This is a genomic window from Rhodoplanes sp. SY1, from assembly GCF_046000175.1.
Taxonomy (GTDB): domain Bacteria; phylum Pseudomonadota; class Alphaproteobacteria; order Rhizobiales; family Xanthobacteraceae; genus Rhodoplanes.
In genome coordinates this window covers 1-45860 of record NZ_JBEOMB010000039.1, presented here as the reverse complement: position 1 = coordinate 45860, position 45860 = coordinate 1, and the positions used below count along the sequence as shown (strand labels likewise).

Annotated in this window: 45 protein-coding genes, 1 tRNA gene, 1 other RNA gene and 2 pseudogenes; 24 read left to right on the top strand and 25 right to left on the bottom strand. The window is 69.8% G+C overall.

The window, feature by feature from the left end; genetic code table 11:
• Positions 1-1294: DNA polymerase III subunit gamma/tau (locus ABTU92_RS11635; RefSeq protein WP_408090719.1), on the bottom strand; the 1294-nt coding region annotated here is incomplete at its 3' end.
• 43 nt (positions 1295-1337) lie between these two features.
• An RNA gene (gene ffs, locus ABTU92_RS11630) (signal recognition particle sRNA small type) lies at positions 1338-1436 on the bottom strand.
• Between the two features lie 124 nt (positions 1437-1560).
• Here ffs and ABTU92_RS11625 point away from each other — a divergent pair.
• The 3 genes from ABTU92_RS11625 to ABTU92_RS11615 are packed head-to-tail and all read left to right on the top strand — an operon-like array spanning position 1561 to position 3505.
• A complete protein-coding gene (locus tag ABTU92_RS11625; RefSeq protein WP_408090717.1) occupies positions 1561-2004 on the top strand; it encodes an HIT family protein in 444 nt (147 codons plus the stop codon).
• A 7-nt stretch (positions 2005-2011) separates the two neighbouring features.
• Entirely contained in the window at positions 2012-2980 is a 969-nt protein-coding gene (gene nudC / locus ABTU92_RS11620) for an NAD(+) diphosphatase (RefSeq protein ID WP_408090715.1), read from the top strand.
• A gap of 54 nt (positions 2981-3034) precedes the next feature.
• The gene (locus tag ABTU92_RS11615; RefSeq protein WP_408090713.1) at positions 3035-3505 is read left to right on the top strand and encodes an Lrp/AsnC family transcriptional regulator; all 471 of its coding nucleotides are present in this window, start codon (positions 3035-3037) and stop codon (positions 3503-3505) included.
• Between the two features lie 200 nt (positions 3506-3705).
• On the opposite strand, the gene ABTU92_RS11610 is transcribed toward ABTU92_RS11615, so the two are convergent.
• The 3 genes from ABTU92_RS11610 to ABTU92_RS11600 all read right to left on the bottom strand — a co-directional run bounded on the left by ABTU92_RS11610 (position 3706) and on the right by ABTU92_RS11600 (position 5540).
• A complete protein-coding gene (locus ABTU92_RS11610; RefSeq protein WP_408090711.1) occupies positions 3706-4305 on the bottom strand; it encodes a TadE/TadG family type IV pilus assembly protein in 600 nt (199 codons plus the stop codon).
• Positions 4306-4312: 7 nt separating this feature from the next.
• A complete protein-coding gene (locus ABTU92_RS11605) occupies positions 4313-4861 on the bottom strand; it encodes a TadE/TadG family type IV pilus assembly protein (protein WP_408090709.1) in 549 nt (182 codons plus the stop codon).
• A gap of 187 nt (positions 4862-5048) precedes the next feature.
• Positions 5049-5540, bottom strand: coding sequence for a pilus assembly protein N-terminal domain-containing protein (locus ABTU92_RS11600; protein ID WP_408090707.1), 492 nt, complete (start codon positions 5538-5540; stop codon positions 5049-5051).
• A gap of 333 nt (positions 5541-5873) precedes the next feature.
• Here ABTU92_RS11600 and ABTU92_RS11595 point away from each other — a divergent pair, with 333 nt between their 5' ends.
• The 11 genes from ABTU92_RS11595 (at position 5874) to ABTU92_RS11545 (ending at position 15878) form a co-directional block, all read left to right on the top strand.
• Positions 5874-6038 (top strand): Flp family type IVb pilin, encoded by a 165-nt coding sequence (locus tag ABTU92_RS11595; RefSeq protein ID WP_408090705.1) that lies wholly within the window; start codon positions 5874-5876, stop codon positions 6036-6038.
• 575 nt (positions 6039-6613) lie between these two features.
• A complete protein-coding gene (locus ABTU92_RS11590; protein ID WP_408090703.1) occupies positions 6614-6778 on the top strand; it encodes a Flp family type IVb pilin in 165 nt (54 codons plus the stop codon).
• Positions 6779-6952: 174 nt separating this feature from the next.
• Positions 6953-7129: a Flp family type IVb pilin gene (locus ABTU92_RS11585; RefSeq protein WP_408090701.1), complete on the top strand. Its 177-nt coding sequence runs from the start codon at positions 6953-6955 to the stop codon at positions 7127-7129.
• 4 nt (positions 7130-7133) lie between these two features.
• Positions 7134-7637: a prepilin peptidase gene (locus tag ABTU92_RS11580; RefSeq protein ID WP_408090699.1), complete on the top strand. Its 504-nt coding sequence runs from the start codon at positions 7134-7136 to the stop codon at positions 7635-7637.
• 266 nt (positions 7638-7903) lie between these two features.
• Complete coding sequence (cpaB, locus tag ABTU92_RS11575) at positions 7904-8704, top strand: Flp pilus assembly protein CpaB (protein WP_408090697.1); 801 nt, start codon at positions 7904-7906, stop codon at positions 8702-8704.
• 44 nt (positions 8705-8748) lie between these two features.
• Positions 8749-10203, top strand: coding sequence for a type II and III secretion system protein family protein (locus tag ABTU92_RS11570; protein WP_408090723.1), 1455 nt, complete (start codon positions 8749-8751; stop codon positions 10201-10203).
• Between the two features lie 19 nt (positions 10204-10222).
• Positions 10223-11008, top strand: a complete 786-nt coding sequence (locus ABTU92_RS11565) for a CpaD family pilus assembly protein (RefSeq protein WP_408090695.1) — start codon at positions 10223-10225, stop codon at positions 11006-11008.
• Positions 11005-12276 carry a CpaE family protein gene (locus tag ABTU92_RS11560; protein ID WP_408090693.1) on the top strand — a complete coding sequence of 424 codons (1272 nt, stop codon included), beginning with the start codon at positions 11005-11007 and terminating at the stop codon, positions 12274-12276. Before ABTU92_RS11565 ends, ABTU92_RS11560 begins: the two co-directional genes overlap by 4 nt.
• A gap of 22 nt (positions 12277-12298) precedes the next feature.
• A complete protein-coding gene (locus ABTU92_RS11555) occupies positions 12299-13825 on the top strand; it encodes an ATPase, T2SS/T4P/T4SS family (protein WP_408090691.1) in 1527 nt (508 codons plus the stop codon).
• A gap of 102 nt (positions 13826-13927) precedes the next feature.
• Positions 13928-14905, top strand: coding sequence for a type II secretion system F family protein (locus tag ABTU92_RS11550; RefSeq protein ID WP_408090689.1), 978 nt, complete (start codon positions 13928-13930; stop codon positions 14903-14905).
• Between the two features lie 7 nt (positions 14906-14912).
• Positions 14913-15878, top strand: a complete 966-nt coding sequence (locus ABTU92_RS11545; protein ID WP_408090687.1) for a type II secretion system F family protein — start codon at positions 14913-14915, stop codon at positions 15876-15878.
• Between the two features lie 399 nt (positions 15879-16277).
• Here the strand turns inward: ABTU92_RS11545 and ABTU92_RS11540 are convergent, their stop codons facing one another.
• Together ABTU92_RS11540 and ABTU92_RS11535 are read right to left on the bottom strand one after the other, a co-directional pair.
• A complete protein-coding gene (locus ABTU92_RS11540; RefSeq protein WP_408090685.1) occupies positions 16278-17138 on the bottom strand; it encodes a tetratricopeptide repeat protein in 861 nt (286 codons plus the stop codon).
• Between the two features lie 221 nt (positions 17139-17359).
• The gene (locus tag ABTU92_RS11535) at positions 17360-17986 is read right to left on the bottom strand and encodes a glutathione S-transferase family protein (RefSeq protein ID WP_408090683.1); all 627 of its coding nucleotides are present in this window, start codon (positions 17984-17986) and stop codon (positions 17360-17362) included.
• 187 nt (positions 17987-18173) lie between these two features.
• On the opposite strand from ABTU92_RS11535, the gene ABTU92_RS11530 reads away from it, so the two are divergent.
• The 3 genes from ABTU92_RS11530 (at position 18174) to ABTU92_RS11520 (ending at position 21166) form a co-directional block, all read left to right on the top strand.
• Entirely contained in the window at positions 18174-19550 is a 1377-nt protein-coding gene (locus tag ABTU92_RS11530; RefSeq protein ID WP_408090681.1) for a leucyl aminopeptidase family protein, read from the top strand.
• Positions 19551-19780: 230 nt separating this feature from the next.
• Positions 19781-20647: a C40 family peptidase gene (locus ABTU92_RS11525; RefSeq protein ID WP_408090679.1), complete on the top strand. Its 867-nt coding sequence runs from the start codon at positions 19781-19783 to the stop codon at positions 20645-20647.
• A 45-nt stretch (positions 20648-20692) separates the two neighbouring features.
• Positions 20693-21166 (top strand): HXXEE domain-containing protein, encoded by a 474-nt coding sequence (locus ABTU92_RS11520; protein WP_408090677.1) that lies wholly within the window; start codon positions 20693-20695, stop codon positions 21164-21166.
• A 21-nt stretch (positions 21167-21187) separates the two neighbouring features.
• On the opposite strand, the gene ABTU92_RS11515 is transcribed toward ABTU92_RS11520, so the two are convergent.
• From ABTU92_RS11515 to ABTU92_RS11470, 10 genes and pseudogenes are all read right to left on the bottom strand, one after another.
• Positions 21188-21877, bottom strand: a complete 690-nt coding sequence (locus tag ABTU92_RS11515; RefSeq protein WP_408090675.1) for a DsbA family protein — start codon at positions 21875-21877, stop codon at positions 21188-21190.
• A gap of 4 nt (positions 21878-21881) precedes the next feature.
• On the bottom strand, positions 21882-22514 hold the full coding sequence (locus tag ABTU92_RS11510; protein ID WP_408090673.1) for an NUDIX domain-containing protein: 633 nt from the start codon (positions 22512-22514) through the stop codon (positions 21882-21884).
• Positions 22515-22684: 170 nt separating this feature from the next.
• On the bottom strand, positions 22685-24313 hold the full coding sequence (locus ABTU92_RS11505; protein ID WP_408090671.1) for an ABC transporter ATP-binding protein: 1629 nt from the start codon (positions 24311-24313) through the stop codon (positions 22685-22687).
• Positions 24310-24762 (bottom strand): type II toxin-antitoxin system VapC family toxin, encoded by a 453-nt coding sequence (locus tag ABTU92_RS11500; protein ID WP_408090669.1) that lies wholly within the window; start codon positions 24760-24762, stop codon positions 24310-24312. The genes ABTU92_RS11505 and ABTU92_RS11500 overlap by 4 nt, the downstream gene beginning before the upstream one ends.
• Positions 24759-25172: a hypothetical protein gene (locus ABTU92_RS11495; protein WP_408090667.1), complete on the bottom strand. Its 414-nt coding sequence runs from the start codon at positions 25170-25172 to the stop codon at positions 24759-24761. The genes ABTU92_RS11500 and ABTU92_RS11495 overlap by 4 nt, the downstream gene beginning before the upstream one ends.
• Before the next feature lie 51 nt (positions 25173-25223).
• Positions 25224-26450: an ABC transporter permease gene (locus ABTU92_RS11490; protein ID WP_408090665.1), complete on the bottom strand. Its 1227-nt coding sequence runs from the start codon at positions 26448-26450 to the stop codon at positions 25224-25226.
• A 1-nt stretch (position 26451) separates the two neighbouring features.
• A complete protein-coding gene (locus tag ABTU92_RS11485; protein WP_408090663.1) occupies positions 26452-27567 on the bottom strand; it encodes a microcin C ABC transporter permease YejB in 1116 nt (371 codons plus the stop codon).
• 153 nt (positions 27568-27720) lie between these two features.
• Entirely contained in the window at positions 27721-29565 is a 1845-nt protein-coding gene (locus ABTU92_RS11480) for an extracellular solute-binding protein (RefSeq protein ID WP_408090721.1), read from the bottom strand.
• Between the two features lie 77 nt (positions 29566-29642).
• Positions 29643-31562: an extracellular solute-binding protein gene (locus tag ABTU92_RS11475; RefSeq protein WP_408090661.1), complete on the bottom strand. Its 1920-nt coding sequence runs from the start codon at positions 31560-31562 to the stop codon at positions 29643-29645.
• A gap of 438 nt (positions 31563-32000) precedes the next feature.
• Positions 32001-32537, bottom strand: a pseudogene (locus ABTU92_RS11470) (c-type cytochrome); the annotation flags it as partial.
• Between the two features lie 167 nt (positions 32538-32704).
• Between ABTU92_RS11470 and ABTU92_RS11465 the strand changes: the two are divergent.
• From ABTU92_RS11465 to ABTU92_RS11455, 3 genes are read left to right on the top strand one after another with little or no spacing between them, the layout of a single operon-like run.
• Positions 32705-33460 (top strand): 3-deoxy-manno-octulosonate cytidylyltransferase, encoded by a 756-nt coding sequence (locus ABTU92_RS11465; RefSeq protein WP_408090659.1) that lies wholly within the window; start codon positions 32705-32707, stop codon positions 33458-33460.
• Between the two features lie 59 nt (positions 33461-33519).
• Positions 33520-34401 (top strand): prephenate dehydratase, encoded by an 882-nt coding sequence (locus ABTU92_RS11460; RefSeq protein ID WP_408090657.1) that lies wholly within the window; start codon positions 33520-33522, stop codon positions 34399-34401.
• A 34-nt stretch (positions 34402-34435) separates the two neighbouring features.
• Entirely contained in the window at positions 34436-34744 is a 309-nt protein-coding gene (locus tag ABTU92_RS11455; RefSeq protein WP_408090655.1) for a hypothetical protein, read from the top strand.
• A gap of 233 nt (positions 34745-34977) precedes the next feature.
• Here the strand turns inward: ABTU92_RS11455 and ABTU92_RS11450 are convergent, their stop codons facing one another.
• Positions 34978-35625 carry a DsbA family protein gene (locus ABTU92_RS11450; protein WP_408090653.1) on the bottom strand — a complete coding sequence of 216 codons (648 nt, stop codon included), beginning with the start codon at positions 35623-35625 and terminating at the stop codon, positions 34978-34980.
• Between the two features lie 233 nt (positions 35626-35858).
• Entirely contained in the window at positions 35859-36893 is a 1035-nt protein-coding gene (locus ABTU92_RS11445; protein WP_408090651.1) for an aspartate-semialdehyde dehydrogenase, read from the bottom strand.
• 307 nt (positions 36894-37200) lie between these two features.
• Here ABTU92_RS11445 and ABTU92_RS11440 point away from each other — a divergent pair, with 307 nt between their 5' ends.
• Entirely contained in the window at positions 37201-37542 is a 342-nt protein-coding gene (locus tag ABTU92_RS11440) for a hypothetical protein (protein ID WP_408090649.1), read from the top strand.
• 212 nt (positions 37543-37754) lie between these two features.
• On the opposite strand, the gene leuB is transcribed toward ABTU92_RS11440, so the two are convergent.
• The 4 genes from leuB to ABTU92_RS11420 form a co-directional block, all read right to left on the bottom strand.
• On the bottom strand, positions 37755-38870 hold the full coding sequence (gene leuB, locus ABTU92_RS11435; RefSeq protein ID WP_408090647.1) for a 3-isopropylmalate dehydrogenase: 1116 nt from the start codon (positions 38868-38870) through the stop codon (positions 37755-37757).
• 269 nt (positions 38871-39139) lie between these two features.
• Positions 39140-40024, bottom strand: a complete 885-nt coding sequence (gene folD / locus ABTU92_RS11430; protein ID WP_408090645.1) for a bifunctional methylenetetrahydrofolate dehydrogenase/methenyltetrahydrofolate cyclohydrolase FolD — start codon at positions 40022-40024, stop codon at positions 39140-39142.
• A complete protein-coding gene (locus ABTU92_RS11425) occupies positions 40021-40362 on the bottom strand; it encodes a DUF167 family protein (protein WP_408090643.1) in 342 nt (113 codons plus the stop codon). The genes folD and ABTU92_RS11425 overlap by 4 nt, the downstream gene beginning before the upstream one ends.
• Entirely contained in the window at positions 40359-40649 is a 291-nt protein-coding gene (locus ABTU92_RS11420) for a YggT family protein (protein ID WP_408090641.1), read from the bottom strand. Before ABTU92_RS11420 ends, ABTU92_RS11425 begins: the two co-directional genes overlap by 4 nt.
• 344 nt (positions 40650-40993) lie before the next feature.
• Here ABTU92_RS11420 and ABTU92_RS11415 point away from each other — a divergent pair.
• The 3 genes and pseudogenes from ABTU92_RS11415 to ABTU92_RS11405 all read left to right on the top strand — a co-directional run.
• A tRNA-Ala gene (locus tag ABTU92_RS11415) sits at positions 40994-41069 on the top strand.
• 206 nt (positions 41070-41275) lie between these two features.
• The gene (locus tag ABTU92_RS11410) at positions 41276-41539 is read left to right on the top strand and encodes a hypothetical protein (RefSeq protein ID WP_111360227.1); all 264 of its coding nucleotides are present in this window, start codon (positions 41276-41278) and stop codon (positions 41537-41539) included.
• Positions 41540-42055: 516 nt separating this feature from the next.
• Positions 42056-43837 (top strand): annotated as a pseudogene (locus tag ABTU92_RS11405) (methyl-accepting chemotaxis protein); the annotation flags it as partial.
• Between the two features lie 21 nt (positions 43838-43858).
• Here the strand turns inward: ABTU92_RS11405 and ABTU92_RS11400 are convergent.
• Positions 43859-45232 (bottom strand): SLC13 family permease, encoded by a 1374-nt coding sequence (locus ABTU92_RS11400; RefSeq protein WP_408090639.1) that lies wholly within the window; start codon positions 45230-45232, stop codon positions 43859-43861.
• A 211-nt stretch (positions 45233-45443) separates the two neighbouring features.
• Positions 45444-45860: methyl-accepting chemotaxis protein (locus tag ABTU92_RS11395; RefSeq protein WP_408090637.1), on the bottom strand; the 417-nt coding region annotated here is incomplete at its 5' end.

The window sequence follows — 45860 nt, the reverse complement described above, 5'->3', positions numbered from 1 at the left end:
AGCGGATCACCTCGTCCGGCGTCGGCAGATCGGCCGCGTAGGCGATCCGCACCAAGACCATCTCGGCGGCGGCGATCGGCTTCGGCGCCGCCTCGACCTCGGCGAGTCCCTTCAGCAGCATCTGCCAGGTGCGCGACAGCACCCGCATGGACAGCGCGGTGGCGAGCGCCCGGCCACGGGTGCGCTCCGCCTCCGACAGCGCCCGGTCGTCGGCGACCGACGGCACCACCTTCACGCGGGTGACGAAATGGGTGAGCTCGGCCAGGTCCTCCAGCACCGTCACCGGGTCGGCGCCGCTGTCGTACTGGTCGCGCAGCTCGCCGAGCGCGGCGGCGATGTCGCCCTTCATCAGCGTCTCGAACAGGTCGATGACGCGGCTGCGGTCGGCGAGCCCGAGCATCGCCCGCACGCCAGCCGCCTCGACGATGCCGCCGGCGCCGCCGTTCGCGTGGGCGATCGCCTGGTCGAGCAGCGAGAGCGAATCGCGCACCGAGCCTTCGGCCGCCCGGGCGATCAGGGCGAGCGCCTCCGGCGCGACCGTGACGCCCTCCTTGGCGGCGATGTTGCCGAGATGGGTGCCGAGAAGCTCGGCGTCGAGCCGGCGCAGGTCGAAGCGCTGGCAGCGCGACAGCACCGTGATCGGGACTTTTCGGATCTCGGTCGTCGCGAACACGAATTTCGCGTGCGGGGGGGGCTCCTCGAGCGTCTTCAGCACGGCGTTGAACGCCGGCGTCGACAGCATGTGGACCTCGTCGAGGATGTAGACCTTGTAGCGGGCCGACACCGGCGCGTAGCGGATCGCGTCGTTGATCTGGCGGATGTCGTCGACGCCGTTGTGCGAGGCCGCGTCCATCTCGATCACGTCGAAATGCCGGCTCTCCATGATGGCGGCGCAATGCACGCCGAGCACCGGCATGTGGATGGTCGGCCCGGTGATCGAGCCGTCCGGCAGCGCGTAGTTCAGGGCGCGGGCGAGGATGCGGGCCGTGGTCGTCTTGCCGACCCCGCGCACCCCGGTGAGGATCCAGGCCTGGGGGATGCGGCCGGTCTCGAACGCGTTCGAGATGGTGCGCACCATCGCGTCCTGGCCGATCAGGTCCTCGAACGTGGAGGGGCGGTATTTTCGCGCCAGCACCCGGTAGGCGCCGGCCGGCTCGGCCGCGGCGGGCGCGCTCGCGACGGGCTGGCTCGCAGCGGCGGTCTGGGTGTCGGACGGGGCGGGGAACAGGGCGGGCGTCGCCGGATCGGCCGGCCCGGCGGTCGGCGCAAGCCCGGGTGTCTCGGCGTCGTCCATCGCTCGGCCGGGCCTCGCAGAACCGCAATCTCGAAGGAAATTCAGTGGGAGGCTGACACGCGACCCGAACCGGGGCTCGTTAGGGCTGCTTCCTTCCGGACCTGACCCGGTTGGCGAGTGGCTCGTCCACCGCCAACCTCCCGCCCCCTATATCGCGGGGACCGCGGCCGATTGCAAGCCTCCGATTGAAGGCGATTCGACGCCCCGCGTGGTAGGGTTCCGAGCGACCGATTCCCGCCGTGCGAGCCCTGCCGAGTCCCGTCACCATGCCCGAAAGCACCGCCTGGACGCTGCACCCGCAGCTCGCCAAGGACACGATCAATATCGGCGACTTGCCGCTGAGCCGGGTGCTGGTCATCCAGGACGCCAACTACCCCTGGCTCCTGCTGGTGCCGCGCCGCGCCGGGGTCGCCGAGATCATCGATCTCGACGAGGTCGAGCAGGCCCAGCTGATGACCGAGATCGCCCGCGTCGGCCGCGCCCTCAAGGCGGTCACGGAATGCGACAAGCTCAACATCGCGGCGCTCGGCAACGTGGTGCCGCAGCTCCATGTCCATGTCATCGCCCGCCGGACCAGCGACGCCGCCTGGCCTCGGCCGGTGTGGGGGGCGGTCGCCCCGGTGGCGCACGACCCGCGCGAGGTCGAGGCGTTCATCCGCGCCTTGCGGAAGCGGATTTGGCTTGCGTCCGACGAGGCCCCCCGCTTTTAGTGCCGCCATGCTGACCCCCCCAGATCCCGACGACCGGCCCCGACTCGGCTACACCGGCAGCCTTCTCGACCGCGATCCCGCCGTCCGCCATCACCCGGAGCGCCTCGCCGCCTACACGGCCGATCCGGCCGCCCGCACCTATGTGACGGCCGGCGAGATGGTGGTGATGCGGCGCGGCGACCCGCTCGCCGACCCGCTGTTCACGCTCGCCGAGGCGGCGACGCTCGGCAGCGTGCGCGAGACCGTGTGGCTCGGCCACGATCGCGGCGTCGGCCGCTTCGGCGTCGGGCTCGACCCCGCCCTCGGCCCGGTGCTGGCGGAGCGTCCCGACCTCCTGGTGACCGACCTGCGCTCGATCGCCGTGCAGGGGCTGGTGGCGGCCGAGCACCTGCCGCCGCTCGCCGAGGCCAAGGCGCTGCTGCTGTGGCACGCCCGGCACCGCTTCTGCTCGGCCTGCGGCCACGCCTCGGCACCCGACCAGGCCGGCTGGCGGCGCAACTGCCCGTCCTGCGGGGCCGAGCACTTCCCCCGCACCGACCCGGTGGTGATCATGTTGGCCGTGGACGGCGAGCGTTGCCTGCTCGGCCGCCAGGCGCGCTTCGCGCCCGGCATGTGGTCGTGCCTCGCCGGCTTCGTCGAGCCGGGCGAGAACATCGAGGAGGCGGTGCGGCGCGAGACCCTGGAGGAGGCCGGCATCCGCTGCGGGCGGGTGCACTACGTCGCCTCGCAGCCGTGGCCGTTCCCGATGTCGCTGATGATCGGCTGCTACGCCGAGGCGCTCGACACCGATCTCGTGATCGACCGCACCGAGCTCGAGGATCTGCGCTGGTTCGCGCGCGACGAGGTCGTCGCGATGCTGGAGCGGCGCCATCCCGACGGGCTGACCGCGCCGCCGCCGATCGCCATCGCCCATTTCATCATGCGGAGCTGGGTCGAGGACGCCACGGGCGGCCTCGGCCGGCCCGCGTCCGCCTGAGCCGCGCCTCGCCGAGCCGCGGCAGCTGCCCGGCGCCGCAGGGACACCGCCCGCATGGACGCCATCGACCGAAAGATCCTCGCGCTGCTGCAAGAGGACGCCTCGCTCTCCGTGCAGGAGGTCGGCAACCGGGTCGGCCTCTCCTCGACGCCGTGCTGGAAGCGCATCCAGAAGCTGGAGGCGGCCGGCGTCATCGCCCGGCGCGTCGCCATCGTCGACCCCGACAAGGTCGGGCTCGGCGTCACGGTGTTCGTCTCGGTCGAGACGGCCGACCACTCGCAGGAGTGGCTCGACCGCTTCGCCCAGACGGTCGGCGCGATGCCGCAGGTGATGGAGTTCTACCGGATGGCCGGCGACGTCGACTACATGCTCCGCGTCGTCGTCGCCGACATGCACGCCTACGACCGCTTCTACAAGCAGCTCATCGCCACGGTGCCGCTCAAGAACGTCACGTCGCGCTTCGCCATGGAGCGGATCAAGTCGACCACGGTGCTGCCGATCGGCGAGGTCGCGCCGCGACGGTGAGGGTGGACGGCCTCCTTCGTTCACCTCTCGCCGGCCGAGGGCTTGCATGCTCGGTCTCGGTCATTCCGGGGCGGCGCGCAGCGTCGAACCCGGAATCCAGCCGAGAATGTCGAGTTCGCCGCTGGATTCCGGGTTCGCGCCTTCGGCGCGCCCCGGAATGACGAATACCGCAGAGTCCTCCCTTGGTGGAAGGGTTCCGCTCAGCTCTTCGTCACCTCGTTGCCGAGCCGCGGCTTCATGAAGATCCGGTCCGAGAGCGTCAGTTCGCCCGTGATGACGTGGCCGACCATCGGGGTGTAGGTGTAGGTGGCCTCGCCCCAGACCACCGTGCAGGGCGACGCCGCGGTGGCGCAGGGATCGCGCAGCGCCTGGGGGATCTGCGACGTGACGTCCTCGCCGGGGGCGCGCGCCTCCCAGTTCAGATGCGAGCTCCAGGTGACCTTGGCCTTCTTGGCGGTGTCGATCGTCACGCTCGACACCCGCACCTTCAGGGGCGCGCTGGGGTAGGGTGCGGCGACCGCCTTGGACGCGTTGAGCACGTCGGTGAGGTCGGCGTTGGTCACCGTCTTGGTCCGGGCGACCAGATCGGCGACGGTGCGGGACACCAGCGTCACCTTGCGATCGATGCTGACCGCCGACGTCACCTCGACGCTGCCCAGATAGAGGGTCAGCATCACGGGCAGCAGCAGCGCGAACTCCACGGCAGAGACGCCGTTCTGGTCTTCGGCGAAGGACCGGCACCGGCGGGCGATGGTCGCCCGGAGGCGGGCCACGGAACGGAGCGAGACGGCGTGCGACATGGCGGCCTCAGAACGGCTCGTTGCGGAAGGCGGACGTCGCCACCAGGAGGCGGCTCGTCCCGGACTTCGCGTCGGCGAGGTAGGGCTGGGTGAGCGGCGACAAGATCGGCCACTTGTAGATCAGGCGAACGACCGAGATCTTCCCCGTGGCGCCCGGATTGAAGGTGGTCTGCGGGTTGCCGCTGGAATCGGTCTGGACCGCGGTGCTGATCGCCGAGAAGGTCTCGGCCGTCTGCACGTCGACGAACATCTTGGTCGTGTCGGCGCAGTCGAACAGCGCCACGACGCGGTCGCACACGGCCTTCTTGAAGTCCGCTTCGCTGAAATTCTTCGCTTGCCCGGTCATGATCAGGCGGGACGAATCCGCCGCGACCGTCTCCAGGTTCTGCTGGGCGAAGAAGACCAGCGCCGTCTCCATCGTCATCAGCAGGATCGCGACGAAGGGAAACAGCACGATGCCGAACTCGACGGCGGCGGCGCCGTCCTCGCGGCGGCCGAAGACGCGCAGCCGCGCCGGCACGAGCCGCATCGCGGTCGCGACCGTCCATCGGGCCATGGCCGAACCGAAAACCACCCCGCGTCGTCCGAGCATGGGCGCACCTCTCGCGAACGAGCTATTTTAGGCAAAAGCCTCTTGTGAAACCCTTGCAGCGGACGTCGACGCGCCCGCCCCCGGTGTTAGGAGTTCGTTCACCACGAGGCGGGGTTCGGACCTCGATCGGGCCCGTCCCGTCGCCGAAGGATCAGCGGGGCGTACCGCCCGGCGCGGTTCCGGACTGGGCGCGCTGGTTGCGCACGCCGGTCTGCGTGATCGTCTCGTTGAAGAACTCCGGCGTATCGCCGAGCGTGATGCGGCGGTCGCATTCCGGCGTGCAGCTGTAGGATTCGCGTTGGATGCCGCGATAGACGACCACGGCGTCGGGCGGTCCCTGCACCTGCACGGCTTCGCTCATCAACACCTTCCCGGCGCGGTCGAGCGCGATCAGGTTGGTGATCCCGTAGCCCTTGCCGGTGATCACCAGGATTCCGCCGGACTGCACGGAGACATCGGCGATCAGCGGGTTTCCGACCACGACCGTGGCGACGTTATCAGGAATCCGGACGAGCCTCGCGCGATCGAGCACGACCACCAGCGGGTCGGCGGGGGCGGTCGGCTGGGCGGCCGCCGCGCCGGCGATCAGGCAGAAGGCGAGCCCGGCCAGTGCGGCCCCGAGCCGCCGCGTACAACGCTTCATCGGTCCACTCCAACGCTGCCGAGCCGGCGCCGCGGGGCGGCGCGGCGGGCCTTTCGACCTTGCCGCGGAAGTGGTGAACGAAATCCCAATGTGCCGAATCCCCCGTGACTCAAGAAGAGTCGATTTCATCGGCATTTCCGGCGAATTTTCGCGACTCCCTAAAGGCGCTGTTAACCACGGGCCGAAGGATCGCGCGGAAGGCCGGTTTCTGCGGCCGAATTAACCGACATGCAAGGGCGGCGCGGTAGCGTCTCGCCCATGGCTCGGATCGGCCGGGACACAACGGGACCGCGGGCCAGATCAGACAGCATGCGTGGAAGCAGGAGCAGGACCATGAACATTCTGAAGCGTTTCGTGAAGGACGAGTCGGGCGCCACCGCCATCGAGTACGGCCTCATCGCCGCCGGCATCTCCGTCGCCATCATCACGGTCGTGAACACGCTCGGCACCCAGCTGAAGACGACGTTCTCGAACGTGTCGAGCCAGCTCGGCCAGTAAGCCGACGGCCATCATCGGACGACAGCAGGCCCCGGGTCACCGCCCGGGGCCTTCTGTATTTTTCAGGGGCGCCTGCGCTCCGGCGTTCCTCCTCCCTCACGCCTTCCTTACTCTCCTTCTCCAGAGTGGTTTCCGCTGACGCTGGCCCACACTCCGCTCTTTCCCGCGAAGGCGGGAATCCAGAGCCACACGCCGTGCGGCCCCTGGGTCCCCGCCTTCGCGGGGACGAGCGGACGTCGGGTCCGGTCATGAAGACCGAAAGCCGCTCTAAACCTCCGGTTCTGCTCCGCCCGCGCCATCGCCAGCGCCAACTCCCGCGCCACCATCATCGCCGTCGTCCGCCGCGAGGCGCCGGGCCGTCCTCCCGGCGCCGACGTTATATTTTCAGCTCGGCACCTTCGTTCTCGTGTGCGCCGACGCCCTCCGCATGGTGAACGAGGGGTTCATCCGATCGGCGGCAATTAAGTCACTTATACAGACCAATTTTCTGCATGTGTCTTATCATCCCGCTCAAACGTTCGCGCGATACTGCGTCGTCGCCGCCCAGTCCGGCCAGTTCGTTCAGGAGCTTTTCCATGTCTCTCATCCGTCGCTTCTTCGCCGACCAGTCCGGCGCCACCGCCATCGAGTACGGTTTGATCGCCGCGGGGATCTCGGTCGCCATCATCACGGTCGTCAACACGCTCGGCACCCAGCTGAAGACGACCTTCTCGAACGTGTCGAGCCAGCTCGGCCAGTAAGACACGATCCGACCGGCTGTTCGCGAGGACCTCGGGTCGGCGCCCGGGGTCTTCGCCGTTTCAGGGCTGCAGCGGACGCGAGTCTCGGAAATACGGCGATCACGGTGTCACGAGTTACCCGTGCTTAATCCATGCCATCGTAATCTCCGGCGAAACGCGAGGGAGGCGACGGCCATGTTCGGAACAGTGAAGCGCTTCGTGCGAGACGAGCGCGCCGCCACCTCGATCGAGTATGCGCTGATCGCCGCCGGAATCTCGATCACCATCATCGTCGCCGTGAACTCGGTGGGGACGAGCATGAAGGGGCGATTCGAGGACGTCTCGAGCAAGCTCGCGACCGCGGGGAACTGACGCCATGATCCTCGATGCCGCGCGACTCCTGGTGTTTCCCGCCCTGATGGCGTTCGCCGCATCCAGCGACCTGTTCACGATGACGATCTCGAACCGGGTCGCGATCCTGCTGGCGCTCGGCTTCGGCGCGCTCGCGGTCGCGACCGGCATGCCGCTCGCCGAGATCGGCATGCATGCCGGCGCCGCCGCGCTCACGCTGGTGATCGGCTTCGTCTTCTTCGCGCGCGGCTGGATCGGCGGCGGCGACGCCAAGCTCGCGGCCGCGACGGCGCTGTGGCTCGGCTTCGGCTTCCTCTACGAGTATCTGCTCTACGCCTCGCTGCTCGGGGGCGTGCTGACGCTCGCGCTGCTCGAGTTCCGCAAGTACGCGCTGCCGCAGCGCTTCGCCGAGAGCGCCTGGATCGGGCGCCTGCACCAGCGCGACGGCGGCATTCCCTACGGCATCGCGCTCGCCGCCGCGGCGCTGCTGATCTATCCCTCGACTCCCTGGATGACGACGATCGGGTGACCGCGACACCCGCAGTCTCCCGCACCGGCGAGCGGGAGATCGCCGCCCGACCCCGCGGTCGCACCGCGATCGTGAAACATCTGTTAACAAACTTCGTGAGCCGCTGCGGCACAAGGCGTTCCGTCGCGCGGCGACGTCGCGACCGGGCGCCCGAGACCCGGCGTGACCTCCCGGATACCCCTCATTAACCATGAATTGACCATTGCCTGCTGAAATGACGGCAGGACGGCGCCCGTGCCGTCGCGTCTTCGTGGAAAGTGAAGCGTATGAAAGCCGCGCGTCTGATCGTCCTCGGGATAGCGGTCTCCGCCGGTGGCCTCGCCGCCTTCCTGGCCGGCAGCATCGACCGCGACCCGCCGCCGCCGCCCCCCGCCGCCGCCAAGCTCGACACGGTCGACGTGCTGGTCGCCAAGAGCGACATCGGCATCGGCCAGTCGCTCAAGGACTCCGACATCGGCTGGCAGCCGTGGCCGGCCGGCGGGGTCGGCCCGGCCTTCCTCAAGCGCAGCGAGAACCCCGACGCCGTCGCCCAGTTCGTCGGCGCCGTCGCCCGCACCCCGATCGCCGCCGGCGAGCCGGTGCGCGAGAGCAAGCTGATCCGCGTCAAGGGCTCCGGCTACATGGCCGCGATCCTGCCGGCCGGCATGCGGGCGGTGTCGACCGAGATCTCGCCCGAGACCGGCGCCGGCGGCTTCATCCTGCCGAACGATCGCGTCGACGTGCTGCTGACCCGCCGCGACCGCGAGTCCGAGCGGGCGACCGGCGTCGAGTCGCATGTCAGCGAGACCATCCTGACCGACGTGCGGGTGCTCGCCATCGACCAGATGGTCGAGGACAAGAACGGCCAGAAGGTCGTGGTGGGCCGCACCGCGACGCTGGAGCTGACGCCGCGCCAGGCCGAGACGCTCGCGGTGTCCAAGCAGATGGGATCGATGTCGCTGGCGCTGCGCAGCCTCGCCGACTCCGATCCGACCCGCGACAAGCCCGAGGTGGTCGATCTCGACCGCACCGGCAACCGGGTCAACATGGTCCGCTTCGGCGTGACCTCGACGTCGATCGCGAAGTGAGCGGCGCCGCTGTCGAGCCGCGACGGGAGGGGACGCAGATGTCCATGAGCGCGAGGATGCGGGTCGCCGCGCTGGGAGGCATGCTCGGGGCCGTGCTCGGCCTGGTGCAGCCGTCGCTGGCCGCCGATCCCCGCGGGCTGCCGCCGGTGCGTCCGGCGCCGGCGCCCGTCGTCCTGCCGGATCCCGGCCCGGCCGAGCCCGGCACGATCCCGGTCCAGCTCGGCATCGGCAAGTCGGTGGTGATCGATCTGCCGCGCGAGGTGAAGGACGTCCTGGTCGCCGACCCGGCGGTCGCCAACGCGGTGATCCGCACGTCGCGCCGCGCCTATCTGATCGGCGTCAAGGTCGGCCAGACCAGCATCTACTTCTTCGACGAGAATGGCGCCCAGATCGTCGGCTACGACATCGCGGTGACGCGCGACCTCAACGGCGTGCGCACCAGCCTGCGCCGCATGTTCCCGAACTACGACGTCTCGATCGAGGGCGTCGGCGAGAGCGTGATGCTGACCGGCGCGGTCTCGAGCCCGGGCGAATCCCAGCAGGCCTACGAGCTCGCCGTCCGCCTGGTCGGATCCGAGACCAAGGTGGTCAACGCCATCACCATCAAGGGCCGCGACCAGGTGATGCTGAAGGTGACGGTCGCCGAGGTGCAGCGCGACGTCATCAAGCAACTCGGCATCGATCTCAACGGCACGATCGGCGGCGGCAACACGGTGCTCGATTTCGCCACCAGCAATCCGTTCTCGGCCTACGGGCAGAGCCTGAGCGCCTCCGCGCTGACCGCCAAGTTCGGCAATGTCGAGGCGACCCTCAAGGCGATGGAGCGCGCCGGCGTCATCCGGACGCTCGCCGAGCCGAACCTGAGCGCGATCTCGGGCGAGAGCGCGACCTTCCTGGCCGGTGGCGAGTTCCCGATCCCGGGCGGCCTCACCTGCGACCAGACCGGCCGCAACTGTCAGGTCGCCGTCGAGTTCAAGAAGTTCGGCATCGGCCTCGCCTTCACGCCCATCGTGCTGAGCGAGGGACGGATCAGCCTCAAGGTGATGACCGAGGTGTCGGATCTCTCCAACGAGAACTCGATGACGATGCAGCCGACCATCGGCGGCCCGACCATCACGATCCCGTCGATCCGCACGCGGCGCGCCGAGACCGTCGTCGAGATCCCGTCCGGCGGCATGCTCGCCATGGCCGGAATGATCCAGGAGCAGACGAAGCAGGCGATCAACGGCCTGCCGGGGCTGCTCCAGGTCCCGGTGCTCGGCACCCTGTTCCGCAGCCGCGACTACGTGAACCGCCAGAGCGAGCTGATGATCATGGTCACGCCGTACACGGTCCGGGCGGTCGCGCCGAAGAACCTGTCGCGGCCGGACGACGGATACGCCGACATCTCCGATCCGTCCTCGGTGCTGATGGGGCGGCTGAACCGCATCTACGGGGTCGCCGGCGCCAACAACCCGAACCGGACCTATTTCGGCCGGTACGGCTTCATTCTCGACTGAGCGGCAGGGACCGGACACCATGATGACCCGAGCGGACCCGACCACCCCGATGGGGAGCCGCCGCCGCCCCGCGCGGCGAGCCGAAGCCGCCGCGCCGCCGATCCTGCGCGCCGCCGCGGCGCTACTGCTCGCGACCGCGCTCGGCGGGTGCTTCGGCTCCCGCGACCGCGACGTCACCGCGAGCATTCCGAACGACTACCGGCTGCGTCATCCGATCGCCATCCAGGAGGGCGACCAGACGACGGAGCTGTTCATCGGCGCCAATCGCGGCGGCCTCACGCCCAATCAACGCGCCCAGGTGACCTCCTTCGCCCGGACCTGGTCGCGCGAGGCGACCGGCGGCGTCGTGATCGAGCTGCCGGCCGGGACGCCGAACGAGCGCGCCGCCGCCGACGCGCTGCCCGAGGTGCAGGCGATCCTGCAGGCCGGCGGGTTGCCGCCGAACGCCATCTACGTGCAGCCCTACCATCCGAACGGCCCCAACAAGATCGCCACCATGCGGCTGCGCTATCCGCGCATGGTCGCCGAGGCGGGTCCGTGCGGACTGTGGCCGGACGACATCGGGCCGAACTACGCCAATCCCGGCTACATGAACAACAGGCAGTATCACAACTTCGGGTGCGCGACGCAGCGCAACCTCGCCGCCATGGTGGAGGATCCGCACGACCTCGTCCAACCGCGCGGCGAGACGCCGGTCCCGACCTGGCGTCGCACCGTGGTGCTCGACAAGTACCGCAAGGGCGAGTCCACGGGCGGCACCTATCCGAAGGAAGACCAGGGCAAGATCAGCGACGTCGGCAAATGATCACGTATCAGCAGCAACCCGCAGCGGGCCCCGACACGATCGTCGCCGGCGATCCCGACGACTACATCGCGCCGGTGCCGCGCATCTCCGTGCAGGCGTTCTGCGAGACCGCGGAAACCGCCGCGGCCGTGCAGTCGGCGGCCGGCGACCGGCGGATGATCAAGGCGCATGTCCGCGTCCAGATGGGCGGCATGGCGGCCGCCACCGAGGCGTATCGCAGCTCGCCCACCCCGAACGTGATCATGCTCGAGACCGACACGGGCGGCGAGGAGATCCTCGCCGAGCTCGACGTGCTCGCCGAGGTGTGCGACGCCGCCACCCGGGTGATCGTCATCGGCCATCGCAACGACGTCGGGCTCTATCGCGAGCTGGTCCGGCGGGGCATCAGCGAGTATCTGATCACTCCCGTGAACCCGGTCGACATCGTGCGCGCGGTCTCGACCCTGTTCCACGCGCCGAGCGCCAAGCCGGTCGGCCGCATCGTCGCGGTGGTCGGCGCCAAGGGCGGCGTCGGCGCCTCGACCATCGCCCATAACGTCGCCTGGGCGGTGGCGCGCGATCTCGGCCTCGACGCCGTGATCTCGGATCTCGACCTCGCCTTCGGCACCGCGAGTCTCGACTACAATCAGGACCCGCCACAGGGCATCGCCGACGCCGTCTACTCGCCGGAGCGCGTCGATACCGCCTATGTCGACCGGCTCCTGTCGAAGTGCACGGATCATCTGAGCCTGCTCGCCGCGCCGGCCACCATGGACCGCCTCTGCGACTTCTCGGCCGAGAGCTTCGATCCGGTGATCGACGCGCTGCGCGCCAGCGTGCCCTGCGTCGTGCTCGACGTGCCGCATGTGTGGGCGTCGTGGACGAAGCGCGTGCTGGTCGGCGCCGACGACATCCTGGTGGTGGCGACGCCGGATCTCGCCAGCCTGCGCAACGCCAAGAACATCATCGACCTCCTGAAGGCGGCGCGGCCGAACGACCGGCGGCCGCTCTACTGTCTCAACCAGGTGGGCGTGCCGAAGCGGCCCGAGATCAAGCCGCCGGATTTCGCCAAGGCGCTGGAGGACGATCCCGTCGCGATCATCCCGTTCGAGCCGCAGCTCTTCGGCACGGCCGCCAACAACGGCCAGATGATCGCCGAGGTCGCCGCCTCGCACCGCATCGCCGAGTCGTTCCGGCATCTCGCCCAGCTGGTCACCGGCCGCGCCGAATCGAAGAAGTCCCGCGCCGGCCGCCTGCCGCCGCTGCTCGGAAAGCTGTTCGCCCGCTGAAGACGACCTCCGGAGTGTGAACGTGTTCGGAAGACGGTCCGGCCTGCCGACGGAAGCGAGGGAACCGCCGCGGATGACGCCCGCGCCGGTCGCCCCGCCGCCGCCCGAGCGCAGCGGGCACGGCCCGGCGCCGTTCCCTTCCACGGGCCTGGCCGCCCCGATGGTGCCGCCGCCCCAGACGGTCGGCGGACGGGTGCCGACGCTCGACGACCAGCCGGCGGCCGCACCGCAACGGGTGCCGACCGCGGTCGATTCGCGCCGCTCGGAGTCCTACTACGAGACCAAGGGCACGATCTTCGGGGCGCTGATCGAGGCCATCGACCTCGCCCAGCTGGCCCGCCTCGACGCCGAATCGGCGCGCGAGGAGATCCGCGACATCGTCAACGAGATCATCGCGATCAAGAACATCGTGATGTCGATCGCCGAGCAGGAGGAGCTGCTCGACGACATCTGCAACGACGTGCTCGGCTACGGCCCGCTGGAGCCGCTGCTGGCGCGCGACGACATCGCCGACGTGATGGTGAACGGCGCCGGCACCGTCTACATCGAGGTCGCCGGCAAGATCCAGAGGACCGGCATAAGGTTCCGCGACAACCAGCAGCTCCTCAACATCTGCCAGCGCATCGTCAGCCAGGTCGGCCGGCGCGTCGACGAATCCTCGCCGATCTGCGACGCCCGCCTCCCCGACGGCTCGCGCGTCAACGTCATCGTGCCGCCGCTGTCGATCGACGGGCCGGCGCTGACCATCCGCAAGTTCAAGAAGGACAAGCTGACGCTCGAGCAGCTCGTCCGCTACGGCACGATCTCGCCGGAAGGCGCCGAGATCCTGAAGATCATCGGCCGCTGCCGCGTCAACGCCATCGTGTCGGGCGGCACCGGCTCGGGCAAGACGACGCTGCTCAACTGCCTGACCCGTTACATCGACGACGACGAGCGGGTGATCACCTGCGAGGACGCCGCCGAGCTGCAGCTCCAGCAGCCGCACGTCGTCCGGCTGGAGACGCGACCGCCCAACCTCGAGGGCGAGGGCCAGGTGACGATGCGCGACCTCGTGCGCAACTGCCTGCGCATGCGGCCCGAGCGCATCATCGTCGGCGAGGTGCGCGGACCCGAGGCGTTCGACCTCCTGCAGGCGATGAACACGGGCCACGACGGCTCGATGGGCACGCTGCACGCCAACAATCCCCGCGAGGCGCTGTCGCGTCTCGAATCGATGATCACGATGGGCGGCTTCTCGCTGCCGTCGCGCACCATCCGCGAGATGGTGTGCGCCTCGGTCGACGTCGTCATCCAGGCGGCGCGCCTGCGCGACGGCTCGCGCCGGATCACCCACATCACCGAGGTGATGGGGCTCGAAGGCGACGTGATCATCACCCAGGATCTGTTCGTTTTCGATCTGATGGGCGAGGACGCCAACGGCCGGCTGATCGGGCGCCATCGCTCGACCGGCATCGGGCGTCCGCGGTTCTGGGAGCGGGCGCGCTATTTCGGCGAGGACGTCCGGCTCGCCGCGGCGCTCGACGCGGCGGAGGCCGCGGCCGCCTTGTGAGAGTTCGACCGGCGCGTCGCGCCGGCTCGCGTGTGTCGCGTTGTGTAACGGGCCGTCCCGGCGTCTCCGGCAGGGGAGGGGGGTGGCACGCGGAGTACGATCATGGCCCTGCAGACGATCGCGCTCACGTTCCTGGTGACCATGTCGGTCGGCGGGATCGCCTGGGTGTTCCTGTTCCCGCTCCTCTCCGGCGAGAAGGCCGCCGAGGAGCGCCTGGGCAGCGTGGCGCGCCCCGGACCGGTCCGCAAGGCGCCCACGCGCACGCCGCAACGGGCCCGGCGCGACCAGCTCGAGGACACGCTCAAGGAGATCGAGGAGCGCGGCAAGAAGGCGCGCCGGCCGTCGCTCGCCGTGCGGATCACCCGCGCTGGCCTCGACTGGTCGAAGCGCAAGTTCATCGTCCTGTCGGTCGTCCTCGGTGTGTCGGTGTTCGTCGTCGTCGTGCTGGCCAGCGGTCAGCTCGTGCCGGCGGTCGGGCTCGGCTTCGCGGCCGGCGCCGGCGTGCCGAACTGGTTCCTGTCCTATCTTCGCAAGCGGCGCGAGGCGAAGTTCCTCCAGCATTTCCCGGACGCCGTCGACGTGATCGTGCGCGGCATCAAGGCCGGCCTGCCGCTGTTCGATTCGATGAAGGTGATCGTCGCCGATTCCGAGGAGCCGATCCGCAGCGAGTTCCGCGCCATCATCGAGACGCAGACCATCGGCATGCCGCTCGGCGAGGCGTGCGGCCGGCTCTACGAGCGCATCCCGCTGCCCGAGGCGAACTTCTTCGGCATCGTGATCGGGATCCAGCAGCAGGCCGGCGGCAATCTGTCGGAGGCGCTGGGCAACCTCTCGCGGGTGCTGCGCGATCGCAAGAAGATGAAGGAGAAGATCCAGGCGATGTCGATGGAGGCAAAGGCCTCGGCGTCGATCATCGGCGCGCTGCCGCCGGTCGTGATGCTCACCGTCTACATCACCAGCCCGAACTACATCTCGCTCCTGTGGACGCATCCGACCGGGCACGTGCTGCTCGCCGTCTCGGCATGCTGGATGGCGACCGGCGTGCTGGTGATGAAGAAGATGATCAGCTTCGACTTCTGAGGCGGCCATGCTCACCGACATTCTCCACGACTCCCGCCTGATGATGATGATCTTGGCCGCGATCGCGGCCGGGGCCACGGTCCTCACTCTCGCGATGCCGCTGCTCGCCGGCGACACGCTCTCGAAGCGCATGAACGCGGTGGCGATCGAGCGCGAGAAGATCCGCCAGCGCGAGCGCGAGCGGATCGCCCGCGGCGATCGCGCCAAGCTGCGGGCGAGCCCGAAGCAGTACATGCAGCGGGTGGTCGAGCAGTTCAATCTCACCAAGTGGCTCGGCAAGGAGGAGGCGCGCTCGCTCTTGACCCAGGCCGGCTATCGCGGCTCGGCGCCCTATGTGGGATTCCTGTTCTTCCGCGCCGTCGCGCCGATCGTCATGCTGGCGCTGTCGATCCTCTATGTCTTCTTCGTCCTCGATCTCGACCAGCCGACGACGATCAAGCTCGGCATGTGCATCGCGGCCACCTATTTCGGCATCCAGCTCCCGACCCTGATCCTGAAGAACAAGATCCAGAAGCGTCAGCTCTCGATCCGGCGGGCGTTTCCCGACGCGCTCGATCTCCTGCTGATCTGCGTCGAGTCCGGCATGTCGATCGAGGCGGCGTTGCGCAAGGTCAGCCAGGAGGTCGGCGCCCAGTCGGTCCCGCTCGCCGAGGAGTTCACGCTGACGACCGCCGAGCTGTCCTACCTGCCCGACCGCAAGCAGGCCTACGAGAATCTCGCCAAGCGCACCGCGCTCGACGGCGTCAAGTCGGTCTGCCTGGCGCTGCAGCAGTCGGAACGCTACGGCACGCCGATGGGCCACGCGCTGCGCGTGATGGCGCAGGAGAACCGCGACATGCGCATGGCCGAAGCCGAGAAGAAGGCCGCCGCGCTGCCGCCGAAGCTCACCGTCCCGATGATCGTGTTCTTCCTGCCGGTGCTGTTCGTCGTGATTCTCGGTCCCGCCGCGATCCAGGTGATGTCGATCAAGTGACGGGCGGCCGTCGTTTCACCTCTCCCCGGCGGGGAGAGGGCGACGCGGCGGTTCCGATGGCGACATTGGGTGGCGGGTCGGGCCGATGAATGGGGCCAGGTCAGCGGTTGCCGCTGAAGTCGACCCATGCTCCGCTCATTCCCGCGAAAGCGGTTTCAGTGAGGGGGCAAGCACGCCGGCAGCCCCTCCGCTGTCGTCGCCGGGCTCGACCCGGCGACCCATCTCTCTGCGAGAGAGTGCTTTCAGGCGAAGGTGATGGATGCGCGGGTCGAGCCGCACATGACGTTCTCATGCGTGGAACGCGATGTGTGCATTCCGAAGCGCCTTCGCGGGGACGAGCGGACATCGAGCCCGATCATCACGACCGATGCTGCTCCAGCAGAACGACGCCGCGGGCCGTCACGACTTGCCGCGGGCGGCGATCTGGGGCTGGCGGCCCAGGCGCTTCCAGTCGCCCTTGTCGGCCAGCATCTCGCGCAGATAGGTCACGTTGGCGGCGGCCTCCGACGGCGGCAGGTCGGCCTTGGCGATCTGCTCCGCATCGGCGAAGCGGCCCTGCAGGCCGACCACGAGGGCGAGGTTCTGGCGCACCCGCGGATCGGCGCCGGGAGTCTCGGCGGCGCGCCGCAGCGTCGCCTCCGCGTCGGCGAGGTTCTTGTCGAGCGCGTAGGACAGGCCGAGATTGGACAGGACCGAGGGCTCGTTCGGCGCGATCTTGAGCGCGCTCGTGTAGTAGGCCTGCGCCTGCTTGTGGCGGCCGAGCTGATCCAGCACCGTGCCTTGCGCCGAGAGGATGCGCCAGTCGGGGCGGTCCGGGCTGTGGGCGCGGCCGAGGACGTCGAGCGCCTGCTCGTAGCGTCCGGTGTCGGCGAGCGCACGGCCGAAGGCGCCGAGCAGGGCCTGGTTCTTGGGATTGCGCAGCGACGCCTGCTCCAGCACCGAGGCGGCCTGGGCGCGCTGCTCGGTCGCGGTCAGCGCACGCGCATAGGCGATGGCGTTGGCGGCATTGGAGGGGTCGGCACGGTAGCGGGTTCCGTAGAGCTCGGCCTCGCGTCGCCACTCGGCCTCGCTGCGGGCCTGCGACGCCGGCGCCGCGGCCGTCACGGTGCCGGTGCGGTCGCCCTTGCCGGATGCGCTCAGTACCTCGGCGAGCGTGGTGCCCGTGGTGGAGCAGCCGGCCGCCGAAAGGGCGACGAGCCCGAGGCTCGCGACCGAGACGAGAAGGCGGGATGGACGGGGGAGACGAACGGGTCGGGACACGGCGGACACCTCACTCGTGCCGGCCTCACGGCTCCGGCACGAGATCAGCAATAGACCGTTAACCCTAACGCGCGGTTAAAGTTTTCCCGTCGTGGCGAGATGGCGAGGGCATGGCGGCGCGGTGTCGCGTCGCCGCCACGCCACCGTCACCCTCACGCCGCCGACACGCCGCCGTCACGCACGCACCGGCACGTCGCGGCTTCGGGCCGCGCCGGCTCAGCTCAGCTCAGCGCCACCGAGAAGCCCTTGGCGACGCCGGGCCGCGCCATCATGGTCTCGTACCAGCGCTTCACGTTGGGGAACCGGGCGAGATCGACCTTGTGGCGCTCGTGCCGCCACGCCCAGCCGACGATGGCGAAGTCCGCGATCGAGATTTCGCCGGCGAAGAACGCATGGTCGGCGAGGCGGCGATCCATCACGCCGTAGAGCCGCTCCGTCTCCTTGGAGAAGCGCGCCAGCCCGTAGCGGCGGTCCTGCTCGTTCTCGACCGTGAGGAAGTGGTGCACCTGGCCCGGCATCGGGCCGAAACCACCCATCTGGAACATCAGCCATTCGAGCACCGGCACGCGGGCGCGCAGATCCGCTGGCAGGAACCGGCCGGTCTTCTCGGCCAGGTAGAGCAGGATCGCGCCCGACTCGAAGACGCTGATCGGCGTGCCGCCGGGGCCGTCGGGATCGACGATCGCCGGGATCTTGTTGTTCGGCGAGATCGCCAGGAACGCCGGGTCGAACTGCTGGTCCTTGGTGATGTCGATGGTCTTCACCGTGTAGGGAAGCTCCATCTCCTCCAGCGCGACGCTGATCTTGCGGCCGTTGGGGGTGTTGAAGGCGTAGAAGTCGATGGCCATGCGGAGTCCTCGTGACGCGCGCTCTGCGGCGCGCCTGCCGAGATCGAATAGTCCATGGCCGCGCTGGCGTCCACGCGGGCCGGCCGTGCACCGGCCGGAGGCCGGCGGGCGGGCGGTGTCGGGGCGGCTTCAAAGCGGCCCGGCCGCGTGGTAGCAGCATGGTTCCGCGACAAAGGACGTCTCCAGCATGCAACCGGTATTCGCGACCGACGCCGCCACGGCGATCCCGATCTGGCTGGTCGACGCCGGCACCTGGCCGAACGTGCGGGCGCGACTCGATCCGGCCGCCATCGCATTCGCCGAGGCGACGGGCTTCGAGCCGAAACCCGGCCGGCACGCGCTGCTGCCGGACGCCAAGGGGCGCCTCGCCGCCGTGGTGTTCGGCGTCGATCCTCCGGGCCGCGCCGGGCGCGACCCGTTCCTGCCGGGGCGCCTGCCGGCGCTCCTGCCGCGCGGCACCTACCGGTTCGCCGAGCCTCCAGGCGATGCGCGCCTCGCGGCGCTCGCCTTCGCGCTCGGCGCCTACCGGTTCGGCCGCTACCACCAGGCCACCGATCGCGAGGTCCGGCTCGTGCCGCCCGACGGCGCCGGCGACGATCTCGCCTGCGTCGTCGAGGCCGTCACCATGGCGCGCGACCTGGTCAACACGCCGTCGAACGACATGGGGCCGGCCGAGCTGGAGGCGGTGGCGCGCAAGCTCGCCGAGCGCCACGGCGGCGCGATCCGCACCATCGTCGGCGACGATCTCCTCGCCGCGAACCTGCCGCTGATCCACGCGGTCGGTCGCGCCTCGACCCGGGCACCGCGGCTGATCGACATCGGCTGGGGCGACGCCGACGCCCCCAAGGTGACGCTGGTCGGCAAGGGGGTGTGCTTCGACACCGGCGGTCTCGACATCAAGGGCGAGACCGCGATGCGGCTGATGAAGAAGGACATGGGCGGCGCCGCGACCGTGCTGGCGCTCGCCCACATGATCATGGGGCGCGGCCTGAAGATCAGATTGCGCGTGCTGATCCCGGCCGTCGAGAACGCCATCGACGGCAACGCCTTCCGGCCGCTCGACGTGTATCCGTCGCGCAAGGGCCTGTCGGTCGAGATCGGCAACACCGATGCCGAGGGCCGGCTGGTGCTCGCCGACGCGCTGACGCTCGCCGACGAGGAGGCGCCGGAGCTGCTCGTCGACATGGGCACGCTCACCGGCGCCGCGCGCGTCGCGCTCGGGCCGGACCTGCCGCCCTTCTACACCGACGACGAGGATCTCGCGGCATCGCTCGCGGCCCACGCCGCGGCCGAGCACGACCCGCTGTGGCGAATGCCGCTGTGGCACCCTTATGATCAGATGATCGAGTCGAAGACCGCCGATGTGAACAATGTCGGCACCTCCGGCTTCGCCGGCTCGATCCTGTGCGCCCTGTTCCTGGCCCGCTTCGTGTCCGAGGCGAAGCGCTGGCTGCATCTCGACATCTACGCCTGGACGCCGTCGGCCAAGCCGGGCCGCCCGGAAGGCGGCGAGTGCCAGGCGGCGCGCGCCCTTTATGCGCTGCTCTGCGAGCGGTACGGGTGAGAATGGCGCGCTCGCCCGAGCACCCGCGTGTCCCGGGTGCGGCGCGACGCGCCGCGAACCGGGACCCAGGGGTCGCGACACCCGGCGCGGTCGATCTGCTTGCCGTGGCGCCCGTCGTGTGGCCCCTGGGCCCCGGCTCTACGGCGCATCAGGCCTGCGGCCTGAAGCGCCTTGTCCGGGGCACGAGACCACTGTCTGCGACTTGATCCGATGCCCCTGATCCGATGCCCATGACTCTCGACCCTCGTCTCACGCCCGCCCGGCCCGATCTCGCGGCGTCTCGTATGAAAGGCCGGGTCGAGGCCGAGCGCTTCGTCGACGGCGTGCCGCGCGTCGTGATCACGTCGCAGGCGCCGCTGCGCCGGCGGCGCGCGCCGGACGCGCCGCTCGACACCGAGGCGCTGCTCGGCGAGGCCGTGACGGTCTACGAGGCCGACGACGAGGGCTGGTCGTGGGCGCAGCTCGAGGACGGCTATGTCGGCTATCTGCCGAGCGAGGCGCTGGCGCCACCCGGGCCAGCGCCGACGCACCGCGTCGCGGCGCTACGCACCTTCGTGTTCCCGGCCGCCTCGATCAAGACGCCGCCCGTGACGACGCTGTCGCTCGGCGCCCGCGTCGCGGTCGCCCGGGCCGAGGGCGTGTTCGCCGTGCTCGCGACCGGCGGCTTTGTCTACGCGCCGCATCTCGCTGCGCGCGACACGGTGGAGCCTGATTTCGTCGCGGTGGCGGAGAGATTCGTCGGCACGCCGTATCTGTGGGGCGGCAAGACGAGCCTTGGGCTCGACTGCTCCGGCCTCGTCCAGGTGGCGCTCGCCGCCGCCGGCATCTCGGCACCGCGCGACAGCGACATGCAGGAGCGTGCGCTGGGCACGGCGCTGTCCGCCCCGCACGACCTCGCGTCGTGGCGGCGCGGCGACCTCGTCTTCTGGACGGGTCATGTGGCGATCGTGCGCGACGCCGCGACGATCCTGCACGCGAATGCGCATCACATGGCGGTGGCGATCGAGCCGAGCGCCGCCGCGGTCGCCCGCATCGCCGGGACCGGCAGCGCGATCACGAGCGTTCGACGACTTGCCGATCCGCCACCACCCATGTGAGCATCCGAGCGCCGGCGATCGCGCCCGGTTCAGCGTGGAATGATCATGACTCTCGTCGAACTATCCTGGCTCGCCATGGCCGCCTATGCGGTCCACATTCTCGAGGAATACACGTTCGATTGGCGCGACTGGGCGCGCGGCGTGATCGGCCTGCCAGTCGAGTGGACCGACTTCTACGTGACCAATTCGGTCGTGGTCGCGCTCGGCATCGCCCAAGGCATGCTGGCACCGACGCTGCCCTGGGCGCCGCTCACCTACGCGGCACTGATGATCATCAATGCCGTCTTCTTCCACATCCTGCCGTTCGTCACGACCCGCGGCCGATTCTCCCCCGGCCTCGTCACCGCGATTGTGCTGTTCCTGCCGCTCGGCATCGCGATGTTCGCGGCCGCTTCCGGCGAAGGCCGCCTCGACCTGGCAACCTCGATCGGCGCGGTGCTCGGCGGCGCGCTCCTGATGGCGAGCCCGGTGGTGATGCTGAAGCTGAAGGACAAGCCCTACTTCGTCCAGCGGCGTTGACGCAGCGGGTGCCGGATCGGCTCAGCAACTGACCTGATCGCAGCGGCGCACCGAGGCGACCATCTGCTCGAGCGCCTTGCGGCCCGGATGGCCGAGCACCGCGACGCCCTTGATCACCCAGGACGGCGTCGCCTGCAGGCCGAGCGAGTTGCCGAGCCGCACATGCGCCAGCATGGTGTCGGTGGTGGCGTCGTCGTCGGCCGCCTTGGTGATCGCCGGAACCGACATTCCGAGCTCCTTCACGACGGCGAGGGCGCGCGCCCCGTCGATGGTGCCGCGGACGGAGAAGACTCTGCGGTGGAACGCCAGGAACTGCTCCGGCGTGCCGAGCTTGGCGACCGCGAGCTCGATGCGGCCCGCCTGGATCGACGGCACGCCGAGCACCGGGAACGGCACCAGCACCAGCCGCAGCTCCTTGTCGGTCGCGACCAGCATGCCGGCGTCGGCCGCCGCCTTGCGGCAGAACGGGCAGTTGAGGTCGTAGAACTCGGCGAGCGTCACGTCGCCCTTCTTGTTGCCGATCACGACGACGCCGGGCATCTCCTCGATGCGGCTCTCCAGCTCCACCGGAACCTTGTAGTTGACGACCGGCTTGCCGTCCTCGCCGGTGATCGGGAACAGCGATCCGTCCTGTGCGCCGGCCGGGGCGAGCGTCATCGCCGCACCGGCGCCGGCGAGCGCCGCGACGGCGCTCCGTCTCGTCAATCGCATGTGATCAGTCCTCTCCGAGCAGGGCGCCGAGCCGCTGGCGGTTGAGCGCCAGCCATTGCAGCGACAGGAGCAGATAGCCGTTCTCGACCGTGCCGGCGCCGAGCGCCGCGATCGCCGCGTCGATCGGCACGCGGATCGGCCGCGTGTGCTCGATCTCGTCGGTCGCGCCGGCTTGCTCCGGGATCTGCGCGGCATCGACCGAGACCAAAAAGATGTGGGCGTACTCTTCGAGCATGCCGGGCGCCGGCATGAAGCGGAAGATCTCGCGCAGCGCGCGTGGCGCAACGCCGATCTCTTCCAGGCATTCGCGCGCCGCGGCCCCGGCCGGCGCCTCGCCGGCCTCGATGTAGCCGGCCGGGATCTCGACGATGTCGCCGCGTCCGGTGGCGAGATGCGCGGCGAGCCGGAACTGGCGGATCAGCACGATCTCGTCGCGGGCGAGATCGACGGCGACCATGCCGACCGTGCGGCCGATGCGCAGGATGTCGCGCACGAGCGTGGCCGGCGTGCCGCCGTGGTCGATGCCGACCGACCAGCGCTCGAAGCGACGGAAGCCCGGGCCGAGCAGGGTCGGGCTGTCGAGCTGCACCTCGGCCGGCGCGTCGGCGAGGACGGGAGGAGGAGACTGTCGGTTCATGCGCGGGTCTTAGCACAAGTGCGACGAGGGCGAGAGCCCCTGCCGTCGCGACCGAAATCACGTGCGCGTCCGCTTGCTCCGCACATTCCCGCGCAAGCGGGAATCCAGAGCCGCTCGTCCTGTGGCCCCTGGGTCCCCGCCGTCGCGGGGACGAGTGGGAAGCAACACACTTACTGCGCCACCACGCCCTCGGGCGCGGTGTCGAGATTGAAGGCCGCGGCGAAGAGGGCGCGCGTGTAGGCGCTCTTCGGGGCGCCGAACACCTCGGCCGCCGGGCCTTCCTCGACCACCTTGCCGTTGCGCATCACCACGAGCCGGCTCGCCAGCGCGGCGACGACGCGCAGGTCGTGGGAGATGAACAGGTAGGTGAGGTTGCGGCGCTTCTGCAAATCGCGCAGCAGGTCGACGATCTGCGACTGGATCAGCATGTCGAGCGCCGAGGTCGGCTCGTCGAGCACCATGAAGCTCGGCTCCAGCACCAGCGCGCGGGCGACCGCGATGCGCTGGCGCTGGCCGCCCGAATACTCGTGCGGATAGCGGAAGCGCGACTGCGGATCGAGCCCGACGTCGCCGAGCGCGCGCACCACGCGCTCCTCGCGCTCGCCCGCCGACAGGCCGGGCTGATGCACCCACAGGCCCTCCTCGATGATGTCGGCGATCGACATGCGCGGCGAGAGCGAGCCGAACGGATCCTGGAAGACGATCTGCATGTCGCGGCGGAACGGCCGCATCGCCTTGAACTTCAACCCCTGCAGCTCGTGACCGAGAAACACGATCGGCCCCTGCGAGGAGATCAGCCGCAGGATGGCGAGGCCGAGCGTCGTCTTTCCCGAGCCGGACTCGCCGACGATGCCGAGCGTCTCGCCCTTGCGCACCGCGATGTCGATGCCGTCGACCGCCTTGATGTGGCCGACCGTGCGCCGCATCAGGCCGCGCTTCACCGGGAACCAGACTTTCAGATCCCGGGTCTCGACGACGATCGGCTGGTCCGGCTGCAGCGGCGCCGGATCGGGCTTGGGCTCGGCGGCGAGGAGCTCGCGCGTGTAGGGATGCGCGGGGGCCGCGAACACGCGCTCGACCGTGCCCTGCTCGACGATCTTGCCGTGCTTCATCACGCAGACGCGGTCGGCGATCTTGCGCACGATGCCGAGGTCGTGGGTGATGAACAGCATCGACATGCCGAGCCGGCGCTGGATGTCCTTCAGGAGCGCGAGGATCTGCGCCTGCACCGTGACGTCGAGCGCGGTCGTCGGCTCGTCGGCGATCAGGAGATCGGGCTCGTTGGCGAGCGCCATGGCGATCATCACGCGCTGGCGCTGGCCGCCGGAGAGCTGGTGCGGGTAGCTGCCGAGCCGGCCCTCCGGGTCCGGAATACCGACCTGCTCGAGCAGCTCGACGATGCGCCGGCGCGCCGCCTCGCCGGCGAGGCCGCGGTGGAGCAGCAGGATCTCGGCGATCTGCTTCTCGATCGTGTGGAGTGGATTGAGCGACGTCATCGGCTCCTGGAACACGATGGCGATGTCGTCGCCGCGCACCTTGCGCATCTCGTCGTCGCTGCGCCCGACCAGCTCCTGGCCCTTGAACGTGATCGTCCCGGACGGATGGCTCGCCGCCGGATAGGGCAGCAGCTTCATCACCGACAACGCCGTGACCGACTTGCCGGAGCCCGACTCGCCGACCAGCGCCAGCGTCTCGCCCTTGGCGAGATCGAACGACACGCGATCGACCGCCAGGATCTGTCGTCCGCCCTGGCGGAACGCGACGGAGAGGTCCTTCACGGAGAGGAGGGGGGTGGTCATGGCGATTCGCCTCTGACGATGCCGATGGTGTGGGGGCCGAGCCGCACGACCGCGATGCCCGCTGCGAACGGGAGGCGACGGTCGTCGCTGACGATGTGCGTGCAGCCGGCGCGGCGCGCGCTGGCGACGTGGATGGCGTCCGGAAGCCGGAGCGATGTCCGGTGCGAGCGCAGCTCGGCCGCGTCGACCAGGATGTCGCGATCGACGGCGACGACGATCAGCTCGTCGCTCGACGTGACGATGTCCTTGTAGCGCCGCACGAGGTCGTCGTCGCCGTCGGCGAGCGGCTTCACCAGGATCTCCGCCAGCGTCAGCTCGCTCGTCACGCCGACGAACTCGCCGCTCTCGATCGCGTCGAGCGTCCACCACGCGTGGTCGGACCGCGCCGTCGCGCTCTCATACGCGGCGATGAAGACGTTGGCGTCGAGGTAGAGGCGTGGCGCGGTCAACGGTGCGACCACTCTTCGCGCAACGCGTCGACATGATCCTCGATCTCCCGGCCGGTCTGGAAGCGCGCACGACGGGCCGCTCGGTGTCGCGAGAAGTGGCCTCCCGCGGTCGCGCCGACGGCAGCCGGGGCGCTCGATTCGGGTGGTGCGTGGAACGTCGCCGCGTCATCCTCGCCGAATCCGCGGGCCGCCCCGGGCGCCGGGGTGCGGGCATGGAGGCGGACGAGAAAATCGGCGTCGATCTCCGGGTGTCCTCGCCGGCGGGCCAGGAGGATGAAGTCCCGCCAATAGGCGGGCGGAATCGAACCGCGCTGCTTCCACGATGCGACGGTCGAGTACGGCACTTCCATGTCGCGACCGAGGTCGGCGTCGGAAGGCCAGAGCGAGAAGATGTCGGCAAGACTATGCATTTCGCATAATATCCTACGCATCTCGGGCAGTCAATTGCGCTTTGCGTAGAGTCACCCGAACGCCTTGCGCGGGTCGAAAGCGTCGCGCACCGCCTCGCCGATGAAGATCAGGAGCGACAGCATCACGGCCACGGTGAAGAAGGCGGTGAGGCCGAGCCAGGGCGCCTGGACGTTGGCCTTGCCCTGCCCGAGCATCTCGCCGAGCGAGGGCGAGCCGGGCGGCAGGCCGAAGCCGAGGAAGTCGAGCGCCGTGAGCGTCATCACCGAGGACGACAGGATGAAGGGCAGGAAGGTGAGCGTCGCCACCATGGCGTTGGGCAGCAGGTGGCGGAACATGATCAGCGTGTTCGACACGCCGAGCGCGCGCGCCGCCTGCACGTATTCGAAATTGCGTCCGCGCAAAAACTCGGCCCGCACCAGGCCGACCAGCGACACCCAGGAGAACAGCAGAAGAATCCCGAGCAGTACGAAGAAGCCCGGCACCAGCACCGACGAGATGATCAGCAGCAGATAGAGCGACGGCACCGAGGTCCAGATCTCGATGAAGCGCTGGAACAGGAGATCCGTCCAGCCGCCGAAATAGCCCTGCACGGCGCCGGCCGCGATGCCGATCGCAGAGGACACGAGGGTGAGGCACAGGCCGAACAGCACCGAGAGGCGGAAGCCGTAGATCAGCCGCGCGGCGACGTCGCGGCCCTGGTCGTCGGTGCCGAGCCAGTTGTATTCGAGGTCGCGGCAGCCGGACAGGCCCTTGCGCTCGACCACGGCCTTGCACTGCGCCTCGGTCAGCATCCAGGTCGGCGGCGAAGGCGCGGGTGTCGGCAGGTCGAGATTGTGGGTGTTGTAGGAGTAGCGGATCGGCGGCCACCAGATGCTGCCGCCCTTCTCGGCGATCTGCTTCTGCAGGAACGGATCGCGGTAGTCGGCGGTCGTCTCGAAGTCCCCGCCGAAGGTCGTCTCCGGATAGGCGACGAGGGCGGGAAAGTACCAGTGCCCGTCGTAGGAGACGAGGAACGGCTTGTCGTTGGCGATCAGCTCGGCGCCGAGCGAGGCGACGAACAGCACCAGGAAGACCCACAGCGAGACGAAGCCGCGCCGGTTCGCCTTGAAGTTCTGCCAGCGCCGCCGGGTGATCGGCGACACCGGGAGCGGCCGGCCTTCGGGCGGCACCGCGAGGCCGGTCGGGGCGATCGCGGAGGTCTCGGGCTCGCGCCCTTGCGCGGCGGCGCGCTCGGCCGGGCGGGGGGCGGTGCGGCTCGACGTGGTCGGGGCGTCCATGTCACACCTCCCGGGTCTCGAAGTCGATGCGCGGATCGACCCAGGTGTAGGTGAGATCGGAGATCAGGTTCACGATCAGGCCGACCAGCGAGAAGATGTAGAGGGTGGCGAACACCACCGGATAGTCGCGGTTGAGCACGCTCTCGAAGCCGAGGAGCCCGAGCCCGTCGAGCGAGAAGATCGTCTCGATAAGCAGCGACCCGGAGAAGAAGGCATGCACGAAGGCGCCCGGGAAGCCGGCGATGATCAGCAGCATGGCGTTGCGGAACACGTGCCCGTAGAGCACCTGCCGCTCCGTGCAGCCCTTCGCGCGCGCCGTGAGGACGTACTGCTTCCGGATCTCGTCCAGGAACGAGTTCTTGGTCAGCAGCGTCATGGTGGCGAAGGCGCCGATGCCCATCGAGAGGATCGGCAGCACGAGGTGCCAGAAGTAGTCGAGGATCTTCTGCCACCACGCGAGGCGGTCCCAGTTGTCCGAGGTCAGGCCACGCAGCGGGAACCAGTCGAAGAACGAGCCGCCGGCGAACAGGATGATCAGCAGGATGGCGAACAGGAAGCCGGGGATCGCGTAGCCGATGATGATGATGCCGGACGTCCACACGTCGAACTGCGAGCCGTCGCGCACCGCCTTGCGGATGCCGAGCGGGATCGAGATCAGATAGGTGAGCAGCAGCATCCAGATGCCGAGCGACATCGAGACGGGCAGCTTCTCCTTGATCAGGTCGATCACCTTGACGTCGCGGAAGTAGCTCTTGCCGAAGTCGAACGTGATGTAGTTCTTCAGCATGATGAGGAACCGCTCCCAGGCCGGCTTGTCGAAGCCGAACTGGCGCTCGAGGTTCTTGATGAACTCGGGGTCGAGCCCCTGGGCGCCGCGGTATTTCGACGAGGTCGCGTCCATGGCGGCGCCGCCCTGCGGCTGGCCGCGGGCGCCGAAGTCGCCGCCCGCCGAGCCCGAGATGCGCGACGTCGCGCCGGTGTCGGAGCCGGAGATCTGGGCGATCACGCGCTCGACCGGGCCGCCGGGCGCGAACTGCACGACGACGAAGGACACCAGCATGATGCCGAGCAGGGTCGGGATCATGAACAGGAGGCGGCGGACGATATAGGCGGTCATGATGTCAAGCTGCGTCGTGCTCTGGTGGCCACGTCCTTCGAGACGCGCCCTCCGGGCGCTCCTCAGGACGAAGGCAGGCGCTGAACTCGAACCTCGTCCTGAGGAGCCCGCGAAGCGGGCGTCTCGAAGGACGTGGCCTCGGCGGACCGGCAGTCATCCCTTCCCCTCGGTCTTCGCCGCCTTGGCGGCGTCGTGCCACCATGTTTCCGGCGCGCCGCGGGCGTAGCGCGGCTTCGTCGGCGGGCGCTCGAACACGTCCCAGAAAGCGAGCCAGTGGGACGCCTTGTACCACTGCGGCACCCAGTAGCGCCCGGCCCTGACGACACGGTCGAGCGCCCGTGCCGCGATCACGAGGTCGGCGCGCGTGTTCGCGGCGATGATCGCCTCGATGAGCTGGTCGATCACCGGATCGGCGATGCCGGCGAGGTTCTGGGATCCCTTGATGGCGGCGGACTGCGACGAGAAGTAGGAGCGCAGCGCGTCGCCCGGCGTGGTCGAGAACGAGAAGCGCTGGATCGTCACGTCGAAATCGAAGGCGTCGACGCGGGCGCGGAACTGCACGGGATCGACCATGCGCAGCGTCGCGTCGATGCCGAGCAGGCCGAGATTCTTGATGTAGAGCATGTGATGCGGCTGGAACGCCGGCTCGTCGAGCAGGAACTCGATCGTCACCGGTGCGCCGTTCGGGTCGACGCGCTTGCCGTTCTTCACCGGATAGCCGGCGTCGGCGAGAAGCTGAGAGGCGCGGCGCAGGAGTGCGCGGTCCTGCCCCGAGCCGTCCGACACGGGCGGCACGAAGGGCTCGGCGAACACCTCGTCCGCCACCTTGCCGCGGAACTTCTCCAGCAGCGCGAGCTCGGCGCCCTCCGGCTTGCCGGTCGCCATCATGTCGGAGTTCTGGAACACCGAATGGGTGCGCTGGTAGGAGCCGTACATCAGCGATGTGTTGGTCCACTCGAAGTCGAAGGCGACGATCAGGGCCTCGCGCAGCTTCGGGTTCTTGAACTTGTCGCGGCGGACGTTGAGGAACCAGCCCTGCGCGCCCGACGGCGTGTCGTCGGGCAGCACGACCTGTCTCACGCGGCCGTCGCGCAGCGCCGGGAAGTCGTAGCGGGTCGCCCAGATGCGCGACGTGAACTCCTCGCGGAACAGGTAGCTCTTGCCGGTGAAGCCCTCGAAAGCGACGTCGCGGTCGCGATAGAACTCGTAGCGCAGCGTGTCGAAATTGTGCTGGCCGACGGCCACGGGCAGCGCCGCGCCCCACCAGGCCGGCACCCGCTCGTAGGCGATGTAGCGGCCGGGCTCGAAGCGGCCCACCTTGTACGGCCCCGCGCCGAGCGGCACGTCGAGCGTCGTCTCGTCGAACGCCCGGTCGGCATAATAGGTGCGCGAGAAGATCGGAAGTGACGCGACGAAGAGCGGCACGTCGCGGGCGCGGCCCGGTGCGAACCGCACCGTCACGAGATCGTCGGCCTCGGCCTCGGCCGTGATCATGTCGCGCAGGAGCTGGCCGATGATCGGGTGGCCCTTGGCCTTGAGGGTCGTCAGCGACCAGGCGACGTCAGCGGCCGTGATCCGCGTGCCGTCATGAAAGCGCGCCTCGGGCCTCAGCACGAACGTGTAGGCGAGGCCGTCGGGTGCGACCCGCACGGCCCGCGCCACGAGGCCGTACAGGGCGTCGGGCTCGTCGCTCGCCCGCGTCATCAGGCTCGCCATGGTCCATTCCATGCCGAGCGCGGCGTCCCCACGAAGAATCCAGCTGTTCAGCGAGTTGAAGGTGAGGAAGTTCTGGTTGAACTGGCGGGTCGAACCGATCAGCGAGAAGGTGCCGCCCTTCGGGGCGTTCGGGTTCACGTAGTCGAAGTGGCGGAAGTCGGCCGGGTATTTCAGATCGCCGAAGGCCGAGAGCCCGTGCGTCTCGAGCGCCTCGACGGCGGCGCTCGCAGCGCGCGGCGCGAGACCGCTCGCGACGGCGAGCGTTGCGGCGGATGTTATCAGGACGTCGCGGCGGGTGGGCCCCCTCCCGCGCGCGGGGAGAGGTGCAGGGAGAAGCCCGTCGCGGCGCGCGGGGCCGCTCACGAACGGCCGCCGGTTTTGGCGGCCTTGGCCGCGTCCCACCACCAGATCGTCGGGAAGGCCGCGGCGCCGTAGGTCGGCATCGTCGCGGGCCGGCCGAAGCGGTCCCAGCGCGCCGTGCGCTGCTTGCCGTAGGTCCATTGCGGCACGACGTAGAAGTTCCACAAGAGCACGCGGTCGAGCGCCTTGGTGGCGGCCTCGAGCTCGGCCCGGTCCTTGGCGAAGATCACCTTCTCGATCAGCGCGTCGACGGCCGGGTTCTTGATGCCGACCGAGTTCTGCGAGCCCGGCTGGTCGGCGGCCGGCGTGCTCCAGAAGCCGCGCTGCTCGTTGCCGGGCGACAGCGACTGGCCCCAGGAGTCGACGATGATGTCGTAGTCGAAGCTGCGCATCCGGTTCTCGTACTGGGCCGGGTCGATGGTGCGCACCGAGACGGTGACGCCGACGCGCTCCAGCGACGGCTGATAGCGCAGCACCAGCCGCTCGAAGGTCTGCGAGGAGAGCAGGAACTCGACCGTCATCGGCTGGCCGGTCTTCACGTCGACCAGCTTGCGGTCGCGCACCTCGTAACCGCCGAGCTTGAACAGCCGCAGCGCCTCGCGCAGATTGGCGCGCACCGCGTCCGGCGAGCCCGCGGTGGGGTTGGTGTAGGGCGTGGTGAACACCTCGGGCGGCACCTTGTCGCGCACCGTCTCCAGGATGGCGAGCTCCTGGCCTTGCGGCAGGCCGGACGACATCAGGTCGGGCATGCCTTCGAAGTAGCTCCCGATCCGCTTGTACTGGCCGAAGAACATCGCCTGGTTCATGTCCTCGAAGTCGAACGCGTAGTTGAACGCGCGGCGGACGTTCGGGTCCTTGAACTTGTCGCGGCGGATGTTGAACGCGAAGGCCTGCATGCCGCCCGAGCTGCGGATCGGGAACTCCTCGCGGATCACCCGGCCGTCCTTCACGGCCGGGAAGTCGTAGGCGGTCGCCCAGTCCTTGGCCGAGTTCTCGGTGCGCCAGTCGACGGCGTCGCCCTTGAAGGCCTCTAGCGCCACCGTGGTGTCGCGGAAATACTCGTAGCGGAGCTCGTCGAAATTGTCGCGGCCGATGCTGACCGGCAGGTCCTTGGCCCAGTGGTCCTTCACCCGCTCCAGCACGATCGTCCGGCCGGGCGAGAACTCCTTGATCCGGTAGGCGCCGCTGCCGAGCGGCACCTCCAGGGTCGTCTGGGTGATGTCGCGCTTGCGGCCCTGGCTGTCGGTGCCCTCCCACCAGTGCTTCGGCAGCACCCGGAGCTGGCCGACGATCTGCGGCAGCTCGCGGTTGCCGGGCTGGTCGAACGTGAAGGTCACGTCGCGCGCGCCGGTCTTCTCGGCCTTGGTCACGTGGCGATAGTAGGCGCCGAACTGCGGGTGGTTCTTGGTGAACGCCTGGAGCGAGAAGATCACGTCGTCGGGCGTCACCGGCGTGCCGTCGTGCCAGCGCGCGTTCGCGCGCAGCCGGTACGTCACCGAGGCGTAGTCGGCCGGATAGGACACGGCCTCGGCGAGCAGCCCGTACTCGGTCGAAACCTCGTCGAGAGCCGGCGACATCAGGGTCTCGTAGACGAAGAACACCGGGCCGGCCAGCGTGCCCTTCACGCCGGAGACGACGACGTTGAAGTTGTCGAAGGTGCCGATGGCGATCTGGCGCACCGTGCCGCCCTTCGGGGCGTTCGGGTTCACGTAGTCGAAGTGCTGGAAGCCGGCCGGGTACTTGAGGTCGCCGAACAGCGACAGCCCGTGCCGCCAGACGGGCTCGGCCGACCCGTCCGCCGCCGTCTGCGCGAGCGCGGCCGGAGCCAGCCCGGCGAGCGGAGCGAGGACAGGGGTCGCCGCGGCGATCGCGGTCGAGCGGAGCAGGTCACGACGAGACAGAGGCCGGGACAGGGGCAAGGACATCTCCCAAGCACGCCGCCCGAGACGTCCTCGGGCGGGCAGACCGACGGTTCTAACCGAATATGTCGGTTTTGGGATGTGCGTCCGCCAGCCGCGGACGGCCGAAACGGGTTAAATGTTGGCAATCTCGGCGGATTGGACGGAGCGCGGCAGCGTCGATCGCTCGCTGTCATTCCGGGGCGGCGCACAGCGCCGAACCCGGAATCCAGCCCAGAATGCCGAGTTCGCCGCTGGATTCAGGGTTCGCGGCTTCGCCGCGCCCCGGAATGACAACTTCCGCAAAGGCCCGTCCAGGTTAACGGTCCAGCGAGCGCGAGCGCCTCACTGCTTGGGCGGCGCGGCCTCGGCCGGGGCGTTGGGCTGGGCGCCCTGGTTGCCGGGCTGCGGCTGGGCCGCCGTCGGCGGCGCCGGCTCCGGCGAGGCGGCGCCCGTGGTCGTCGGCAGCGGCTGCGGGTTGTCGGACTTCGAGTTGAGGAAGGCCAGGAGGTCGGCCCGCTCGCTCGCCTTCGACACGCCGGCGAACGCCATCGCGGTGCCCGGAATCGCCGTCTTGGGGTTCTGGATGAAGGCGTTCAGCTCCTCGATCGTCCACGGGCCGGTCTTCGCCGCCATGGCGGCCGAGTACTTGAAGCCGGGATGCGAGGCGTGCGGCCGGCCGACCACGCCCCACAGATTGGGGCCGACCTTGTTGGCGCCACCCTTGTCGAAGGTGTGGCAGGACTCGCATTTGCGCGCCGCAGACGCGCCACGGTCGATGCTCGCCGACGCGAGCAGCGTGGTGATCGGCGGCTCGGCCGGGGCCTCCGTGGCGGCCTTCGGCGCCGCGGTCTCTCCCGCCACCGCGATGGCGTAACCCGGCTGCTCGGGCTTCTCCGGCGAAAAGATGATCCCGGCCGTGACGTTGAGGGCGACGACGCAGGCGGCGCTGAACAGGAACGCGCCGGCGATCTTGTTGAGTTCGAAGGAATCCATCGCGCACGGGCTCCGGGGGAAAGAGCGTCTACGGCGGGGGTGCCGCACGAGGTTCGAGCCAGACATAGCGGGTTTGCGGCGCGCCTTGCAACACGTATAAGCGCCGCCGAAGGCCGCAGTTCGCGGCTGCGGAACGGCGCCCCGTCGTTCCCGATCCGGCGCCCGTCATGTCCTTGTCCGATACCGTCGTTCTGATCCCGGCCCGGCTCGCCGCGACGAGGCTCCCGAACAAGCCGCTCGCCGACATCGGTGGCGTGCCGATGATCGTCCAGGTGATGCGCCGGTCCGTCGAGGCCGATGTCGGGCCGGTGGTCGTCGCCACTGATTCGGAGGCGATCCACGCCGCCGTCGCGGCCGCCGGCGGGCGTGCGGTGCTGACCCGGGCGGATCATCCGTCGGGCTCCGACCGCATCTTCGAGGCGCTGCAGACGATCGACCCCGAGGGCCGGTTCGAGACGGTCGTCAACGTGCAGGGCGATCTGCCGACGCTCGCGCCCGGCGATGTCGCCACGGCGGTCGTGCCACTCGAAGACCCCTCGGTCGACATCGCGACGCTCGCCGCCGAGATCGTGCGCGACGAGGAGCGCACCAATCCGAACGTCGTCAAGGTGGTCGGCAGCCCGGTCGCTGACCGGCGGTTGCGGGCCCTCTACTTCACCCGGGCGACGGCGCCGTGGGGTGACGGGCCGCTCTATCACCACATCGGGCTCTACGCCTATCGGCGCGCCGCGCTCGCCCGGTTCGTGGCGCTGCCGCCGTCGCCGCTGGAGACGCGCGAGCGGCTGGAGCAGCTGCGCGCCCTGGAGGCTGGCCTGCGCATCGACGTCGCCGTGGTCGCCTCGGTGCCGCTCGGGGTCGACACGCCGGCCGACCTCGACGCCGCCCGCGCGATCCTGGCCGGGCGCGCGCGACACACCCACTGACCGACCGGCCGACACGGCCGTTGACTCGCCCGCCCGCCGGGGCTTTACCCGAGGCCATCATGGACCAGAAGAAGATCGTCTTTCAGGGCGAGCCGGGCGCCAACTCGGACATCGCCTGCCGCGAGGCCTATCCCGACCACACGCCGGTGCCGTGCCCGACCTTCGAGGACGCCTTCACGGCGGTCTCGTCCGGCAAGGCGACGCTCGGCATGATCCCGATCGAGAACTCGGTCGCCGGTCGGGTCGCCGACATCCATCACCTGATGCCGACCTCGCGGCTGCGCATCGTCGCCGAGTGGTTCCTGCCGATCCGCAACCAGCTGATGGCGCCCAAAGGGGCGACCCTCGAAGGTCTGAAGACGGTCGAGAGCCACATCATGGCGCTCGGCCAGTGCCGCCGCTTCCTGCGCAAGCTCGGCGCCACCACCAAGGTCCAGGCCGACACGGCGGGCGCCGCCCGCATCGTCGCCGAGGCCGGCGACAAGACCCGCGCCGCCATCGCGTCGCGCCTCGCCGCCGAGATCTACGGGCTCGACATCCTGGCCGAGAACGTCGAGGACGAGTCGCATTCGACGACGCGCTTCATCGTGCTGTCGAAGGAGCCGGCCGTCGCCGAGCCGAACAACGGGCCGGTGATCACCACCTTCGTGTTCCAGGTGCGCAACATCCCGGCCGCGCTCTACAAGGCGCTCGGCGGCTTCGCCACCAACGGCATCAACATGACCAAGCTCGAGAGCTACATGCTCGAGGGCAATTTCGCCGCGACCCAGTTCTACGCCGACGTCGAGGGCCATCCGGAGGAGCGCGGTCTCAAGCTCGCGCTGGAGGAGCTCGCCTTCTTCTCGCAGCCGAAGACGCTGAAGATCCTCGGCGTCTATCCGGCGCACCCGATCCGCGCTACCTTCGCCAAGCGGTCGCAGCAGGAGCTCGCGACCACCTGAGCGGGGGGCGGGGATGGCTACGGCCGGCGGGAGCGTGCGGAGAGTTCTCCTTCTCAAGGTGACGTTGCCCTCGGCCGATCCGGCCTATGTGCGCTCAGTCGTGCAGGCGACCGCGCCGTTCTACGGGCTGCTCGGCGGCACCTCGATGCGCCTCCTGCGCAACGTCGACGACCCCGCCCAGTTCATCCAGGAGATCGTCTACGACACCCCCGAGGCGCTGGAGATGAGCCGCCAGCGCATCGCGAGCGACCTGCGCATCCAGAGCTTCCTCCAGGCCTGGCGCCAGGTTCTCGGTGGCGCCGTCCAGCTCGAGGTCTGGGAGGACCTCACCGAGGAGGGATGAGCGTTTCTCGAAACGCGAGCCGCGGATGCTGCGTGCCCGGACGCTGCGTGCCCCGGACAAGGCGCGTCAGGCCGCAGGCCTGATGCGCCGCAGAGCCGGGGCCCAGGGGCCGCACGACGGACGACACGAATGGCGTCACGGTAAGCGCCGCGCTTGATCGTCCCTGGGTCCCGGTTCGCGGCGCGATGCGCCGCGCCCGGGACACGAGGCCGAGAGCCGGCGCGCCGCCGCCGTCACCCCGCCGCCAGCACCTCGGCGATTCGCTCCGGGCCGGCGAACAGCAGGCCCGAGTCGAGCCGCTGCGGCCCTTCGGGCGTCTGCCGCACCAGGGTCGGCACACCCTGCGCGCCCACCGCCTGCATCAGCGCGCGGGCGCGAAGAATTCGGTCCGCGTTGAAGGCCTTCAGCGCGTCGGTCGGCGCCGCGACGAGGGCGCTGGCGGCGGCGAAGCCGTGGTCGGCCAGGATGGCGGCCAGCACGGCCGGCGCCGTGATGTCGCGGCCGTCGACATAGCGGGCCGCCTGCAGAGTCGACAGGGCGCCCAGCTCGCGGCGCGGCTCGGTCGACGCCACGGCGGCGAGCGCCAGCGTCGCCGGGCCGGAATCGAAGCGCCGCATGCGGTCGCCCAGCACGGTGTCGCGATAGGCGTCGGTGAACGGCTGGCCGGTGAGCGTCTCGATGCGCTTGTCGTTGGACCAGGCGTAGTCGGCGAAGGCGTCGGTCATCGGCCGGCTGGCGCCGTCGGCGAACAGGCCGGTCGGCAGCAGCGTGATGGCGATGTCCGGCATCGCCGCGAGCCGGTGCAGGGCCGGGGCGGCGCCGTAGCACCAGCCGCACAGCGGGTCGAACAGATAGGTGAACGCACGCGGGGGTCTCGTCACGGGGGCTCCTTCGGGGCGGTGCACGCACCGCCTTGATCGTTCTCGTGTCCGAAAGGGCGTTTCCGGGGGCCGTCTTGCGAGGGCCGTCTTTGTGCAGGGCAGTGTTCTTGGGCACGGTCGGCGGCGCTTCGGCCGCTCCGGACGCGGGCGCGTCCGGCAAAAAGCGAAGCCCGGCGCGAGGAACGCCCTCGGCCGGGCTTCGTGTCGTCGCGCCGCGCGGGCGGCGTGTCGGGTCAGGCGGCCTTCTTCTTCGGCTGGAGAAGGTTGCGCTTGAGCATGCATTCGGCGATCTGCACGGCGTTGAGGGCGGCGCCCTTGCGCAGATTGTCGGAGACGCACCACAGCACGAGGCCGTTCTCCACCGTCGCGTCCTCGCGGATGCGGCTGATGTAGGTGGCGTCCTCGCCGGCCGCCTCGTAGGGCGTCACGTAGCCGCCGGGCTCGCGCTTGTCGATCACCAGGCAGCCCGGCGCGGTCGACAGGATCTGCCGCGCCTCGTCGGGCGTGATCGGCTGCTCGAACTCGATGTTCACGGCCTCGGAGTGGGCGACGAAGACCGGCACGCGCACGCAGGTGGCGGTGAGCTTGATCTTCGGGTCGAGAATCTTCTTGGTCTCGGCCATCATCTTCCACTCTTCCTTCGTGTACCCGTCCTCCATGAACACGTCGATCTGGGGGATCAGGTTGAAGGCGATGCGCTTGGGGAACTTCTTCACCTGCATCTCGTCGAGCGTGAAGACCGATTTGGTCTGCGCGAACAGCTCGTCCATCGCCTCCTTGCCGGCGCCCGATACCGATTGATAGGTCGAGACGACGACGCGCTTGATGGTCGCGCGGTCGTGCAGCGGCTTGAGCGCGACGACGAGCTGCGCGGTCGAGCAGTTCGGGTTGGCGATGATGTTCTTCTTGCGGAAGCCCTCGACCGCGTCGGCGTTCACCTCCGGCACGATCAGCGGCACGTCCGCGTCGTAGCGCCAGGCCGACGAGTTGTCGATCACGACGCAGCCCTGGGCGCCGATCTTGGGCGACCACTCCTTCGACACCGAGCCGCCGGCCGACATCAGGCAGATGTCGACGTCGGAGAAGTCGTAATGCTCCAGGGCTTTCACTTTGAGGGTCGTGTCGCCGTAGGAGACCTCGACGCCCTGGCTGCGCCGGGACGCGATTGCGACCACCTCGTCGGCGGGGAACTGCCGCTCGGCGAGGATCTCCAGCATGGCGCGGCCCACATTGCCCGTGGCGCCGACCACCGCGACCTTGTAACCCATGGCTCGTCTCCGAATCTCGGCCCGTTCGAGGGCCGAAGCGACCGGGTTCTAGGCGAGACTGCGCGGCTGTTCAACACATGGGGCCGGGGCGCTGCCATGCCGGCCTCGGATCCGGCCCCCGCGGCCGGCCCGCCAGGGCCGAAATCACCCGCATTTTTCGAGGCCTCGCCCCGAACTGCAGCAGGGCCGCCACAGGTCGGCGGGAAACGCCGCGGAACCAGCCCGTTAACGCGGTCGTTGCCTTGTCGTGCTACGGGAATCGACGGTAAGACTGACGTTCGCGTTCGACAACGCTCGAGAGGTTCCGATGCGCCCGATGACCTTCGTCGCCTGCGCGGCCGCTGCCGGGCTCGTGGCCGTGCTGTTCTCCGCGCCGGCGGCCGAGGCTCAGACCCGCCGTCAGGCGCGCTCCTACGACATCGTCGCCGACTACAACGGCCGGCCGGCATCGCGGGTCACGGTGCGCAAGCGTTCGTTCCTGGATCCGGGCCGCGAGCCGCTGCCCAACAGCCAGCATTACAGGGACTATGCGTTGTCGCCGTCCTACTCGGTGTTCCCGCACTGGATGGACAACAACGCCTTCCCGGGCTCGTGGTCGCGCGCGCCGCTGCCGGGCCAGTTCGATATCCCTGGCTACTCGCGGTACTGAGGCCGGTTTTTTCCTCTCTCCTCGCGGGAGAGGGTGGCTCGCCGCGGAGCGGCGAGACGGGTGAGGGGGCTCTCCCCTCGCCCTGAAGTCGGTATTCACCGCCAACTCGCAAAAACCTACTCCGAGCGCGCGGCTCGCCCCCCTCACCCGCCCTCGCGTTCCGCGAGGGCACCCTCTCCCGCGAGGGGAGAGGGAAGGGGAGGGGCGCCGCCTCACTTCCCGGCGATGCGGGCCACCTCGGCGATCACCGCCTCGCCCATTTCGCGCGTGCCGACGACCTTGCAGCCCTCCGACGCGATGTCGGCGGTGCGCAGGCCCTTGTCGAGCGTCGCGGCGATCGCCTGCTCGACCATGTCGGCCTCCTTGCCCAGCCCGAACGAGTAGCGCAGCGCCATCGCGAACGACGCCAGCATGGCGATCGGGTTGGCGATGCCCTTGCCCTGGATGTCGGGGGCGGAGCCGTGGACGGGCTCGTACATCGACTTGCGGGTGCCGGTGGCCGGGTCGACGTCGCCGAGCGAGGCGGACGGCAGCATGCCGAGCGAGCCGGTCAGCATCGCGGCGACGTCGGACAGCATGTCGCCGAACAGGTTGTCGGTGACGATGACGTCGAACTGCTTGGGCCAGCGCACCAGCTGCATGCCGCCGGCGTCGGCCAGCACGTGCTCGAGCTCGACGTCCTTGAACTCGCGGGCGTGGAGCGCGGTCATCACCTCGTTCCACAGCACGCCCGACTTCATGACGTTGCGCTTCTCCATCGAGGCGACCTTGTTGCGGCGCTTACGCGCCAGCTCGAAGGCGACACGGCCGATGCGCTCGATCTCGAAGGTGTCGTAGACCTGGGTGTCGATGGCGCGCTTCTGGCCGTTGCCGAGGTCGACGATGGTCTTCGGCTCGCCGAAATAGACGCCGCCGGTGAGCTCGCGCACGATCATGATGTCGAGCCCGTCGACCACCTCGCGCTTGAGCGAGGAGGCGTCGGCGAGCGCCGGGTAGCAGATCGCCGGGCGCAGATTGGCGTAGAGGCCGAGATCCTTGCGCAGCCGCAGCAGGCCGGCCTCGGGCCGCGCCTCGTAAGGCACGCTCGCCCACTTGGGCCCGCCGACCGCGCCGAAGATCACGGCGTCGGCCGCCATCGCCAGCGCCATGGTGGCGTCCGTGATCGCCACGCCGGCGTCGTCGTAGGCGGCGCCGCCGACCAGCCCCTCCTCGGTCTCGAAGGTGCCGAGCCCGTTCTGGTTCATCCACGCGATCAGCCGCTTCACCTCGGCCATCACCTCGATGCCGATGCCGTCGCCGGGAAGCAGGAGAAGCTTGTAGGTCGCCATGATTCGCCTTGTGGGGGGTCTGATGTGCGGGACGGCCCGCCTGTGGCGGCCGTTGCTGGTGTGACGCGGGCCGCGCGTGGCGGCCGTCATGTGTGACGGCGGAGTGCTAATTCGCTGTTCGCCGAATGGCAAGGCGGCCGTGCCGCTCGCCGCCGCTCGTCCCCGCGAAGGCGGGGACCCAGGGGCTAAACGGTCTGCCGCCCCTGGATTGCCGCTTTCGCGGGAATGAGCGGAGTGTTTGGCATCGGCCCAGGGCTGCGGAGCAGACGCTAGATCGTCGGCGCCGGCAGGCCGGCGGCCGCGCAGGCGGCCCGCACCGTGTTGACCAGCAGGAACGCCACCGTCATCAGCCCGACGCCGCCCGGCACCGGCGTGACGGCGCCGGCGACCTGCAACGCCTCGTCGAAGGCGACGTCGCCGACGAGGCGGCCCTTGCCGTCCTGGGTCGGCACCCGGTTGATGCCGACGTCGATCACGGTGGCGCCCGGCTTGATCCAGTCGCCCCGGATGAAGCCCGGCTTGCCGACGGCGGCGACCAGGAGGTCGGCGCGGCGGCACACCGAAGGCAGATCGCGGGTCTGCGAATGGGCGATCGTCACGGTCGCGTTCTCGCGCAACAACAATTGGGCGACGGGCTTGCCGACCAGGTTCGAGCGGCCGACCACCACGGCCTCCAGCCCGGCCAGCGACGCGTGCACGGTCTTGGCCATGTAGAGGCAGCCGAGCGGCGTGCACGGCACCAGGCCGGGCAGGCCGCTCGCCAGGAGGCCGGCGCTGAGCGGATGCAGGCCGTCGACGTCCTTCATCGGGTCGATGGCGAGGATCACGGCATGCGGGTCGATCTGCTTCGGCACCGGGAGCTGGACCAGGATGCCGTGCACGGTGGGATCGGCGTTGAGCTTCGCGACGACCGCGAGCACCTCGTCCTGGGTGGCGGTCGCCGGCAGCCGGTGCTCGAACGAGCGCATGCCGGCCGCGACCGTCTGCTTGCCCTTGCTGCGCACGTAGGCGGCGCTCGCCGGGTCGTCGCCGACCAGCACCACGGCGAGGCCGGGGATGAGCCCGTGCGCGGCCGAGAGGCGCGCCACCTCGGCGGCGACGCCGGCACGGACCGCCTCTGCGGCGGTCTTTCCATCGATGAGGCGAGCGGTCATGAGGAGACTCCGGACAGGCGGGCGAGCGCGGCCGCGAGGGTCGCGGCGTCGCCCGTGAGCTTGATGCGCTTGATGCGGGCGGTGTCGCCGGCGACCAGCGCGACGGCGCGGGTCGGTACCTTCAGCGACTTGGCGAACAGGCCGGTGAGGGCGGCGTTGGCCTCGCCCTCGGTCGGGGCGGCGCGCACCCGGGCCTTCAGCACGGCACGGCCGTCGGCGAGCCGCTCGATCCCGTCGAAGCCGTCGCGCTCGCCGCGCGGGGTCAGCCGCACCGTCACGACCAGGCCGTCGGGTGCCGCGATCCAGGGATGCTCCGCCGAATCGGCCGCAGCCGTCACATCAAGGCCTTGGCGAGATTCGGCAGGATCACCGACTGGATGAAGAAGATCACCAGGATCACGATGACGGGCGAGATGTCGATGCCGCCGAGGTCCGGCATCACGCGCCGGATCGGGCGGAGCACCGGCTCGGTGATTCGGTACAGGAACTCGCCGATGACCGAGACGGCCTGGTTGCGCGTGTTGACCACGTTGAAGGCGATCAGCCAGCTCAGCACCGCCGATGCGATCAGGATGTAGACATAGAGCGTCAGCAGCGTGCTGATGAAACCAAGGAATTCAATCATCTCGCGGGTCTCGTCGGGTGATCGCAATGCGCGTGCGGCGCGCGGACGCGTCGTCCCGGGCCGAGCGACGTGTACCGTTCCGGTCCGACACCGGCAAGGGCCAAGGATGGCGCTGTTTCGCCGCTGGTAAACGGCTCGCCCGAAGGCGCCGTCGCCGCGCTGATTCGGGCGGCGCGACCGAGCCGGGGCGACGCCGCGGGGACGATCGGTGCCGAACCGGCGAGGCATCCGGGCCACGCCGGGCGGACAATTGTCACGATCGCCCGACAATCCTTGACACCGTCCGGACCGGACCCGTAAATGGCGCCACCTGATGGCTCGCCGCCCTTGCGGCCGCGAGCGGCGGGGCCGTAGCTCAGTTGGGAGAGCGCCGCAATCGCACTGCGGAGGTCAGGGGTTCAAATCCCCTCGGCTCCACCATCCCATCCGGTCCGATCCGACGCGCGATCTCGATCCGGCCCATTCGGCGCGGAACGTGCATGGCGTGTATCCGGACGGCCATTGTTCGTCGGTGATCGTGTTCGTCCGTGATGATGCGTCGCTGCGCCGCCGACCCATCGGCCGGCCGCCGCCGCATCCGACCTCCGATCCCTCAACCATTTGGACTGTTGGAAGGAATACCACACATGGCGACTCGCGCCGGGGGCAAGACCCTCACGAAGCTCGTGGCTCCCGAGGCGGCCGTGGCCGCCGCCGAGCCGCGGACGCAGCGCCGCCAGCCCGAGACCGGTCGCTACCTGCTCCAGGTCGACCGTCAGACCAAGCGGTCGTTCCCGACCGTCGAGGCGGCCGAGCAGGCCGGCCGCGTGATCAAGAAGAACTATCCGGTGCTGCAGGTGTCGATCTACGACCCGGTCGACTGCGTCGCCACGCTGATTCAGGCCGAGTGAGCCGCTTCGCCGAACGAACCGTTCGGCGACAACGAGGCGCGGCGCCCCTCGGGGCGCATGCGGGACCGCGCGGAGCGCCGAGCTCCGCGCCGGTGACCGCGTCGGTGCAGCCCGAGACGAGGCGTGGTCCTGGTTCGCGCAGCCGCGGGGCGGGCGCGTCGGCTGCCTCGATGGATGTCCCGCATCGTGGGCGAGATGCGCCCTCGATTCGGTTCGGATGCAGGGCTCCATTTACCAGTTCCCGGTAAGGCTCTCGGAACGCCGTCCGCGAGGGTCCCCACCGTGCGCCGCATTCCGTTCGCCAAGCTCCTCATGATCGTCAGCATCGTGCCGGTTCTGGTGCTGACGCTGTTCGCAGGTCGCCTCACCTACGAGCAGTGGCTGAAATATGCCGCGCTCTCCGAGGCGGACCGCATGCTGCAGCTCGCCGTGTCGGTGACGCGCTACGTCGCCTTCGCGTTCCCGGCGGAGGGGCAGGCCGAGCGCGAATGGCTGCTCGGAAAGAGCGACAAGGCGGCGCTCGACGCGCAACGCCGGTCCACCGACCAGGCCTACAAGGCGCTGCAGGACACGGTCGCCCAGGTGGCCCCGCAGGACGACGTCATCCGCGGCCAGCTCGCGGCGATCGATCGGCGCCTCGGCGCGCAACCGTCGCATCGGGCCCGCATGGACGCGAAATCGGCCGCGATCTCCGACATCCCGGCCTTCCGCGCCCCGCTCGCCGGCATCGGCATCGAGCTGATCGGCCGCACCGCCGTGGTGACCGCCGAGGACGGGCTGTCGCGCCGCATCCTCGGCCTGTTCGCGCTGCTCAAGTACAACAGCGCGAGCCTGGTGTCGCGCAACAACGGCGAGCGCGCGCTGCGCGAGGGCGGTCTGCCCGGGCCGGCCTTCCTCATGTTGACCGAGGCGGTGGCGCATCAGGGCAGCTACGGTCGCCTTCTGGAGGACTACGCGCTGCCCGACGTCGTCGCGCAGTATCGCGAGTTCCAGCGCGCCCACGGCAGCCGTTACGCCGAGCTGCAGTCACTGGCGCTGAAGAACGCCGGTCAGAAAGGCTCGGACGCCGACATCCAGGCCTGGGGCACGGTCAACCAGGTGCTGCTTCCGACGATGACCAAGCTGATCTCGGCGAGCCTCGACGGCAGCGTCGCCGAGGCGGACCGCCGGCTGTCGAACGCATGGTGGAACATCGTCCTCTATTTCGTCCTCACCGTCGGCGCCATCCTGGCGGTCGTGGTGATGAGCCGCGTCGTCCTGCGCACCATCCGGGATCTGATCGGTGGGCTGGCGAGCGCGATGGGGGAGATGCGCGAGGGCCGCTACGACGTCACGGTGCCGAACGTCGATCGGACCGACGAGTTCGGCACCATGGCGCGCTCGATCGAGGTGTTCCGGGTCGCCGCGATCGAGCGGAAGGCCACCGACGACCGCGCCCGCGCCGACCAGGCTGCCCGCCAGGCCCATGTCGACGGCCTGATCGCGGGCTTCCGCTCGCAGGTGCGCGACGTGCTCGCCGCGGTCGGATCGAGCGTGAAGCGGCTGGAGGGCACGGCGGCGTCGCTCGACACCGTGGCGGCCTCCGCGTCCCGCCAGGCCGGCGATGCCGCCCAGGCTTCCGATCAGGCGGCCGCCAACGTCTCGAGCGTCGCCTCGGCGGCCGACGAGCTCGGCTCCTCGGTGGCCGAGATCGGTCGTCAGGTCCACCAGGCGAACAAGGTGGTCGGCGAGGCGACGGCGCTCGCCGCCCGCTCCAACGACCAGGTCGCCACGCTCGCCCAGGCGGCGCATCGCATCGGCGACGTGGTCGGCCTGATCAAGGCGATCGCCGAGCAGACCAACCTCCTGGCCCTCAACGCCACCATCGAGGCGGCGCGCGCCGGCGAGTCCGGCAAGGGCTTCGCCGTGGTCGCCGCCGAGGTGAAGACGCTGGCGAGCCAGACCGGCAAGGCGACCGAGGACATCGCCGCGCAGGTCGCCGGCATCCAGGCCTCGACCGGCGAGGCCGTGGAGGCGATCGGCCGCATCACCGCGACCATGGACGAGATCGCCCGCTTCACCGGCGCGATCGCCGCCACCATCGAGGAGCAGGGCGCCGCCACCAACGAGATCTCGCGCAACGTCACCCAGGCGGCGAGCGGCGCCACCAGCCTCGCCGGCAACATCGCCACCGTCACGGGCGCGATCGGCGAGGCGAGCCGCTCCGCCGGCGAGGTCCTGGGCGCGACCGGCGCGCTCGCCGGCGCCGCCCAGAACCTGCAGGCCTCGGTCGACGACTTCCTCGCCAAGGTGGCGTGAGGCCGACCGGCCGCCAGTCCCTTACAGCCGCCCGAGCAGCATCCACCACAGCACGTCGAGCGGCCACAAGAGCAGGATGGTCAGCGCCGCCAGGATCAGGCAGGCGCGGACCGCCTCGCGCACCGGCAGCGCGCCGATCTGCACCGCGACGGCGAGCGGCGGCGCCTGGTAGGGCAGGAAGATGGTCGAAAAGCCGAGCACCTGGCTCATCGTCACGGTGGCGACCGGCAGGCCGGTCGCGGCGGCGAGCACGGGTGCGATCGGGGTGAGGATCGCCGGCACGCCGACCGCCGTGACCAGCGGCCCGAGCGACGCCGCCACCGCGGCGAGCCCGACATAGCTCGCGATCGCGCTGCCGGCGAGCGGCGCCACCACCACGGTCAGCACCTCGCCGAGCGTCGCGCCGAGCCCGGTATGGCCGACCACGGCGCCGAGCCCGACCACGCCGGCGACGTAGATGATCGGCTCGAACGCGACGCTCTTCATCGGGTTCGGCGGCAGCAGCCCGGTGCCCGGCCACAGGCACACCAGGGCGGCCGCCATGCCGACCCAGGTGGCCGAGATGCCGTGCAGGCTGTCGGTGAGCCACAGGCCGATGGTGGCGACCAGCAGGGCGGTGAGGCGCTTCTCGCCCGTCGTCAGCGGCGGCGGCGGGTCGGCCTCCGGGGCCGGCACCGGCCCGACGTCGCGGAACATGACGACGAGCACGCCGATCAGCAGCATCAGCTTGGCGAGCCCGACCACCGGAAAATGCAGCAGCAGATATTCCGAGAAGGTCGGGACGCCGAGCCCGGTGGTCTCCAGGAGGCCGGCCAGCACGTTGTTCGGCACGTTGGCGGGCAGGATGCCCATCGCCGGAAAGAACGTGCCGTAGAGCCCGGCCAGCATCACGCCGGCGCGGCCGCGCGAGCCTTTCGGCAGGCCGGCGCGCTGGGCGAAGGCGGCGAGCAGCGGCGCCAGCAGGAAGATGCGGCCCATGCCGGACGGCATCAGGAAGGCGAGCGCGGTGCCGAACACGGCGACCCGCGTGATCACGGCCGGGAAGGAGCCGTTGGCGACCGCGGCGAGCTTGGCGCCGAGCCGGTCGGCGAGGCCGGTGTGGCCGAGCGAGGCGCCGATCACCGATCCCGAGAAGACCAGCCAGGCGGCCGGCCCGGTGAAGCCCGACAGCACCACCGGGGCGGGGGCGACCAGGCCGACGACGCAGACGACGAAGAACACGAAGGCGGCGAAATACTCCGGCACCACCCGGGTCGCCCACATCAGCACGGTCGCCAGCACGGCGAAGAAGGCGAGCCAGATGCTGTGGCCACCGGTGGCGTGCTGAACGGCCGCGGCGATCGTCAGCGCGATCACGGCGGCCGCGATGACGCGGGGCGTCCACGTCGCGGTCATCGGCGCACCGCGTCGCACAGGGTGGATGCGATCGGGGCGTCGCCGGGCAGGCGGGGCGGCTGAGCGGACCAGGCAGGCACGGGGGAGAACTCCGGACGGGCCGGAACCCATGCATGTCGCAGGCCAGGGAGGCAAGCGGGAGGCGATCGGCGCCTCCGACGCCGCGGACGGACCCGGCGTGCCGGGTCCGGGCTTTCCGGGACGGGCAGGCTCAGGCGGCCCGGACCGTGTCGAGGAACTTCGTCACCTCGCTGCGGAGCTGATTGCTCTCGATCGCGAGCTGGCCGGCGGCGTTGAGGACCTCGCCGGAGGCCGCGCCGGTCTCCTCGGCGCCGCGGCTCACCTCGACGATGTTCTGGGCGACCCGGCTGGTTCCCGAGGCGGCCTGCTGGACGTTGCGCGAAATCTCCGCCGTTGCCGCACCCTGCTCCTCGACGGCGGCCGCGATGGCGGAGGCGACCTCGGCGATCTGGCCGATGGTGCCGGAGATCTCCTTGATGGCGGCGACCGAATCCTGCGTCGCCGCCTGCATGGCGGAGATCTGCGACGAGATCTCGCCGGTGGCCTTGGCGGTCTGCCCGGCCAGCGCCTTCACCTCGTTGGCGACGACCGCGAAGCCCTTGCCGGC

Excerpts from the sequence above, each read along its gene's own strand:
- ABTU92_RS11505 (WP_408090671.1), bottom strand. The coding sequence starts at position 24,313 with ATGACCACCCCCCTCCTCTCCGTGAAGGACCTCTCCGTCGCGTTCCGC.
- ABTU92_RS11485 (WP_408090663.1), bottom strand. The coding sequence starts at position 27,567 with ATGACCGCCTATATCGTCCGCCGCCTCCTGTTCATGATCCCGACCCTG.
- ABTU92_RS11535 (WP_408090683.1), bottom strand. The coding sequence starts at position 17,986 with ATGGCCATCGACTTCTACGCCTTCAACACCCCCAACGGCCGCAAGATC.
- ABTU92_RS11550 (WP_408090689.1), top strand. The coding sequence starts at position 13,928 with ATGGCCCTGCAGACGATCGCGCTCACGTTCCTGGTGACCATGTCGGTC.
- ABTU92_RS11605 (WP_408090709.1), bottom strand. The coding sequence starts at position 4,861 with ATGGCCCGATGGACGGTCGCGACCGCGATGCGGCTCGTGCCGGCGCGG.
- ABTU92_RS11590 (WP_408090703.1), top strand. The coding sequence starts at position 6,614 with ATGTCTCTCATCCGTCGCTTCTTCGCCGACCAGTCCGGCGCCACCGCC.
- ABTU92_RS11615 (WP_408090713.1), top strand. The coding sequence starts at position 3,035 with ATGGACGCCATCGACCGAAAGATCCTCGCGCTGCTGCAAGAGGACGCC.
- ABTU92_RS11490 (WP_408090665.1), bottom strand. The coding sequence starts at position 26,450 with ATGGACGCCCCGACCACGTCGAGCCGCACCGCCCCCCGCCCGGCCGAG.
- ABTU92_RS11400 (WP_408090639.1), bottom strand. The coding sequence starts at position 45,232 with ATGACCGCGACGTGGACGCCCCGCGTCATCGCGGCCGCCGTGATCGCG.
- ABTU92_RS11440 (WP_408090649.1), top strand. The coding sequence starts at position 37,201 with ATGCGCCCGATGACCTTCGTCGCCTGCGCGGCCGCTGCCGGGCTCGTG.
- ABTU92_RS11420 (WP_408090641.1), bottom strand. The coding sequence starts at position 40,649 with ATGATTGAATTCCTTGGTTTCATCAGCACGCTGCTGACGCTCTATGTC.
- ABTU92_RS11570 (WP_408090723.1), top strand. The coding sequence starts at position 8,749 with ATGAGCGCGAGGATGCGGGTCGCCGCGCTGGGAGGCATGCTCGGGGCC.
- ABTU92_RS11410 (WP_111360227.1), top strand. The coding sequence starts at position 41,276 with ATGGCGACTCGCGCCGGGGGCAAGACCCTCACGAAGCTCGTGGCTCCC.
- ABTU92_RS11460 (WP_408090657.1), top strand. The coding sequence starts at position 33,520 with ATGGACCAGAAGAAGATCGTCTTTCAGGGCGAGCCGGGCGCCAACTCG.
- ABTU92_RS11600 (WP_408090707.1), bottom strand. The coding sequence starts at position 5,540 with ATGAAGCGTTGTACGCGGCGGCTCGGGGCCGCACTGGCCGGGCTCGCC.
- ABTU92_RS11625 (WP_408090717.1), top strand. The coding sequence starts at position 1,561 with ATGCCCGAAAGCACCGCCTGGACGCTGCACCCGCAGCTCGCCAAGGAC.
- folD (WP_408090645.1), bottom strand. The coding sequence starts at position 40,024 with ATGACCGCTCGCCTCATCGATGGAAAGACCGCCGCAGAGGCGGTCCGT.
- cpaB (WP_408090697.1), top strand. The coding sequence starts at position 7,904 with ATGAAAGCCGCGCGTCTGATCGTCCTCGGGATAGCGGTCTCCGCCGGT.
- leuB (WP_408090647.1), bottom strand. The coding sequence starts at position 38,870 with ATGGCGACCTACAAGCTTCTCCTGCTTCCCGGCGACGGCATCGGCATC.
- ABTU92_RS11545 (WP_408090687.1), top strand. The coding sequence starts at position 14,913 with ATGCTCACCGACATTCTCCACGACTCCCGCCTGATGATGATGATCTTG.
- ABTU92_RS11445 (WP_408090651.1), bottom strand. The coding sequence starts at position 36,893 with ATGGGTTACAAGGTCGCGGTGGTCGGCGCCACGGGCAATGTGGGCCGC.
- ABTU92_RS11595 (WP_408090705.1), top strand. The coding sequence starts at position 5,874 with ATGAACATTCTGAAGCGTTTCGTGAAGGACGAGTCGGGCGCCACCGCC.
- ABTU92_RS11580 (WP_408090699.1), top strand. The coding sequence starts at position 7,134 with ATGATCCTCGATGCCGCGCGACTCCTGGTGTTTCCCGCCCTGATGGCG.
- nudC (WP_408090715.1), top strand. The coding sequence starts at position 2,012 with ATGCTGACCCCCCCAGATCCCGACGACCGGCCCCGACTCGGCTACACC.
- ABTU92_RS11525 (WP_408090679.1), top strand. The coding sequence starts at position 19,781 with ATGACTCTCGACCCTCGTCTCACGCCCGCCCGGCCCGATCTCGCGGCG.
- ABTU92_RS11565 (WP_408090695.1), top strand. The coding sequence starts at position 10,223 with ATGATGACCCGAGCGGACCCGACCACCCCGATGGGGAGCCGCCGCCGC.
- ABTU92_RS11520 (WP_408090677.1), top strand. The coding sequence starts at position 20,693 with ATGACTCTCGTCGAACTATCCTGGCTCGCCATGGCCGCCTATGCGGTC.
- ABTU92_RS11515 (WP_408090675.1), bottom strand. The coding sequence starts at position 21,877 with ATGCGATTGACGAGACGGAGCGCCGTCGCGGCGCTCGCCGGCGCCGGT.
- ABTU92_RS11560 (WP_408090693.1), top strand. The coding sequence starts at position 11,005 with ATGATCACGTATCAGCAGCAACCCGCAGCGGGCCCCGACACGATCGTC.
- ABTU92_RS11585 (WP_408090701.1), top strand. The coding sequence starts at position 6,953 with ATGTTCGGAACAGTGAAGCGCTTCGTGCGAGACGAGCGCGCCGCCACC.
- ABTU92_RS11530 (WP_408090681.1), top strand. The coding sequence starts at position 18,174 with ATGCAACCGGTATTCGCGACCGACGCCGCCACGGCGATCCCGATCTGG.
- ABTU92_RS11610 (WP_408090711.1), bottom strand. The coding sequence starts at position 4,305 with ATGTCGCACGCCGTCTCGCTCCGTTCCGTGGCCCGCCTCCGGGCGACC.
- ABTU92_RS11465 (WP_408090659.1), top strand. The coding sequence starts at position 32,705 with ATGTCCTTGTCCGATACCGTCGTTCTGATCCCGGCCCGGCTCGCCGCG.
- ABTU92_RS11510 (WP_408090673.1), bottom strand. The coding sequence starts at position 22,514 with ATGAACCGACAGTCTCCTCCTCCCGTCCTCGCCGACGCGCCGGCCGAG.
- ABTU92_RS11495 (WP_408090667.1), bottom strand. The coding sequence starts at position 25,172 with ATGCATAGTCTTGCCGACATCTTCTCGCTCTGGCCTTCCGACGCCGAC.